The following is a 56,249-nucleotide window of genomic DNA, read 5'->3' as shown; positions in this document are numbered from 1 at the left end:
GGGAGGCTCACCGGCCGCACAGGCCTGGCTCTCGCAAACAGTTTGTCATTCGTCGTAATTGTTGGAGTTTCGATATTCGCTCGCGGCTCATTGGAATGGGCTGCGGTGACCATGCATTTCCTGGCGCAGGCTTTCTGCCTTTGCTTCGATTTGTGGCGCAGTTCAATTGACGATCGAAGCAACGTTGCCTGATCGATGGACGCATACGCATATCAAAGTTAAATGCGATGCAGCGATCGAGATGCTAACGGCAACGCGCGGGGGCTGCTCGGGAGGAGCGCCAATGGAAATACGGGACCTCTTGGCCAAAATGACGGCGAAGCTGCGGGAGCGCAATGCCGGTGCCGCACGTGTGTCCACAAAGCCGATCCGCGCATCATTGACTGGCATTCCGCCTAGGCCACAGCAAAGCGCGGTCCACAGACCATCGCACCCGGTTCGGCCAGCCAGCAACATGTAGACCTAAGCCTTTCGCGCTCAGTTAGCGCTGGACGACGCCGTGGCCGGCCGTTGTCTTAGGCAAGACGTCAACCAACGGCTTCCCTGCAACGCAACGAGGGCGCCGCCAGGCTTGCCCAACAACCCGACCCTCGCAGCAGCCTGTTGACACGCCCCGTTCGCAATCGAGGCCGCTGACGGAACCTAAGTTTGCTGAGGCTGTTCCGCAGCAGGGGCAGGACATTACCCATAGGAGGAGCAGTTATGGGACCGAAGCCATCGCGCGATATGCCCGGACCAAAACCTCGCAAGGACAAGGCGAGGGATACGAGAGAGGCGGCTGCAAAAACCCCCGGCACGACCAACGACTGGGACCGTGATCAGGTTCATGGAGAGGGCGACACGATAGGTGTGGAGCCTGAGTCAGAGGGTGCTTCAAAGTAGCCGATGCCCTGTCGGGATGTGGAATTCAAGAATGGCCGGCGCCTGGGTGGGAGCTCGAGATTGGACGCCGGCCATGCGGACATCAGGTCCGCCCGACATGTGGCCGATTCGTCCCGCCGCCTCAATGGTGCGATCGCGTACACGATTTATGAAAGTGCATGCTGCCTGGGGGCTGTTAGGTTGGCAGGCATGAGGCCGTGGTTCGTGGGAGAACGGCGGCCTTGTTCTTTTCGACCGATCGCTCTGCATGGGGTGCTTGTGAAGGGTCGCTCCGAATGATCTTGAGCCGCGCCCAGCTCTATCGATCACCCTCGTTCAATCTGAACGTCTCATGAATGCTCAATCCAGTTCGATCCAAGCTGGCGCATGGTCACTTGGTTTCACCCAACCGCGGATTTCGATATCCACGCCGGCGCCAGATAGGCGTTGCGAAAGGGAAGGGCTCACCAGGAGGTGGTCCATCCGTAGGCCGGAACTTCGATCGTACCCGCCGCGATAAGAGAAGTTCCAGTAAGTATAGATACCTTTTTGCGGGTGGAGGTGGCGCACGGCGTCGATCCAACCATGACCAAGCATGTCCGTGTAAGCGCGCCGGCTCTCCGGAAAGTAGACGGCATCGCCGAGCCATCGCCTCGGCACCACCGCATCGATCGGGCTTGGAACGACATTATAGTCGCCGCACAGGACGCACGGTGAGCCTTCCTTGAGCAACATCCGGCTATAGGTGATCAATCGGTCGAACCATCGAAGCTTGTAGTCAAATTTTGGCCCCGGCGCGGGATTGCCATTGGGCAGGTAGAGGCAGCCAATCACAAGCCCATTCACATCTGCCTCGATGTAGCGGCTGTGCGTATCGTCGGGATCGCCAGGCAGACCGCGTCGGCGTTCTAGGGGCTCCGCTCCGCGAGCGAGGATTGCTACGCCATTGTAGGACTTCTGCCCGTGCCAGATCGCGCCGTAACCGGCACTCCTGATCGCCTCGACAGGAAACTTCTCGTCAGATGTCTTCAGTTCCTGGAGGCAGACGACGTCGTAGCTGGTCTCGACAAGCCACTTGAGAAGGACGGGTAGTCGACCGTTGACGCCATTTACGTTGAATGTTGCAATACGGGTCATACGGATCTCTCATTGTGCTGCCTGGTGTCGCCAGACGCGGCAATCAGGTTTGCTGGTAGAGATCGGTTCGATCGATACAACCAGCTGTCCGACTCCAGCAGCGGATATCGTCGGCGCTGTGAATCGTGCCGTGAAGAAATCGTACCAGCGCCCGTTTGTTCCCGGCATGGGCGACTGCGTCATCCTTGTTAAGCGCGAGACCTACTCGACCCTGACGGAACCGGCCGACCCGGAAGCATGTTAAAACTGAAACGTGTTTTGCAGTTACCCGGGCGGAGACCGCATCGATGAGCATTTTGCAAACCACCAAGAAGGCGATCGAGAACATCACCGGTTTCGCAACACCGAGCAAGGAAGACGTCGCCGATCTTGTGAGGCAAAGAAAATCGAATGAGTTCCGGTTTAAGGATGATGGGTTGGTGCCCAATCATCCGTCATGGCCGCTTGTTATCTATCGCGGTGCTGTGAAGCTCCCCGAAGGACTTGATCCCGCGGCCGTCATGGAAGTGCTGTTTGAGGCAAACGGATGGGGCGATAGCTGGCGAAATGGCATCTATGACTATGTTCACTATCATTCGCGCATACACGAGGTCCTGGGCGTTGCGCGCGGCATCGCGAAAGTCCGCTTCGGCGGAAAAAAGGGCCGGACGCTGCGGCTGAAGGCCGGCGATGTCGCGGTCCTCCCGGCAGGAACGGGGCGCCAGTGCCTTTCAGCATCCGATGACTTTCTGGTGGTCGGCGCATATCCTGCGTTTGGGATCTATGACGAATGCACCACAACGGATCAACATCAAGGCGCGCTCGCGACAATTCCCAAGGTGACGCGGCCGCGCAAGGATCCGGCATATGGCAGCAAAGGCCCGCTACTGAAGAACTGGAAGCCTTAGTGGTCTGTGTCAAGAACCCCGGCAATGGCACCCTTCTCGGAGCGCGGCAGGACCGTCATCATCAGAACGAAGGTCGATAGCAACAGACATACGCCGTTGGTGATGATGATGGGCCATTCCGCCAAAGCCGTGATGGCATAAGTCGGCGGAGATACCGCTTGTGTCTCGCGTCTTGATAATTTTCCAGGCCTGCGGCGTAAAACTGGTCATGGAGCAGACCGTTGCGAGATATCCGATGATCGTCGCTGTTTGCATTCGACGGCTCTGACCTAGGCTGGATCCGCGCGCTTGAGTCCTGATACGCGCACCACTCCGAGCTGGCTGACGAAGATCAAGGTCGAATCCGCGCTCTGGCTCTGCGAGACGCCGGAGATGCGGTGTTCGCCGGTATCGTAAATCTCCATCTTGCCATGATCGTGGATAACCAGACGGCGCTTTTCGGGAAAAGCCGCGTAGCGCATTTGGTTTTGAGAACCGGTCGCGGACGGATTTCCAAGCGCTTCAGGCCACCAGGAGCCGCTATCTGACACACGGGCCGAGCGATAGCTTGCAGACACATGTCCGTGTTGCGGTTCGGCGGGATGATCGCGCAGGTAGCCAGAAAGTTCGCTGGCGATGGCGTTGAGCTTTGCCTTGAGGCCGGCGTTGAACATGTCGCCGACCATCGCCATGCCGGGGGACCATTGCGACATCCCACCGAAGTCGCCATGGCTGAACTGGGCCATCGTCCCGCCACCACGTCGCAGAGCCTCAAACACTGCAAGGACGGCACTCTCGGAGACGCCATGTTCGCGCGCAAGGCGGGCAGTTAGTTCATTTTCATCGGACGTCGGCATCATGGTTTCGGTTCAGCGGTGGACACGCCTGTGTACAATGTTGCCCGCCGGGTCTTCGCCCTGCTCTTGCCGAGCGTCGCTTTGGTCGCCGCCTCCCACGCAAGGCGCGCTTCCCGCATCCGCGCCGTCTTGGCTTGGCGCGGCTCGCTCGGCTTCCACCAAGCCATGTGCATAGAGGGTGGCTCGCTCAGCTCGGCTCGTGGAGTGCTGACTGGTCGCCAGGTCAGCCCTCCGTCTTATAGTTCTTCGCTTCCTTCTTGGCCCTTCCTTCCCGCGCTTGACAGTCAGGTCCTTGGCTTGCTTGGGCGAGACGTCGGTGGTTTCAGCCAGATCGAGTGCCTCTTTATTTGAAAGGGCGCTGTCTTTTTTGGCAGGTGTTGTGGTCAGCACGAAGACTCCTTTGTTAGAAGGACCAACGAGTTTGTTAGAAGGACCAACGAGCAGATGGACCATGCGTTCCGTCACCGGCTCATGCCCAAGCACTGGCCGGGTGCCGGGACCACGTTCGGAGGCACTGTCATCGTCGTCTCCTGTGATCTTGTCCGTCACGATCTGGTCGTCGCGACACGCACGACCGAGTGCCCCTCGTCATCGTCTCGACGTCGCGTGTGCTCGTCGACAGCCCAGGCGTCGCGCTTTCGTCTTGCGTCGCAAGGGACACAGATCGGAATATTAGCGGACGCTAGGAACCGCTTGCCACTGGCGAAGTTGAACTCCGACAACAGGAGGAACGACAATGAACGCGCCCACCATAAAAAACGACGCAGCGAACAACGCAGCCGACGCGGATACCTGGCCGAACCAGACCGACGCCGAGCGTGCGGGCACAAGTGCTGAGGCACTCGGCAAGTTGAAGACCAGCGCGGCCGAAACTGCCACCCATCTCAAAGCCGCCGCGGCGTCCGTCTCGACCGACGCCAAGGACTATGCCGGCTCGATCGCTTCCGATGCCGCCGGCGCATTCAAGGAAGCCGTCGAGACCAACAAGACCGCAGGCGCCGATGCGATCGCCAACATTGCGCATTCCGTGAAGGAAGCCGCGGACGGCATCGAAAAACAGTCTCCGCAGGTCGCCGGCATGGTGCGCAGCGCGGCCGAAGGCGTGGAGCGAATCTCGACTGACATCCGCGACCGCAACGTTGGCGAACTGCTCGATTCCGTCACGAAGTTCGCACAGCGGCAACCGGCCGCCTTTTTCGGGGTGGGCATTCTTGCCGGCGTTGTGCTCACCCGGATGATGCGTAGCTCCGACCGGTCCTGAGGAGAGGCACCCTATGGATGACGGGGTCGATCACCGTCCTTTTGCAAGCGTCATCAGCGATGCGGCTGGTCAATTCGCCGCGTTGATGCGCTTGGACGTCCGCCTGTTCCAGACGGAAATGAGGATAAAGGCCTCCACGGTCCTCACGTCGGGCGTATGCGGTATGGCAGCCGTCGTCCTGTTTCTACTGGCGGCTTTCGCACTGGTCCAGTTCGTCATCCTGGCGATGATCTATTTTGGAGTTGGAGCGATGTTGGCCTGTTTTGTCGTGGGCGCAGTCTTGCTCATGGCCGGCTTGTCTTCGCTCTTCATGGCGAAGCGGGCGCTTGTCGGTTTGACCATTACGCCGGTCGAAACCGTGAACCAGGTGCGCAGCAATCTGGCTGCGCTGAAGCAGGGGATTCGTTATGGCACAACACAACGATGAACTGCGCGAGATCATGGCGCAGAGCAGGGTCGAACGGCAGGCCCTGTTCCAACCCGTCGGTGAGATAAGCAGACGTCTGCATCCTCGCTATATGGTCGACGCCGCGACCGAATATGCCAAACGCAAAGTGTCTGGCGCCGTGGCAGGCGTGTCGGAAACCATCAAGGAAAACGGCGGCACCGCGGCCGCGGTGGCCGTGGGTGTGGTCGCGGTATTTGAGTCGGGCCGCAGGAGCGCTGGAGGCGGCGGCTCTGCGCGCGCCCAGTCTGGCAGCGGTAGCGCATCAGAAGTGCTTCTTCGAGGGCTCGACGCCGGCGGCGTCACGACGGCTACCGCGCGTCCGGTGAGTAACTTGGCTCGGACAAAGGCCCTTGGAGGGGCGCTTGGAGGCGTGTTGCTTGGTCACGTCATCGGCCGAGCGTTCCAACCGACTGCAAAGGAACGCGATCTGTTCGGGAACACGTCAAGCGAAGTTCAGGCGGTGGCATCGAAATTCGTCAGCCAGCATGCGCAAGGGGCAAAACTTGCTGCCGCCCAGGCATTTGGTTTCGCCAGATACTCGGCCGCATTTCTTGCCATCATGGCGGCCCTTAGCGAGTATTTCGTGAGCGCGGCCGATGGTCGTGAACCACCTACCAACCCCTAGCGTCATGTAGCAAGCCGCGGTCAAGACAAGTTCAACCGTCATGTCACGCAATCGCGCAGTAAAGTACACGCGTTCCTCCGCCGGACGAGCGCGAGAAGCTGTTCGCGTTGGCCAAGTTGCCGGGACCGCGTGTCGCGCCTCATGCTGCGCTACGCAACCTCGCTCGTTACCTCGGCGCCAAACTGCCCGAGCCCCTGCACATCCCGCGCAAGCGGCACCAGTCGATATTGGTTGTGGGGACCTCGTTCGGTGAGTTGGACACCACCGCGTTGCCCGTCGATAGCCAAGTCGAGAGCAGCGTTTGCGGTCTCGATCTGGGCGTGTGCTGGATCATCGCTGCGCACGATAAGACGGCTTCCATCCGGAAACTCGCAGAAAATTCGCACCGGGCCGGCCGGCATGCCAACCCTTGTCGGCCTTCGGTCTTCGATCCGTATTGCGGCCCACCCGCCGTGTGCAGCCATGAGCTTACGGGCGTTTCCTGGGCCCGCTGAAACGACCGGCAACCTGCGAGTCGAGCAGCACTCCTGAATTACCGCGATCATCCGGCCAGACCCGAGCAGCACGATCGGTCGGCCGCAGCGGTCGCTTTCGATGTCTTCCCGCCACCACCCACGCCGATCCAATACCGGGTGGTCGACACACCCACGTCGAGCCAGACCTTCGATCGCGTCCGCCAGCGCCGTAGGGCGTGGCTCCCCGGCGCGAACGTCAAATGCACCGGGTTCATAGTATCCCGCCCGAGCGGACAACATCGAGTTCCAGTCGACCGCGCCAAACAGGGACCAAGCCGTGACGGAGCAGATCTCAATCCCGCTCGCCTTTGCCTCTTGCGCCGCCGTCCATCCTTCGACCAGCCAGCGTAGCTGTTCGTCACGGGTTGAGCCGTTGTGCAGCTCCGTCACGGCGACCGGCAGGTGATAGCGGCCCCAAAGCTCGCCGATCCTCGCTCCCAGACCGGCCTCGCGCCGCGCATCGGATCTGACGGCGGCTATGTCGACGTAGCTGTCGATGCCGTTTCCGCCGATCTTTTCGGCCGGATGGCGATCGCAACGTTCGTCGAGCATCCGGTCGCTCGTCAGGTAGTAATCGATGCCGATGATATCCGGCGTGCAAGGCTCCTTGGCGAGAGCCGAGATATGATTTTCCTCGACGCCCGCGGCTAGGAGCCCTTCACGGAACGGATGCCGAGTATCAACCCGTCCGCTGAGCAGATCAAGCGCAAGCCAGCGCCGCTCGTTTTCGTAATCAGCCTGGTAGGCAAGATGCGCAGTGGAATATATGCGCCCAACATCCTCCGTTTGAACCAGGCGCGCATGGGGCGCATGTTTGCGGATCGCTTTCATCGCCAGCGCCGTCGCACGGCACTGAGCCACCGTCAGCTGCAAGCATACAGCCTCCGATGCGCCATGCGGCTGCCACAGGCCGTAAAGTCCACTGATCCGCGCTGTCGTGAAGGGTTCGTTGACAGGGGTATACAACTCTATCCAAGGATAGCGCTGTGCCACCTCTTCGGCATACGCCGCGAACCTGTCGGCAAAATCGGGGGCGAGAATTGGCGCCCATACTGGCCCGCTGCCATGATGCATCAAGCCGGCAATTGGCCTGATGCCGTGTTCCCTAAGACGGTGCAGCCGCGCATCCGTCCAACTCCAGTCAAAGACCCCCCGCTCGCGTTCCACCATGTCCCATAATACCGGATATCGAAGCGTGCGTATGCCGAGGCCGGCGATTCGATCGAGGTCGTCGATGCGATCGAAATGGCCGGTCTCGTGCAATTGATCGCGCACCATGTCGTGAATGCGGACATGGCTGCATTCAACGCCACCCCACATCTGCAAGGCAGCGCTCATTCAGCCGCCTCGGCCTGCAGAGCGTTGGCTGCCGGCAGTCCCTTCTGGATTCGCGCGAAGGTCGCGAGCGCCTGACCGATGACCTGATCCATGTTGTAGTATCGGTACGTCGCAAGGCGGCCGACAAACCAGACGTCGGCAACGTCCGCCGCCAAGGCTTCGTAGCGCTTGAAGAGCGCTTCATTTTCAGCCCGGGGCACGGGATAATATGGGTCACCGACATCGGTCGGGTACTCATAGGTCAGACTGGTCTGTGGGCTTTTCTGGCCGGTCAGATGTTTGTATTCGGTGATACGGGTGTAATCTTCCGTCTGCGGGTAGTTGACGACGGCGACAGGCTGGAACTGCTCCTGGTCGCGCGTCACATGCTCAAACCGCAAGGAGCGGTAGGGCAGGCGGCCCAGGCTCCAATCGAAGTATTCGTCTATCGGACCCGTATAGATCATCCGGCGAAATGGGACACTGGACTGGATGTCCCTGTAGTCAGTCTGCAGCATGATCTTGATCTTGGGATTGTTCAGCATGCTATGGAACATGCGGGTGTACCCGCCCGCAGGCATCTGCTGGAACGTGTCGCCAAAATAGCGGTTGTCACGATCGGTGCGGGTCGGCACCCTGGCCGTCACCGACTTGTTCAGCTGGGAGGGATCAACACCCCACTGCTTCCTCGTGTAGCCACGGAAGAACTTTTCATACAATTCCCGACCGACCGTGCTCACAACCACGTCCTCGGCAGTCCGGATTTCCTCAACAACTTCGCGGCGGGAAGCAAAGAAATCTTCCAGCTGAGCGGACGTCAAGTCGAGGTCATAGAGCCTGTTGATAGTATCGAGATTGATCGGAATGGGTAGCAACTTGCCATCCACCGCCGACAAGACCCGGTGCTCGTATGGACGCCATTTCGTGAACTGCGAAAGATAGTCGACAATCGACTGCGCGTTTGTGTGGAAGATGTGGGGGCCATATTGGTGGATGAGTATCCCAGTCTCGTTGTAGCAGTCATAAGCGTTACCGCCGACATGGTTGCGCCTGTCGATGAGCAAGACGCTCTCTTTGCGCTGCGATGCTATGCGTTCCGCAAGCACGCTGCCGGCAAAGCCGGCGCCGACAATCAGCCAGTCGAACATGATCAGGCACTCCGCCGAAACGGCACAACGTTTCTGGACGAACGCTCATGCTGGATATGACCCGACATTGCGATCCAGGTTTTTTCCCACGACATGCCGACGAGGTAGTCATCGACTTGCGCGAGCTTGGCGTCGCGAGGCCGAGCAAGCAGCGATCGGAGCTTCATCTCGACATCATCGGCATCGACGATATCGACGAGACCTTCGGCACCGTAAGTGCGGACCACATCCACGATAGCCGTTGACACGAGCGGCACGCCGGCGGCTAGAAACTCGGGGGTCTTGGTCGGGCTGATGTAGCGGGTGGCGGCATTGAGCGCGAACGGCATCCATCCGGCATCCCAGTGCCTAAGATAATTTGGCAGCTCGGCATAACTTTTGCTGCCGAGCCAATGCAGATTTGATGCCTGGGGAAGGCTGGCGGGGTCGACCTTGACCACCGGGCCAACCATGACGAAATGGACGTTCGGCATTTTATTCGCCGTGCGTGCGACCAGGTCGACGTCGAGCCGTTCGTCGATAACGCCAAAATAGCCCACTCTGGGGTAGGCGATGAACTCCTGGTCAACGGGGTCGCGTCCCGGTCCCCGGGCCTGATGAAAATGCGTGAAATCGATGCTGCTGGGAAAAGGAAACATCGCCCCGTGCATGCCGCGCTTGGCTTCATAGAGGCTTTGGCCGCCGGTAAAAACGAGGTCCGCGCGTTGGAAGAGCTGCTTTTCCATCTCGACCAGCTCGGGGGGCGCGTTCTTGAACGCGGAAAGCTCGTCCATGCAATCGTATACACAAACGTCGCAAAGAAGATGGTCGCTAAACCGCAGCGCCATCGGCGTGTAGTACCATGTTGTGAGCCGCTCGTGAGGCGTTGAAGCTACCAAAACATCGACAAATCGGCGTTGCATCGCCTCCGCATCCATCACGCCGGTTCTGACTGGCAGCACAGGCGTGACCACCGTTATCGATGGTGAAACATCATTGCTCCGAATGCAGGCGCAGGTAATCTCTTCGAACACCGGTTCCTCGAAATATATGACTTTCTTGGTCTTCGACGCGAGGGTCAGAATGTGCTGAGGGCGCTGGAAGATAAAGTTCCACCTGAGATGGGAAAAACATAACAACATTGACATTTCTTCTGAAAGGTTTCTTTGAGTTGAATTTCCCAAGGCGTTTTCCACTCGATATCCCTTTAAGGTTCGGCCCTGCGCGGATATACAACAAATGTTAATCGGCGCATTCGGACGTGATTAGCTATGGGGCTAACTTTCGTCTCCGCGACTCGTTCCGCTGCGGGATTTAATTCAATTGGCGCGCTGAGAAGGGGTGCTGCATCGAAGGTCCGGGGTCAGGAGTCGGGCTAGGCCGCTCCATCGACCGGATCTTGCGTGCGTTAATCGCGCGTTAATGCGCCTAGGGTTAACAATTGATGAAACGATTCGGTGCTTCGCGGGATTGGCCCGGGGATTCGTGGTGGATCGTTAATTTCGTGGGATCGATGCCGATCAATTTTGAAACGAACCTCTTCCCACTTTTTCACCCAACCGCCGTCGACGACGTGAAGGATCCCTGTCCGGTATTTGACGGGCGTCTATGGCACATGTTCGGCTCAAGCGGCACTGTAACCAGCGAGATCTGGAGCATACTCCATGCAACGGCACCCGACCTCTCTGGACCCTGGACCCAACATGACGCGATCATTTTGCCAGTCGCAGGTTCAGGTGTCGCTGCTCCCGGAGTGATCCATGAAGGCGGCGTGTTTCACATGTTCATCCAGACGGAGTTCATGAAATCGGGCGGCCGGTGCGAACACGTCGTGTCGAATGATGGGTTCAACTGGGTGGTTTTGGGTTCAGCGATTGTGGCGATGCCCGACACTGACGAAGATGGCATCTACGATCCCCATCCGGCAATCATTGGAGGCAAGCGCTACATCGTCTATTCGGCCATGCCTAAATTTACGAGAGTGCCGCAACCGGATATCTATCTCGCGCGCAGCCAGTCAGACTCCTGGTTTGGACCGTGGAAACGTGTGGGTAAAATTCTCGACCATGTCGACCTGCCCCATCACAATTCCCGGCAGCATCCCGACTATGAGTGGGGTATCGAGGGGGCTCAACTTGTGGAGCTTCCCGACGGGCGCGTGCTGCTCAACGCCACGTGCTTTCTCCCCGATGGCCCAAGGGGAAGCCGCCAGCGGGTCTTTTTTGCGGTGGCCGATCAGGTGGAAGGCCCCTATCGAACCTTTGGACCGGTGCTTGACGTTACAGAACCGGGCGAGAACGGCCACTCTACGGTGATGATCGAAGGACGTCAGCTTTTGTTGTTCTATCAGTGCCGCCGAGCAGCCACGAACCACCGCTGGCGCTACGGAATCGCCAAATGCGGCCTTGATGACACCATTTTATCGCGAGTGGCCTAACGTCGCTCGTCAGATGCGAGACTTTTTCGCAGCCGCTGCCCGGTTCTGACCCGTGGCAGCATCTGTATTGGCGTCCTTCGAGTGGGCCGCGATTGCCGGCCCCGCGCCAGTGGTCTTGCGCATATCGCCGGTCCGCGGCTTTTCGCTTGGTTTTTGACGGATAACACCCGAGAAGAGCTTTCCAAAAAAACCCATTTTGGTCCTCCTGGCCGCGCGTCGGCGGCGGATGCTCGAGACGGTGGCGTTGCAAGCCTGGCGGAAGACGCCTAGCCGCCGCACTTGCAACGCGCGCGTTGATTACGCGGCTTCAGCGGCGACGTTCACCGCCGTTTCGGCAAGCTTGGTTAGCGCAACGTCGGTGTTCTTCTCTTCGCCCAGCGTCAGATCCAACAGCTTGACCGCCGTGGTGAGGCCCAGTTCGGATGCCCATGTCCGCATGGTTCCGTAGCGCGAGATTTCGTAGTGTTCCACGGCCTGCGCCGCTGCAAGGAGGCCGGCGTCGAGGGCAGGGCTTCCCTTGTACTCCTCCATGATTTCGGCGCCCTCCTCGGTAATGCCCATGATGGCCGCGCACGTCTTGGCGGCAGGCTTCTTGCCGATCACTTCGAAAACCTGCTCGAGGCGAGCGACGTGCTCCTGCGTTTCGGTATGATGCTTCTCGAAGGCCGCCTTCAGATCGGGGCTTTGCGCTGCTTTCGCCATCTTCGGCAAGGTCGCCAGGATCTTCTTTTCGGCGAAATAGATGTCCTTGAGCGTGTCGTGGAACAGGTCATTGAGGCCCTTCAAAGATGCTTTTGTGGTCGCCATTACATTTGTTCCTTCTTGTTGTTTCCGCCTCGCCTACGAGGCTTACCAGCTGGCCGGGAACGCTGTTCCCGCCAGACCGATTTCGCTTACGCGTCGCGCAATTGAAGCTCCTCATAGGAGCAGCTCGCGACGATATCTCCCTTTGAGTTTCGGGCCCTGACGGCCCAACCGACAGGTGCTTCCGCCTTGTCGAGGGCATCCCGCCATAAATCCTCGGCCGATCGGTTCACCTCGTCCTGGACCGCTTGGTGGGTCGGCAGGGAAATTCCAGGCATCACCCTCATAACGCCCTTGTCCTGATATTCGAACGTGTAGAGGTCAGAGGCTACGTCGGCTCCGCCGACATCCAGCCTTTCGAAGCTGCGTCGCCTTTGCTTTCCTCGGCGTTCATCGTCACGCGTATAGCTTGCTTCGCCACCTTCGCCGACGAATTCAACGACGTCGTGGGGTGACCTGCGATGCACGACAGTATCTACGAGTTGCATTGGCAGCCTCCTGGATGATCAGGGAGGGAATTTGCTGAAGCGCCCGATGTTCCCTGGTAGAATGAATAAATACCTCGGCGGGTCCAACGGCCCGACCAATCGCGTTTTCCTGATGTGCGTGGAAGCCTCTTTTACGCGATGCGGGGCTGACATTTGCAGCCTGCATGCCCAAGCGTCATAAGGCGCGCCGCTTAGCGCTGATCGCGCTATCACCGCTTGTTGCGCAACGCCACGAAGCTGAGGAACGCCACTACGCTGAGGAACGCAACCGCTGCCGCATCGCCCGATCCTTGGACAGTCCCATTGGTGCATTACAATGATGACAGCGGCCGGTGCGTTCAACACCATGCATGTGTGCGAACAGCCCGGCATCGTGGGCTGGCGATCCGCCTTTGTCGGCAGGATTTCCGATGACGGTTTGACGCTGTTACCCTGTTGCGACGCGCATGCGCGTCGCCTGGGCTTCCCGATCAGCCAATGAGGCTCACATCGATCTCCGTGCGGCCGGTCGGTTCTTCCAATGCGGTGCGCTGCGACGTCGGGTCCCCAGCCCCCGAACGCGCCTTGCTCAAGCACAGCGCCAACGCCCCGCGAACAAGAGCGCTTCAAGGGGTGAGACATCTACAAATCGCGACCGCCAGCTTTACCGGCTCGCAAATATCTGCATCCGCAACAGCCGCGATTGCTTGTCGAGATGACCCCCTCAAGGCCCGTGTTGGCATTGCGCGACGTCGTTGTCGCGAGCTGCGGCCTGAAGGTCGCCGGTGCTCGAAATCCCGATCGGCCCGTTTGAACAATTCCGACGAACCTCGCGGTTTTGGCGGAACATGTCGCGCCGACGCAGGTTGCTGGGCAGCTTGTTCAGGGAAGTTGTTCCCCAAGGAGGACAGTATGGCGCGCAAGACGACGACCACGACTAACACCAAAAGAAATACCGCAACCATCCATGACCAGACCCTCGTGCGCGGCGAGGGCGGAGAGCTACACCAAGTCGCTGCGGCCAAGGGCGATGTCCTGACCACCGCGCAGGGCGGCCCGGTTGCAGACGACCAGAACACCCTCAAGGTCGGGGCGCGCGGGCCGACTCTCATCGAGGACTTCCACTTCCGGGAGAAGATCTTTCACTTCGATCATGAGCGCATCCCCGAGCGAGTCGTGCATGCGCGCGGCTATGGCGCGCATGGCTTTTTTGAGACGTATGAATCCCTGGCTAAATACACCCGCGCCGATATTTTCCAGCGCCCCGGGGAAAAGACGCCGGCGTTCGTGAGATTTTCCACCGTCGCCGGCAGCAAGGGATCGTTCGACCTGGCTCGCGACGTGCGCGGGTTCGCGGTCAAGCTCTATACCCAGGAAGGCAATTGGGACATCGTTGGCAACAACATTCCGGTCTTCTTCATTCAGGACGCGATCAAATTTCCTGATGTGATCCATTCTGTGAAGCCGGAGCCGGACCGAGCGTTTCCGCAAGCGCAGTCGGCGCACGATACTTTCTGGGATTTCATCAGCCTGACGCCGGAATCCATGCACATGGTCATGTGGGTGATGTCGGACCGGGCCATACCGCGCTCATTCCGCTTTATGCAAGGCTTCGGCGTCCACACGTTCCGGCTGGTAAACGCGGCGGACGAATCCACGTTCGTGAAATTCATCTGGAAGCCAAAGCTCGGCATGCAGTCCGTGGTCTGGAACGAAGCCGTAAAAATCAACGGTGCCGATCCGGACTTCCACCGCCGCGATCTTTGGAACGCCATCAAGTCCGGCAATTTTCCCGAATGGGAGCTGTGCGTTCAGCTTTTTGACCAGGAGTTCGCCGACAGTTTCGACTTCGATGTCCTTGATGCGACGAAGCTGATCCCCGAGGAAGTCCTCCCGCCGATCCCGTCGGCCGTTTGGTCCTCGACCGCATGCCGGACAATTTCTTCGCCGAAACAGAACAGGTTGCCTTCATGACCCAGAATGTTCCGCCCGGCGTTGACTTCAGCAACGATCCACTCCTGCAGGGCAGGAATTTCTCCTATCTCGATACCCAGCTGAAGCGACTGGGAAGTCCCAACTTCGCCCACTTGCCGATCAATGCGCCAAAATGCCCGTTCCACAATTTCCAGCAGGATGGGCATATGGCGATGTGCAACCCGACTGGTCGTGCGAACTACCAGCCCAATTCCTTTGGCGAAGGGCCCAGGGAATCACCCGATCGCGGCCTCCGATCGTTTGCCGACGGCGAGGAGGGTCAAAAGGTGAGGCTGCGTCCCGAAAGTTTCGCCGACCACTACAGCCAGGCAACCCAGTTCTTCAACAGCCAGACATCAACCGAGCAGCGCCACATTGCTATGGCCTTGACGTTTGAACTGAGCAAGGTTGAGGCGCCGCTGATCCGCGAGCGAATGATCGCTCATCTCCTCAACATTGATGAAGGCTTGGCCCAGACGGTCGCCGACAGGCTTGGCATCACCGACATGCCCAAGGCGGCGGACGCTGCTGTGACACTGCGAAAGGATCTTGAACCTTCACCTGCCTTGAGCATCATCGAGAATGGTCCCGACACCTTCGAAGGACGTAAGGTCGGTGTGCTGGTCAGCAATGGCGTGGATGCTGCTATCCTAGCCTCCCTGCAGGCGGCGATCGAGGCGGAGGGCGCAACAATGGAGGTGGTCGCGCTCAAAGTCGACGGTGTCGTCGCCGACGACGGCACCAAGATCGTCGCCAAGCACATGGTGGACGGAGGCCCGTCGGTTCTCTTTGACGCCGTTGCTCTGTTGCTCACGGAAGAAGGTGCGGAACTGCTGACGGGGGAAGCGGCGGCGAGAGACTTTGTGGCAGATGCTTTTGCGCATTGCAAATTCATCGGCTTCACGCCGGGATCTGTGCCTCTGCTCGCGAAAGCTGGCGTCGACCCTGCCGCGGACGAAGGCCTCGTTCCGCTAACGGACGCCGACGCGGTCGACACTTATGTTGAATCCTGCCGGAAGCTGAGGCTTTGGGCGAGGGAGGCCAGCGTTAAACTGTAGAACAGCGGTTGGCGGGCCGTTCCGTAGGGTTTCACCCGAGCGTTCCCTAAAATTATGGTCGCCCGCCAACCGTTCGATATCCATGGAGGCACTTGATGACCAAAGCAAAACAGACCACCCGTCGCAATACCGTCGAAAAGGATGCCCTTCCACAATATCAACACAGCGATCATGGCCGCGACAACGATAGCGTGGCGAGCGCAAAGCCATGGGTGTTGCCGGACAAGCCGAATCGCAATTCAGTGGCTAAGGGCTCTGACGGGAACAACAAACCCTGATGACGGGCCTCTCGACATTGGCAGAGCTGCCGCTCAGCCCCGGTACGGTCCATATTTGCGTCGACATGCAACGCATGTTCCAGGAAGACACTCCCTGGGCGCTGCCATGGATGCCCAAGGTGCTACCAAACATCGTGACGTTGTGCAAAGAGCGTGCAGCCAATACCTGTTTCACGCGCTTCATTCCAGCCCGCCGTGCTGGTGACGGCCATGGCGCATGGCAGCGCTATTATCGTCGCTGGGACATGATGACGATTGAGAAGATGGGCGCCGAAATGGTTGACCTGGTCCCAGAACTGGCGAGGTTTGCGCCGCCGGGCGAGATCGTGGACAAGCAGATCTACTCGCCTTGGCTAGGTTCCGGGCTGCACGGCTACCTGCGGAAGAGAGGGTGCGATACCGTCGTCATAACCGGTGGGGAAACTGATATGTGCGTTCTGGCGACAGTCTTGGGAGCAGCCGATTACGGCTACCGAACCATCGTCGTCACGGACGCTCTGTGTAGCGCATCCGACGAAGCACACGACGCTATGCTCGCGCTTTTCACCAAACGTTACCGCCAGCAGATCGAAGCCGTCGACACAGACGGATTATTAGCCGTCTGGGCACGCTAAGGCGTGGCGTGCCAGCAGCCTCGATCGCGACTGAGCGCTGCGGCGCTTTATTGGTTCTGTCGATCCAAAATGCCTTTGGTCGTCCATTGAAGCCTCGACAAGGCAACGGGCGCCTCAAGCGTCCAAAGCACTTCGCGGGGCCATACCTGCGGACGAGATGTCGTCACCGGGTCCTCGACGATGACAACAAGGCCCATGGGCGGCCCGTCGGGGTCGCTATTGATAAGGCAGGCGCGGATCACCGATGATGTTGGGAACACGATCTGGCGGGTGACGTCCGCAAGTCAGTAGAAACATTTATCGCGAGAAACCCAGGGAAGTCAGCGCACCCTCAACTCGGCCGCAAAGGCGGTCAGTGCGGCGAACGCTTTCTCGTCGGGACCGACCCCGATGCGAATGTTGTCCACCGCTCTCGTTGACGAGCGGCGATCTCTCGGGCGTTCACCGGACAAAGTGCTTGTCCCGTTAGTTGGTATGGCGCTCGGCATTCCGCTTGCGGGTCGCGGCCGCTTTCTTGGCCGACTCCGAACGGCTCGCGGCCGAGCGTGAGGCCGATGCTTTGCCACCCTCCTCGCCACCTTTGTGAGCTGCCGGGTGGCCGGTGTGCTTGCCGCGCCCGGAGCCGCCCTCTTTCTTGCCGCCGCCGTCATCCTTGTTGACGGTCGCCCATGCGCGCCGTTCAGCTTCCTTGTCGGAGACCCCGCGCTTCTCATAGTCTTCCGCAATATGATCAGCTTTGCGTTCCTGCTTGTCGGTGTATTTCGTTTTGTCGCCGCGCGGCATGGCCGTTTCTCCTCTTTGACAGGATTTGAACGTCATGCCGGCGCTCAGGTTCCAACAGTTGATCGCGGCTATTTCTTTTCGGATTTTGGCGAGCGCAGGAACAGGGCGATCGGCGCCAGCAGCGCTGTGATTACGGCGCTGTACCGAAAGGTCAACCCGGCGAGCATCGCAAAACCTGAAACGCGGTTGGATACCGGGCTTTCGCTGCGCTGCGTCGTCGCTAAGGCAGAAAAGCGAGGGCGGCTGTTCGCCGCTCTCGCTCAGGCAGAAATCGACGGCGGCTGTTCGCCGGTCAGGCAGAAAGCGGCTGTTCGACGCCTTCGAGACTGCGCTCAGATGTCGCGTCTTCCCCTGGCGCGGTCCAGATCATCACCGGTATAGACATCGGCGGTCGGATCGAAGCCGGTCCATCCGTCAGCTTCGTATTCATTGCGCCGGCCGGCGATATCGACCGAATTATATTGCTTCAGAATCTGTTCCGCGTTCGGAACGAGATTGTCCTCGACCTTGGCGGTGACCATCGTTCCGCCGCGACGGACGCCCTCCGCGTAGACGTGCGCATCGTTTTCGGGCACGCCGGATTGCGTCATAGCGCCGATGATGCCGCCCGCAGCACCGCCCACGACGGCACCACTCACGGCGCCGACGGCGGTGGCAGCCAGCCATCCAGCGGCAACCACCGGTCCGACGCCGGGAATAGCCATCAGGCCCAACCCCGTAAGCAGTCCGCCGGCACCGCCAACCACGGCGCCAACGCCTGCTCCTGTCGCGGCATCTTCCCCGGCTTCGGAGGTTTCACCCTTGTGCCAGCCGGTGGAGTTGTTGGCTACGATGCTGATGTCCGAGCGAGGCACACCCGAGGCCTCGAGCTTGCCCACGGCATCGCTGGCGTCGTCATAATTGTCGAACAGTCCGGTTATGGTTTTCATCTGAATGGTCCTCGGTTTGTGATCAGTTGCTGCCGGCAACGACGTTGCCTTGGTAGTCGAGAGCGATCGGCGTGGATTTGCCATCCTTGCTCGCCGTGCCGCGCCAGATGCCCTTGTCGTCCTTCGTCAGCGCGGAAACGTCGGCGTAACCCGCCTTTGCAATGGCGCTCTTGGCCTGATCCTCGGTGAAGCTGTTGGCGCCCGGCACCGGCGCCGCGGGATTGCTGGTATCTGTGGCGGCTGGGGTGGTGCTGTCGGAAGCCGGCGCCGAAGCCGTGACCTTGTCGATCATTTCCTGATGCATCTTGAGCGTCGGCAGGGTGTCGGCTGCGAACGATTTCAAAACGGCGTTGTCGCCGTCTTTAGCGTAACCCTCAAACAGGGTTACAGCGTCGGCATGGGCCGCCTTCTGCATGTCCGCATAGGGTGCATCGACGGGCGCCGCAGCCGACTGTAGCTTGTCGACGTCGCTCTTGTGGGAAGCATCAAGGTCGGATGGGACCTGAAGTTTCTGTTCGCCGGCAATGCTCTCAAGTTTCGCATTCGCAGCACCGTGATCGGAAATCATCTTTTGAGCGAAATCCTTGAGGCTTTGGTTCTGCAGCTTGTCCTGGGCGACCTTGCTCGACTGCTCCTCGAACATGCCGCCGATCGCTGCCTTGGTTACGAAATCCTGCGCCGTTTCTGCGGCCAGGGCAGGCAGCGCAAAGGAAATTGCCGTGGCGATCGACAGCGACGCCAAGCGGAGATTATTCTTCATGAATGGGTTCCTTTTGTTGGAGAGGACGATAGACCCCAATCTCCCGGCGAAGGCTTTGTTCCGCACGGTGGCAATGGCGTGGGAGAATAAGTGCGGTGCGGCCTACGCGCCGTCATGACAGCCAGGCACCGGTGTCCTGATCGCCGATTGTCCGGGAACCTCAGATCGGTGGAAAAGTTGCCATTGCATTACAAAGGAGAGCGCCATGACTGACAAATCCGACAACAAAGACGCTGATGAGCGTTCGGGCAAGAAACCCGAAGCGGATGCAAGAGGCCAATCAGAAAAGCGCCACAAGGGCGGAAAGAACGACGGTGTCGCAAGCGCCAACCCGCGCGTTCTGTCGGGTGAGGACGACGGCGATGCCACGTTTCCTCTTAACCGGAAAACGTAGCGGCAGGGTCATCGTAGCGCTGACCGAACCAAATCTCGCTCACGGCGTTGAGTCGCGCGTAGCGTCATCAGCCGGGGCATTTCTATGACCAAGGGCGAGCTTTCCACCTATCGGGCCAAGCGGGATTTCACGAAGACGAAAGAACCCAGTGGCGAGCGTTCGATTGCGAAATCGAACAGGCTTCGGTTCGTGATCCAGAAACATGATGCAACGCGGCTTCATTATGATCTGCGCCTTGAGCTGGACGGTGTCTTCAAGTCGTGGGCTGTAACCAAAGGTCCGTCAGTGGATCCGCAGGACAAGCGCCTGGCGGTCGAGGTTGAGGACCATCCGCTTGACTACGGTGACTTCGAAGGCACGATCCCCAAGGGACAGTATGGCGGTGGCACCGTGCAGCTGTGGGATCGCGGCTATTGGGAGCCTGAAGGCGCCATATCTCCCGAACAGGCCTTGGAAGAAGGCGATCTGAAGTTCACGCTCGACGGCAAGCGCCTGCACGGAAGCTTTGTCCTGGTGCGGATGAAGCATGACCGCAATGGCGGCAAGCGGACCAACTGGCTGCTGATCAAACATCGCGACAAATACGCGACCGATGGTAATGGCGACGCGGTGTTGGCACAGGACCGGTCCGTGGCCTCGGGCCGGAGCATGGAAAAGATTGCTGCCGGAAAGGGGGCCGGCCCGAAGCCGTTCATGATGCAAGACTCATCGGTGGCTGATGCGGACGCAGTGTGGGACAGCAAGCGCGGCCATGCTGCCGACGAACGCGCAAAGTCGTCAAAGGCATCGCCGAAGCCGTCGCCAAAACCATCGCCGCGTCCAAAACGTGCCGCTCGTGACGTGGCGGTGACGATGCCAGGTTTCATCCCGCCCCAGCTCTGCCAGACCCTTTCCCGACCGCCTGTGGGGGAGAATTGGGTGCATGAAATCAAGTTCGATGGCTATCGGGTTCAGTTACGCGTCGAAGACGGCGCCGCCACGCTCAGGACCCGAAAGGGCCTCGACTGGACGGAGAAATTCGGTGCAATCGCAAAGGAGGCGACCAGCCTTCCCAACGTCATCGTCGACGGCGAGATCGTGGCGCTAGGTGAAAATGGCGCGCCTGATTTTGCCGCGCTGCAAGCCGCGCTGTCCGAGCGCCGGACAAAAGATCTGATCTTCTTTGCCTTTGATCTGCTCTTTGCAGACGGTGTCGACCTGAGAAAGTTGCCACTCTCGGAGCGTAAGGAACGGCTGAGCAAGATGCTCGGAGAGGTCGATCGCGGCGAGGAGAACCTCATCCGCTACGTTGAGCACTTCAGCAATGGCGGTGACGCGGTGCTGCGTTCCGCCTGCCGACTTTCGCTTGAAGGCATCATCTCTAAAAAGGCCCATGCAGCCTATGTCTCGGGCAGAACCGACACCTGGGCCAAATCGAAGTGCCGCGCTGGACATGAAGTCGTCATTGGCGGCTGGTCGACGACCAATGGCAAATTCCGGTCGTTGCTGGTCGGCGTCAATCGCGGCGAACATTTCGCCTACATCGGCCGTGTCGGAACCGGCTACAGCGAGGCAAAGGTCAAGCAGTTGCTGCCGCGGCTGAAGGGAATGAAGGCAGCGAAGTCACCATTTACCGGCGACGGCGCACCGAAAAAGGAGCCGACCGTCTTCTGGACGAAACCGGAACTGGTCGCGGAAATCGAGTTCGCCGGCTGGACGGGTGGCGGTAATGTCAGGCAGGCCGCTTTCAAAGGGCTGCGCGAGGACAAACCGGCAAAGGAGGTAGAGGCCGAGCGTCCCGCCGATCCTCAGGAGACGCAGATTGCCGAACCTGCCAAGACGAGTAGCCGGACCGGCAAGAACCCCATCGTCATGGGTGTCATCATCTCCCCGGACAAGCCGCTCTGGCCTAACGCCGGTGATGGCGGCCAGCCGGTCACCAAGCTAAACCTTGCGGAGTACTTCGATGCTGTTGGCCCCTGGATGATCAAGCATCTCAAAGGCCGCCCGTGTTCGCTTGTGCGAGCGCCGGATGGCTACGCGGGCGAACAGTTCTTCCAGCGCCATGCGATGCCAGGCACGTCCAATCTGCTGGAACTGGTGAAAGTCTTCGGCGACCACAAGCCGTATCTGCAGATCGATCGCGTTGAAGGCCTGGCAGCCATCGCCCAGATCGGCGGCCTGGAGCTTCACCCCTGGAATTGCCAGCCGGCTCATCCCGAGGTACCCGGCCGACTTGTCTTTGACCTTGACCCCGGCCCGGAAGTTTCCTTCGCCCAGGTGGTCGCGGCCGCCAAGGAAATGCGTGATCGTCTTCAAGAGCTAGGCCTGGTGAGTTTCTGCAAGACGACGGGTGGCAAGGGCTTGCATGTTGTCACGCCTTTGGCCGGCCAGCGCAGCAAGACGACCTGGCCCGAGGCCAAGGCCTTCGCCAAGGCGGTCTGCATGCAAATGGCGGCAGACAGCCCTAATCTCTACCTTGTCAACATGGCCAAGAAGCTGCGGACGTCGCGGATCTTTCTCGACTACCTCCGCAATGATCGCATGGCGACAGCTGTCGCTCCGCTGTCGCCCCGTGCAAGGGAGGGAGCAACGATCTCAATGCCGCTGACGTGGGGTCAGGTTAAGGCTGATCTCGATCCGAAAAAATACACAGTCCGCACTGTGCCGAATCTGCTGAGGAAGACGGTCGCCTGGGCAGACTATGACGACGGCGAAAGGGCGATCAGCACTGCCATCAGGCGACTCGGTTCAGCGAAGCTTGCAGCATGACATCGAGAGAGGAAAACCCGTCTTTTGGCGTTCCATTGGATACGGAGCCGATGGAGGCAAAGGCTGCGGACGCATTGCCTGTTGGCGCTGGCCAATGGCAATACGAACCCAAATGGGACGGGTTCCGCTGCCTCGCCTTCAAAGCCGGCGATGAGATCGACTTGCGGGCAAAGTCGGGCAAGCCGCTCGGCCGATATTTTCCGGAAGTCGTCTCGATGTTGCGCGGCCTGAAGGCCGGGGATTTCGTAGTCGATGGTGAGATCGTTATCGAGGTGGACGGATCGCTCTCTTTCGATGCGCTGCAGATGCGATTGCATCCGGCCGAAAGCCGGATCCGTAAGCTGTCCGCCGAGACCCCGGCCAAGCTGATCCTGTTTGATGTACTTGTCAGTTCGGGCGCCAGCTTGATGGATAAACCGCTGTCCGCACGGCGTGAGACGCTGGAATTGTTCGTAAAGTCGGCTGGCCACGTCGACACTGAGCTATCGCGGTGTACCAGGAATTTGGCGACGGCAACGAAGTGGCTTGGCGAATCCGGTCAGGGTTCAACGGACGGCGTGGTTGCCAAGCGTCTTGATGACGAATATCGGCCCGGCGAGCGCGCCATGATCAAGGTCAAACGGCTGCGCACAGCCGATTGCGTGGTCGGCGGGTTTCGTTACCTGGAAAAGTCACGTCAGGTGGGCTCACTGCTACTAGGCCTCTACAACGATAAGGGCAAACTCGACCATGTCGGGTTTACCTCTACAATCTCGCAGGAAGACCGGGCAGCGTTGACACGGCAACTCGAAGCCTTGCGTTCGCCTCCTGGCTTCACAGGCAAAGCCCCCGGTGGCCCAAGCCGCTGGAGCACCGAAAGGAGCGGGCAGTGGGAGCCATTGCGGCCCGAAATGGTTGCAGAAGTTCGGTTCGATCAGGTTACCGGAAATCGCTTCCGGCATGGCACCAAATTCTTGCGATGGCGTCCCGACAAGAACTCCAAAAAGTGTACGTTCGAACAGATACTGAAAGCATGAGCGCTCGGAAAGCCTAGTTTGACGCCTTTGTAGTCGAGCTCATGCCCTGCTTCTTTACCCTTTGGTAGTGCCGGTGGGCCTTGGCCCGGTTCCCGCAATCTCCCATCGAGCACCAGCGGCGGTTCTGTGATCGGCTCTCATCGACAAAGAGCCAGCCGCATCCCCTGTCATCCTGACACTGGCGAACCTTGTTGGCCCGAATGCCGGTGAGCAGTTCGGCCGCCGACAGGGCGATCGGCATCAACAGGCTTGAGTCCGCAGCGTGAGGGCTTGGCACGTTCCATCCATACGCGCCCGCACGCCAGGCGATGCTGGCACTGTGAATATGGCTCGCGAGGATGTTGTTGAAGATTGCGACGTCTGCTTCAGCAGGCGCCTTGCCGTCGATGCGCGCGCTGAGAAGATTGTAGATCACCTCACGCAAGGCAATTGCGCTTCCATGGACCAGTCGAGCCAGGTCGACATCCTGTTTCCAAACAAGCCGCAAGCTCCCGAACTGCTCCTTGCTCAGTACCCCATTCGATTGCAGCCACGCTAGCAGCTCAGTGGGCGAGGACAGGCGTTCTTCGACCTCAGAGCGCAATCGCCATGCTGCCATGTTAACGAACCGGATCGCCAAATCATCAACAGGCGCACCCACCTGCGTGGCCTTAGCGGCGTGAGGACTTGCATCTCTCATGGAACCAATGCCGCCTTTCGGGTTTATTCCAGTACCTAACCCTTTAGAAGGTTATAAATCGATGGCGTCGAATTCAAGAGCAAATATGCCGATCCTGTTTGGATTTGCCGCCGTCTACCTGATTTGGGGCTCGACATATCTCGCATTGGCCCTGGCGCTGCAAACCATCCCGCCTTTCGCCTTGATGGGCGCACGGTCGATTGTCGGCGGTCTGCTGCTGCTAGCCTATTCCAGCATGTCAGGCGGAGACAGAGGTTCCGCGAAATCGTGGCTCCGGGCCAGTGTGTGCGGCGTTCTTTTCTTCGTCGGCTGCCACGGCGTGCTGGCCTATGCAGAGCAGCGGGTGCCGTCCGGTCTCGCCGCGCTGCTGCTGGCGACAATGCCGTTCTGGATCATTTCTGGCAGAAGCCTCCTGGGCAGATCGGACCAACCCTTTGCCAGAACGATGCTGTTCTTTTGCCAGGTCTCGGTGGAGTGATGCTCGTGGCCTGGCGCAGCATCGAAGGTCCGGCCGCGCTCCAACTGTCTGACATCCTGCTCCTGCTTGCCGCGTCCGCATCGTGGGCCCTCGGCACAATCATTGCCGAAGGCCATAAGGACTCGGCGTCGTCGGTCGCCCTTTCCGGCAGAGAATTGGTTGCCGGCGGAACAGCGCTCCTAATCTTGAGTGTGTGGCGGGGCGAGCCCGCCACCATCGTCCTGTCTGATGTCTCGCTGACGTCTCTGTTGGATTGGATCTATCTCACGCTCGCCGGCGCGGTCGTGGCGTTCGGTTCATATATCTGGCTGCTCAAGAAGGTCTCGCCGACGCTGGTCGCGACCTACACGTTCGTCAATCCGGTCATCGCCGTGCTGCTCGGCTGGGCCTTCCTTGAAGAAAACTCACTGCCGTCACGGTGATCGGCGGCCTCCTGGTCATCGCCTCTGTGGCCGGTTTGCTGCTCGCAAATCACGGATCGAAACGAAAAGAGACGAATTCATGGTCGATTCAGAAGAACACACTGCCATCGGACGCTAAAGGGTAGCGATCGGCGTGGTTGCACCCTTGTCGGGCCGGGCTAAGCTCGGTCTTGAGATGATTCAGGCAGTCGAAATGGCCGTACAGGACGGCAACCCGAAATTCAGCTCCTCTGATCTCTTTTCAAATTGGCTCGTTACGACGACAAGGGCGATGAAGCACAAGGCGCATCGAAGACAGCGATGTTGGCGTCGTCTGGCAGTACAACAGCAGCGTCAACCTGGCGTGACTCAAGCCTACCCGTCAAAATGTGCTGTGCGTTGGAGACACCGAACATCAAGGGATCGCCTATCGCGGCGTCCTACAGCGGGACGCAAAGCAGGACAATGTCGCGGCTTTGACGACTCTGCATGCGATAGAGCCTGGACGTTTCCGACAGATTGCCGTGGCGCGGGACTGTAAGCCGGCAAGCCGGTGAAGCTCTCGCATAGGCCGTCCAGTTCAACTCGCTTCGTTCGCCGCGCCACACTCGGTTTGGGGCGGCGATTTCCAGCAGAAGGCGGCTAACAAAACCCGCCTTTTAAGCCGGACGGGCTCTTCTCGGCGGCATCGACGACTGACTGAGGTTGGGCTGCTTGTTGCTGCCCGGACATTGATCCTGGCTTTTCGTTTCCTTGAACGGCAGTGGGCAAACCCTCGCTGGCCGGCTGCTCGACCATCGGATTGGGTGGCATATGAGAGACGTGGTTCATCATGAACGTCCTAACATTGGAGCCGTCGGTATTCCCGGCCGCCCGGAGATTTTTGCAAGTGCCTATCGGCTCCAGGCCAGATCGCAGGGAATGCTTCATCGGATGCTTTGGTTCCTTCTCCGATGGTCGTTTGTCGAACATCCGTTAGGCGTGAGCTCGTTCCAGATGTAACGATCAAACAACGGAGCGTAGGCGTTGCCAGGGCGACCACGCGTACATCCCGCATAGTGAGCTTGCCATTGTGCACTGCAGCAACGATGTTCTTGCCACAGCGTTTGTAGACGCTTAGCGAGGATGTCGATTTGCGAAACATATCGGATACAATCAACCGGCTTGCCACGCTGCGAGGCCGGCCGCAGCTTTTTGCCTCGAGGGTATTCGGATCGAACCCTGGCGCGTTGCGGGCGCGCCTCTCTATTCCCCCGAATTTGCCGCGTGGAGCTCCCTGGTTTTCGTGCTGCACGGCTGCACGCAGACGGCGGCAGGCTATGATCATGGTTCCGGATGGTCGCGTCGTGCGACCAGGATGGGTTTGGCGTTCTGTTCCCGGAGCTGCGCCGCGCTAACAATCCCAATCTTTGTTTCAACTGTTTTACCCCGACGACGTCACGCGAGATCGTGGGGAAGCGCTTTCCATTCGCGAAATGATCGAAGCTGTCGTCGTCGCATGGCATCCCGCGCATTGACCGAGAGGTTGAGAAGGGCGCTTTCCAACTGACTGGGATCCGCCTGACCTGCCAAAGACCGGCGCCGAATGCGGTCTCGACTGTAATTGTCTCGCCAAGTGTCCGCATCAACAGATCGGTCATCCCGCCAATCAAGCGGTTCGCGTTGATAGGCTCGGGCTTGAGCGGTTGCTGTCGCGAAAAGGCCAGCAAACGCTGTGTCAGAGCTGCGGCGCGGTGCATGGCGCCTTCGACAAATCGGCTGACATCTGTCTCACCCTTTGCCAGTTTGCGCTGAAGCAGATTGAGCCCGCCGATGATAACGGCAAGCATGTTGTTGAAGTCGTGCGCGATGCCGCCCGTCAACTGGCCCACCGCCTCCATCTTCTGCACCTGACGCAACTGCTCCTCTGCTTTCGAATGCTCCGCAACTTCCTCGATCACCCGCTGTTCAAGCGTGGAATTGAGCGTTTGCAACGCGGCTTCCGCGCGTCGTCGCTCTGCAAGTTCCCGCTCGGCCGCCTGGAACAGGCGGGCGTTGTCGATTGCCGTGGCTGCGTGACCGGCAATACCCAAAAGAGCAGTCTCGTGTTCAGGTAGAAACTTGCCGGTTTCTGCATGGCCGAAGAACAGCCCACCCAGCACCCCTCCAGAGTTGGAGACGACGGGCACGGCCAGATAGGAGCGCACTGGTAGGTGGCCTTCCGGCATGCCTTTGCGAGGGGTGTTCTTGCCGTAGCGCGGGTCTTTCAGGATGTCGTCCGATCGAACCACGGCCGTCCCGAGAAAAGTCGGTTCAAACACGGCTGTGGCGCGCGGCATCGGATAATTCTCAAAGGCCGAACGTGCGGCGCCTGAGAGGGCGTAGAGCATGTAGCTGCCGCCCTGGTCGTCGAGCACGTTGTAGAAGAACGCGCCGAATTGCGCGCCTGATAGTTGCACGCCGGCATCGGTGGTGATCTGCACGATCTTGTCGAGATTGAGCTCGGCGGCGACCGCCGCGCCGGTGTCGTTCATGATCTTGAGATGACGCTCGGCTTTCTTGCGATCGGAAACATCGATCACGGTGCCGATGAAACGGACGGCTTTCCTGCCCTCGAAAATAGCGTGTCCGCTTGCCGCGACCCAGCGCTCGATGCCGTCCTCAAGACCGACCGTTCGATATTCGATGTTGAACGGTTGTGGATCGTCTGGAGACAGCGCCTGTCGCACGGCCTTGTCCGCTTGCTCGCGGTCATCGGGATGCAAGCCAGCGACAAAAGATCCTTCATAAGAAACATCGCGATCCGACAGAATCCCAAACAGGGCCCGGCATTGCCTGTCCCATCTCAACTGGTTGGCGACAGGGTCGTAGTCCCAGGTTCCAATTGCCGTTGCCTGGGTCGCAAGGCTCAGCCTTTCCGCGGTCTCGGCAGCGCTTTGATCCGACCTGACCCGTTCGATATGCGCCCAGGACCGTTCCGTGACCTCGGTGAGAAGCGCCAATTCATTTTGACTCCAGGTTGGTGGATCACTGTCATGAATCGCCATCAAAGCAGTGAGTCGCCCCTCCTTGACCAGGGGCATGCAGATCGTTGCGGCAATGCCGATGTTCTGGAACGTGGCGGCCTCTTCCGGCAGCAGTTCGGCAACATTGTCATTGATGATCAAGGGCAAGCCCTGATGAAGCCTGAGGACCGCAAGCTGGCCAAAGTCTTGCAGGCTGTAATAGCCGACGATGCTGGCTGAGCCCTGCCTGTGCCAATCGCCACGGATGGTAAAGTGGTCCTGATCGGGCTCCATATCGGCATAGGCACAGACTGCCACGCCGAGATGCTGGCCAAGCATCCTTGTGGTGATTTCAAGAATTGCGTCCGCGTCCGCGCTCTTTGCCGTCTCTTTTCCAAGCGCATCGAGGAAGCGCAGACGGCTTTCGTTCTGGCGCAGTTCCGCCTGCGCGCGCCGTCGTTCAACGGCTGTTCGGGTCCGCTCGGCCATCTCGCGAACGAATTCGATCTCTTCCTCCGACCAAGACCGTGGTCTGTCGTGGTTGAGATAGAGCAGGGCGACAAAGCCACCCTTTTCAGTGATCGGCATGTTGATCAAGGATTGAGCGCTGATCGCCTTCAGCGCCTCGGCGTTGTGGCTCGTGCGCGGATCCTTCTCGGCGTCCTCGAAGACAACCGTGATGCCGCGTTTGAGGTCCTCGATATACGTGCCGTAATCACGAAAATGCAGCACGCCGGCCAGGCTCTTGATGCCGGGAGCATTCCAGTCGCGTTCGATTGAGATGGTCTCTTTCGCCAGATCGATGGTGCCATAACCAGCCCGGCTCACTTCCAGTTCCCGGCCAATGATTTCGGCCGCGGCGTAGGCCAGGTCGTCCGGGTTCTCAATAAGCCGAACAGCGTCACCGAGCTCGGCAAGCGCAGTGCTTCGCTTCCTCGCGCGGTATGTCTCGGTGACGTCGAACCCCTCGCAGAAAATTCCGGTTACGGTGCTGTTGCCGTCGTAGAGCGGCGCGTAGATGAACGTCAGGTATCGGCTCTCTTCAGGAGTTTCCTGCGAACGGCGAAAGCGAACCGGAACGCCTTGCGCCTCGAATGTCTTTCCGCTGCTGAATACTTCGTCCAGACGTTCGAAGAACCCTTGGCCTTCGAGGCTCGGAATAGCACTCCGGATTGGTCTTCCCAGCCAATCGTCGCTGTTGAACACAAGCCGATGGGCGTCATTCAGGAATTCAACCACGTGGTCGGGGCCGCGCATGATGATGAAGCCGGGTGCCTGTTCGAACAGATTGATCTGACGTTCCGCGGCAAGGCGCTCGCGTCTTTCAGCAAGAAATCTGTCGGTCGTTTCCGTGCAGACGCCAAAGATTCCGCCCACCTTACCGGTGTCCGACGGCATGACCGGGTTATAGGAGAACGCGAAGTGCGTTTCCTCTGGAGCGCCGCGCTTGTCGATCCGGATCTCGATGTCGTCCATGTGCACGGGCTGGCCTTGGAAGACCTGATCGAACATTGGGCTGATCATGTCCCAAGCCTCAGCCCAAACCTGCTGGCTGGGCAGGCCGAGAGCAGTCGGATGCTTGCGGCCAAGGATTGGAATGAAGGCGTCGTTGTAGAGCCAGATGCGCTCCGCTCCCAGACAACAAACATGGGCTGAGCAGAATTCAAAATCAGATCGACGAGCGTTTTAAGCTCTGTTGGCCACGACGAAACGGGCCCTATCTGGGTCTCGCTCCACGCGCGCGACCCAATACGCTCAGCCATCTCGCCGGCGCTGCGAAATGCGGCGCTCGCCCTGTCCTTGTTGGATGCTGCCAACATCGCTGCACCGAGCCGTTTTCGTGACAACTGAAGCCAACCTTTTCGCTCAACGCACGTTGTCCGTCGGCAACCGAGGACAAGACCATGCCGATCGCGATGAAAACCGACACTTCCAAGATCACCCAGAAGCAGCGGCGCATACAGCGTAAGGTCGATGCCGATGATCGGGCCAAACCGAAAGCGAAACCTGCTGGCGCAATGCAGGCCGGCGCGCGAAAATATCCCGCGCCGCCGTTTCCGAAACAGCATCACCCGAAACCGGGCCATGAAGCAGAGATCAAGCCAGCTCCCCTTTACGATGCACCGTTCTGGCGTGGCTCTGGCAAACTCGAAAGCAAGGTTGCGCTGGTTACTGGCGGCGATTCCGGCATCGGACGAGCGGTCGCGGTCCTGTTCGCGCGCGAGGGCGCGGATGTTGCAATTGTCTATTTGTCAGAGGACGGCGACGCCGAGGTTACGAAGCAGGCGGTAGAAAGCGAAGGCCGCCGTTGCATTACACTCCGCGGCGATGTTGCGGACCGCGAGTTTTGCCGCAAAGCTGTCGCCAACACGATCAAGCAACTGGGAGGGCTCAATGTCCTTGTCAACAACGCTGCCTTTCAGGTGCATTCAGCAGACTTTGCTGATCTGACGGAGAAACATTTCGATACCACGCTAAAGACCAACCTCTATGGCTATTTCCATATGGCCCAAGAAGCCGTGGCACACATGAAGCCCGGCTCAGCGATCGTAAACACCGGTTCAATCACAGGTATCGACGGGTCGAAGGAACTGGTCGACTACTCGATGACAAAGGGTGGTATCCACGCTTTCACGCGGGCGCTATCGGGCAACCTTATCGCCAAGGGAATCCGCGTTAACGCCGTCGCGCCAGGACCGGTGTGGACGCCGCTCAACCCATCTGAAAAGAAGGCCGGTGACGTCTCGAAGTTCGGAGCGGATACGCCGATGAAACGCCCTGCGCAGCCGGAAGAGATCGCACCGGCCTATGTGTTCCTGGCATCGCCGCAATGTTCGAGCTATATCACCGGGGAGATATTGCCCGTGATCGGCGGCTATTGACCGTCTCGACTACAACGGCATCACTTGAGATTGCAGTTCGTTTTCGTCGCGGACCTTGACTGTCGGCTTTGCATGCTCCTTGTCGCCATTTCATGACGCGAGGCGGTTTACTTGTCTGCTTAAGTTAAGGCGTCGGCTAATCCGTGGCGGGACGACCTTTGGCGAGACAAAGAGGGCAAAGTGTGAATCGGTTCCACACGCCTGTGCCGGCTCAAGGGTTCGATCCTTTCGCCCCCAACCATTGGGAACTTGCCATGCTTGAATCCCTTTTTTTGCAACTTGAACAACATGACTGCCTCTCTGAGGCTGAGAAAGTCATCCTTACCGATGCTGTTTCAGCCGGAAGGAGCTTTGCAGTGGGACAGGATCTAGTCGCCGCCGGCTCACGGCCGACGTACAGCACCCTGCTGGTGGAGGGCCTGGCGGCGCGATACAAAGTGCTGGAGGACGGTGGGCGCCAGTTCACAGCCCTCCAGGTGCCGGGAGACTTCGTTGACCTCCATGCTTTCCTTCTCAAGACCATGGACCACGGGATCACCGCGCTATCACCTTGCCGGGTCTTTTTCGCCGAGCATAGCCGACTGCGCACCATCACTGAGAATGCGCCGCATCTGACCCGGATGTTATGGTTGGACACGCTTGTCGACGGCGCTATCCATCGCGAGTGGATTGTGGCGATGGGGCGCCGGTCCAAGACGTCCCACCTTGCCCATCTCGTCTGCGAGCTATTCGTGCGGTTGCGAGTTGTAAATCTGACAAAAAACATGAGCTTCCATCTCCCGCTCTCGCAGGCCGAAATGGCAGACGTGCTTGGCTTGTCGGTGGTGCACATGAACCGCGTTATAGCGGCGTTGCGCAGGGCAGGCGTCTTTACCTGGGTCAACCACACGGTCACTATCTCGGATTGGGAACAACTTGTGGAAATCGCCGAATTTGACCCCACCTACCTGAGCATGAATAGAGAGCCTCGGTGATAGCCAGTCCCTGGCGATGGCTGAGAGGGTCTCGCCTTGTGATGTCGGGGCGGATGTGTCCGACTGGATGGAACCGAGTACGGAATCGAGCCAACCACCGACTGGCTACGCAGTGTATCCACGGGCCAATTCGCGGACAGATCGAAGCAAGTTAGAAAGGCGACAGTGACGCGCTTCTTGGCGTCGACGTGAGGGCACGATCGGGCGTCGGCTGGTCCGGGTTGCGCAGCCCGATCGGGGGCGATCAATCGTGGGTTCTTCGGCGTTAGCTTTGAGAGCCGTCAACGACATGGATGCGAAGGGCAGCGCCCGAACCATTGCGGTCGCTAGAAGATCACTGACACACCTGCAACAGGGCAAGAAACCTAAATATGCCTAATCCAAATCGGGCTGGAAAAGGCTGCCAAAACCACAAGCGAAACGACGACAATCCAAACCCGCGCTATAATTAGAATCCATTTTGCAAATTTATTGCCCTGCATCGCATGTCGTTTCAACGCCCGGTATGTGTCCAGATTTGTTGGCCCAAACCAAGACAGCTTCACCCGCCCTGCTTTCACATCGGTATCCAGAAGCTTGTGCCAATACCAGCTGAACGGCACCATAATGAGCGCAGCAAGGATCAAGATCGTTGGCAACCATTGGCCTATGTCGTGCATGCGGTCGGCTTTCATCCTCACGGTCCGTAGCTCATTAGAATATGGACTGGATCCCAAGAAGGCATGGTTGCAAATCTCATTCCGCAGCTTCCAGCCTCGCCAGTGCCTATTCTCGCCGGGCTATCACGGCGGGATCGTTCATAAAATCCGTCCGTTTGCCCGGCTTGCGCCCGCGCTTCACATATCCATTGGCCTGACTGCCATCAGGGATTCCGAACATATGGTTCGTCTGGCTGGTGCGGCGGGGTCCATGCTGGCTTCGCGTCAGTTCGCGGCCAGCCTGCATCTCAGCCACCATTGCAAGCGCTTCGTCCAGGCGTTTGTTCTCGACAATCTCCGATCTATGAACCGAGCGCAGCTTGTCGAAAGTTCTGTAGGGCAGGAGGGTGGTGCCCTCCATGATCTCGAGCCGGCCATCGGGATAATCGCAAACGACGACCTTCTTGCCGGCCAGGTTCTTCGCAAAGTTGCTCGGATCAAGGATGAACAGCACCTTGTCGTAACGCAGCGTCAAGGCTTGCGACAGTGTGCGGAACTCCTTGCGACACATGGCGCCGTCCAGGTTCTCATGATGGGCGAGAGGACGATGCATGTTCTTCGGATTCCGCGGCTCCTTGCCAAAACGGGCATTGAAGTCGGTAGCAAACTCAGCCGCAAAGGCATTCGCTGTCTCGATCGTGCTGATGCGCGCAGGCGCAGTTCCTTCACGAGGCGGTCCTGCAGCGTCTGATTGGCGCGCTCAACGCGACCCTTGGCCTGCGGACTGTTGGCGCAGATGATGTCGATGTTCAACTCGTAGAGCGCGCGGCCGAACTGCGTCAGGCCAGTCGTTCGATCCTTCTCCGAACCATGCGTCGTGCGAAACACGCCATGTTTGTCTCTGTAGAAGGAGATCGGCTTACCCCATTCCTGCAAATACGCCTTGGTCGCGATCAGATAGTCGAATGTGTTCTCGGAACCGGCAAAGCGCAGACGCAGCAGCTTGCCGGTGGCATCATCGATGTAGACGAGCAGGGCGCATTTGGGGCCGCGGTTCTCGAACCACCAATGATGCGAGCCGTCGATCTGGACGAGTTCACCGAGGCAATCACGCCGGCGACGAGGCTGATGAAGCTGCCTCTTGCGCTCCCGACGCGATGTCCAGATGCCGGCTTCCGTCATCCACTTGCGTAGCGTCTCTGTGCTGACGGCGATCTGGTGCCGCTCGAGCTGCTTCTCGCGGGCAAGCGTCGGGCCGAAGTCCCGGTAGCGATCGCGCACCAGATCCAGTGCGGTATTGCGGAAGTCCTCACCATGGCGTCGATTGCTCGGCCGGCCGCGCTTCTTCGAGGCCAGGCCGCCGGCGCCGTCCTGGTCATAAGCTTGCAAAAGGCGATGGACTGACGTCGGCTGATATGAAGGAACTCCGCCGCCTGGACGACGCTCAGCCGTCGGTCGCGGATCTTCTGGATGGCTTCGAGACGATGCAGCTCTTTTTGCGAGAAGGTACCAAAGGCTTGACGGCTCCCGCAACAGGCTCAGTCTCACGCCAGGCTCTGAGAAGTCGCCAGCCTTCCTTTCCAGCTTCATGTTGACCAGCCTCGGAAGCAGGAAGTGTCGCATCTCTAACTGGGGTAACTGTCGCATTACTAAATAGCTGCTACACGTCTAAAGTCGCATAAGTTTCATTATGGAACTAGGCCTAAGTTATTGATATATTTATATATCTCAATTTCCTTGCTCATATGCTCGAAACGATGTCCGATTGAAGCCTTCACCGTGAGCACGTCAAATAGGCCCTTGATGTGCCGATGCGGCTGGCTGAGCGCTGACAAGCGCGCGACATCGCAGCGACCGGTCAAGCAAACGGGGCCGGGTTCGACGGAAGTGGTTCGCAACGCATGACGAACATGATGATCATCGGCATCAGCATCAGCACGGTCGTCGTCGCCGATCATCGGCATGCTGATCATCGACATCGCTACGATGATGCTGTCGTAGACCATGGTGGCGGCAGGTAGGCAGGTAGCACTACTCCAAACGAAGAAGGGAAGGCCGCGGGACCTTCTTCACCACCAGCTACATGGTCTGTAGTTCTACTTGGCGCTTTCCGCCCGACCCTACCCCGATCTCTGGCTTGCGTGTTGCGATGAGTCGTGCTTTGTTTTTCAGCAATAAACGCGGATTTCCACGATGATTGCTGAACACATTGAATTTCAAAGACTTAACGGGGACCAAGGCCGCGAATTCATCAACACGCAGCAGCGATTCCAGACGTATCTCGACGCCCGGAGGCGAGGTTCTGGCTACCGCGGCTCGATGATTTTCGCCGCGCGACATGGTGTGGAGTACCTGCTCCGCGATTATTACGATCCCAAATCAGGGGTCAAACGGCAACGATCTCTAGGACGCCGGGACGAGCACACGGAAAAGGTGTTCGCAGAGTTCACGCGCGGAAAGGAAGAGGCTGCCCGTCAACTGAAGGTAGCCACGGAAACCCTCCGGAGACAGGCGGCGGTCAACCGTGCACTGGGAATGGGGCGCGTGCCAGAGATCGGGGCCAAGATCATTAGGGCCGTCGATGGAGCCGATCTTCTGGGAAAGGGACTGAAAGTCGTAGGCACCAATGCGCTCTTCGCCTATGAGGCTTCTGCCGGCGTCCGTTTCCCATCTGACATCACGACGACGGAAGACATCGACCTCCTATTCGATGCCCGTGCGCACATGCGCCTTGCTGCAGAGGAGGATGTCGCGGAGCGGACGCTTTTGGGCCTCCTCAAAAAGGCTGACCGATCATTCCGCAGAACGGACAGAACCTTCCAGGCGGTCAGTGACGAGGGATATCTTGTTGACCTGATCAAGCCGATGCGCGATCCGCCGTGGAAGGTCGAGGTTAGTTCGGTTTCAGGCGAGCCTTCGGATCTCGAAGCCGTCCAGATCATAGGTCTCGCGTGGCATGAAAACGCGCCTCAGTTCGAGGCAATGGCGATCGACGCAAGAGGGTTTCCCGTGCGGATCGTCGCGCCCGATCCCCGTGCCTATGTGGTCCATAAGCACTGGCTGTCCGAACGCCCTGACAGGAATACCTTGAAGCGGGACCGCGATGCCGCGCAGGCCCGTTGGGTGGCGGCTCTTGTCGCCACCCACATGCCCAATCTTCCCTTCGATCCCGAAGTCCTCAAGAGCTTTCCCAAGAGCGTCGTGGAAAGGGCCAAACCGCTCTTCGAGGTGCCCGGGTCAGCGGAGGCTTCGTTCGCCATGTAGTCTTTTCAGCAATCATCACGAACTTTCGCATGTATTGCTGAAAGGTAGCTGAATCAATTATTTATCCAGTAATGACGCCCCGAGGTTCAGCCTTGTCCGGATCATACCCTGGCGCCGACGGGAGGCCCGCGGACTATCACAGTCCTGTTCAGTGATAGAGCCTCCCGGTTCCAGGGCCTCGACAGTGGAGGGATCGCCCTGGCGAACACGTACTCGCCTCGAAATATTCGCTTCGATAGGCCTCGATCGAGTCGTTGAAGGCTTCCGGCATGAAGTCGGCTGACCTCGACGGCTTGAGCCGGCGCTCGCGGAGCCGGTATCAAGGACCGCCCTTCCATATGTTGTGATGGTGGTCGCAAGGTGCGACTCGACTCCTATCGCCTCAACGAAGCTGTCATCGGCGCACTGAAGACAAGTTCGATATCCATTTTTCTCTTCCTCCGTCAGCGATTGACCGCCAAGATGAGCGGCAGGCCGAACAGAGACGCCCACGCTTGCGCGCTCGCCTTTTGGATCGCGACGATGCTGACGCCCGACGTCCACCAGCCATTTCCTGCCGCGACGATGACATCCGGTCGATGGAGCATGGATTGAAGCACCGGCCAGACGATGAGCTGCTCATAGCAGATCAGCGGCGCAATCTTCACGCCCTCGACATCGACGACCGGATTGGCAAAGACATGCGCTCTCGCCCCGCCTCGCTGCCCCACCCAGGCGAGCCACGGCTGCCACATGGAGACAGGTACCGGCATGCGCTCACGATAGAGGATTTCGCTTCCCTTGGCCGAGATCCGGATCATGACGTTGTCATAGCCATACTGGTCGACCACGGCGGCCCCGGCGATGACAGTCACGCCGCTCCCAGTCAGTTCTCGTGCCCAGAGCCGTCCGACGGTCGGCGTCCAGAGGCCGGCGGCGCTTTCCGGCAGGACAATGACGCTCGCGCCGCCCACGGCCGCCGTCTTGGCGAGAGCAATGGTGTTGAGTTGCTGTACATAGTCAGCATACCGCCGGGGAGAACCTGGGAACTGCGTGTCTGTCCCGACCCAACCTTCTAACGGATTAGGAGGCGTCCAATTTGCGGCGGACCAGGCCCAAAATCCTCCCACGAGCACGGCTGCGATCGGCCATCGCTTCTTAGTCATGGCGAGCATCAGGATCGCGGCCGTAGCCAACCCGAACCAGCCCCATCCTGGAAACAAGATCCCGGCAGCCGTGACCGGATGTGCCCACCCGACAATACCGAAGGGCGGCATACTCATCACCACCGCTGCGATCGCGTAGCGCAGCGCCCGTCCCCGGCCCTCACTCGACGTCCAGAGTAGCGCATGGACGGCAACGAAAGCGAGCGACGCGGCAAACCAAAGCGCAATGCCAAGCGCGAACTGCGATCCGTAGAAGTTCGCGACGCCCTGCGGCAGACCATGCGACGCAGCCAGGAAGTAACCTCGCATGCCCGCAGGCCGTGATTGTGGCCGTAAGGCAGATCGACATCGACCACGATCCACTTCCAGCCCTCCGCCGCGATCTCGTCGGCGATCGACTTCAGCTTGTCGCGGACCAGGCGGTCGAGTAGCGCGGGGTCCTGCAGCCAGCCACCATTGTCGGACTCGAAGAGGTCACGCAGCACCACGCCGGCAGCAGCGACATACGCGTCGACACCGATGAACAGCGCCCGGCGGTCAGTCGCACGCACTGTGGTCTCGGTCAGCAGGCGCCGGATCTGCTGCGGCTCCTTCGACCAGGAGTTTTCGAGCGCCTCCCAGACCTGTTCCTGACGGGCGTGATCGTCCGACACCGTGAAGGCCATGAGTTGCTCGAGCTTCATGCCCTCCTGCTCGTAGATATCGTGCAGTCTGGGCGAGACCTTGGCGAGGCGCAGACGCTGCTGCACGAAGGTAGGCGACACGAAGAAGCGTGCCGCGATCTCCTCATGGCTGGCGCCTTGGTCGTGCAGGGTCTGGAAGGCTCGGAACATGTCGAGGGGATGAAGGTCCTCGCGCTGAAAATTCTCGGCCAGCGAATCCTCCTCGATCGGCACCTCGCTATGGGCGTCGGTGACGACGCAGGGCACGGGCTCGGTTTTGACCATACGCTTCTGCTTGACCAGCAGTTCCAGCGCCCGATAGCGGCGCCCGCCAGCCGGCACCTCAAACATGCCGGTCTCGTTGCCCTCGCCATCCAGCACTGGCCGGACGTTGAGACTCTGCAAGAGTCCGCGCCGTCCGATCGAGGCGGCGAGGTCCTCGATCGTTTCCCCGCGCTTGATGCGCCGTACGTTGGACTGGCTCAGCATCAGCTTGTTGAAGGGGATGTCGCGCGAAGCGTTGAGGGTGATCTTCTGCTTGGCAGTAGCCATGGGGACTATCTCCGCGACGGGCGGCCGAGATTCTCTCGACCTCCAAACCCGTCACAAAGACGGGCGCAGCCCTCTCACTCTGAGGACCGCGCCGCACACCGAAGATCGAAAGGATCGGGCCGCAGACAGGCCTTTGGCCATCTGCGGCTTTGCGGATTTAAAGCTGAGATCTCACGCGCCGCTCCGGCCAGAGTGGGCGGCGTGGTAGAGAATGCTTTCGGCATCGCGAATGTTTCCGGCTCGGTGGGCGGCTTCTGCCCAGATCGAAATCGGCAGGTCGGTGGCAAAGAGGATGTCGCGCTCGATGCCCATGCCAAAGGGCAGCCGGACGGACGTCATCTCGAGGAGTGAGAAACTGCCCACCTCCGGACAACCAAGATCAGCGAGGCCGAACATGGTGTCACCATCGGCGTCGAGCTCGGTCGCGAGCCAGACTCCTTGGCCTAGCGGATTGAAGAACTTCACTGCCGGCACGTGATCGGCGTTGCGCTCAGCCGCGCTAGGATGGGCAGCAGCGTAGCACACCTCGCGGGCTCGTTGGTCTGGGTTGAGCGCTCGAGCATGAGCGAGCGGACAGCGTCAGTATGCGCCAGAAGCGCTTGGCGAAATTCGGTCCACCCCGTCGGCGTGCCGAAGAGGTGGCGCACCGCGGCGAGCAGAAGGTTCGGTTGCCGCTTCATATCCGGGAGGGACGCCAGCAAGCTGAGTGTCTCCCGGTCCCCCGCGATTGCACGCGCCAGCTCCTCGTAGAGCGGCGAGCGACCGCGAGCTTCCGCATCGGCGAATCGAACGTAACGGGCCGATATTTCGGCCAGGCCGTTCTCGTCCATATCCATTGATCCTCGCATTAACATCACAGTGCGCGATCTACGGACTTATGTTCCGTCATCAGCACCAGCTGTTTCTTGGCACTTAATCATGAGAATGCCTCGTCAGAGATTTTGATCAAGTTAGGCGCTCGGCGCATCTGTTTTCACGGGAACCCGACACTTCTCCCCGTACGCGCCAACGTTGAACGAGTGAGCAAGACCGGAGCCAAACGTCGCTACGCCGCCGACGCAGTGACGGCGCGACTATATATCCGTTGCCGCCTCTTCCCCAACGCTGATGGCCGGCAGGACAGGTTCTTGTTCAGGATTCAGGAATAAAAACCTTTGGTCGGAAATGCCCTCTCCATCACATCCAAGAAAGCGCGAACCTTGGCACCGACAAGACGTCGCGAGCTTTGGAGCGCCCAGATTTCCACAGACCGACCGGCGTGAGTTCCCCAGCAAACGAGGCGGCCCGCCTCGATATCGCCTGCGACAAGAAGCTTCGGAAGCAATGCCGCGCCCGCACCTGCCAGAGCGGCATCGCGCACCATCAGCAGAGAAGTGAAGCGCAGGATCGGCTCAGGCTTGAAAAGGACTTCGTCCTCAAGATCGGATTTCATGCGCCAAACAACGTTCAGCGAAGTTGCGCTCAGCAAGACTGCCTTTACCGTGCTCGCTCCACCGCCCGGCGCCGCCGAGAACCGTACAGTAGCCGCTGCTAGGCCCATGAAAAAACCCGCTGCCGGGAGGAGGTGGCAGCGGGTTCGATCTAAAGCTCGTCACGGGAGGAGGTGTGGCTCGCTTGCATCGGCATCACATCTGGGAGGAGTAGATGGCCGACCCACAAAAAGTCGCTGACTGCGGGGTTTTGTGCAATGCACAATTTTGCATGGCAGCCATGTCGGCTATTTCTTGGTGATATTGCCGTTGTTCAGGTCAAAGGCTTGAGCGTCGCTGGCCTGCCGGTGAAAATCGTCCTGAAGCTCTCCCCAGTCGCCAAGGTAGCCGCCGCAGTTGCTGCAATGAATAGGGGTACTGTCAGTGGCGTTGTCGGGGATATCCATCTGGATTGTCCCGCACGCCTTGCAATCGAGCTTGTGGTCAAGCCTCTTGGGGTCCATGGGGTTTGGCCCTCCTGTCAGCTCGCTTTAACGCCTGTAACACCGACCGTCCAGCAACTTCACAGGAGCGGCGGATCCAGTGCGCGTCGCCCTACCACCGGAACCAACTCCTGCTTTCTTCGTTCGCCATGCCATTGAATGGGGCTGTCCATGAACGATGCCTTTTTTGACGTTCCCCTGATCGTTGAGACGTCAAGGCCAGGCGAGTTCCGGAGGTTGGCCAGTGTGTCCCAGGCCGCCGTGTTCATGATGGAGCGCTGGCCCGAGCAGCATGGTCCGCGATATCGCGCTGCTCTCCGGGCCTGTACCGGGCGCCTGACCTCAAAGGACGATGTTGAGAATGCCCGACGCGCCTTCCTGGCGGCAGCCAAGGAAGCTGGCTTGGTGGTGAAAGACGAGGATGAGGACGCCGAGTTGCAGCCTCATCCTGACTTTGAGACCACGCCCCCATCGCGCAGCGAGCAGAAGCGGCGAGAGCGCGCGCGGATGGAGGAGGAAGAGGAGTTTCTGGTCCGATTCCTGGCGCGCGAAACCGGTATCGCAGAGGAGCAGGCCCGCGAACTTTTTCACATGATTGGCCACGATCGGGCAGCATTGCTAAGAGAGGCCAGAATTTTGAAAGCCCGGCATTGAAGGGGACGCGACCCCTCGCGCCCGCAAGAGGGCCGAGCCTCGGCTCCGCCTGCGGACCGCACCAAAACCCTCTGGCAGTTGCTACCCCCGGACCTCGCCGGTCAGGCAGGGGTGCGGGGCACCCTTTTCCACAACCAGAAGTCAGCGAAGGAGCCGGAACGAAATTGCAGGCCCGCGCTTGAGCTTGAGGGATAAAATGCCAAAGTGAGAAGGGACAACTCACCATGGGCGACGAAGGCGACGGCGCCCGCATGTCGGAGCGCGATAGGCTTGCAAGTCAACTTGCCACGGAAACCGGTATCACCATGGACCAGGCGCGCGGCCTGATCGGCATGCTGGGCACTGACCGGAATTCCCTGCTCCGCGAGGCGCGGATAATCTTCCGCCAGGGCCATCGTCAGGGGTGAGGGGCGGATTCCCCTCTCGTATTACTGTCGGCAGTAAAACGGTCGGCCGTCGATCATCTTCATACTGCTACAGTACAGGGTGCCTGGACCTGGATCAGCGTGTAAGCGTCTGCCAAGCATGTGGCTGAAATGTCGTCTCTGGCGGAAATCCGCGAAGGAGCGGTCAATATCGTCGGCAGAAGAGCGTTCGAAAGCGGCTGTCGGCGGCTTCGTCGTGGGAACGAAAAAAGAAGAGAAGCAGAACTTTCGTGTGCGAATTTTGCACACAACCTATCGTAACTATTTGATTCTATTTAACTATCTGCCCCATCCATCATAGGTGCGGCGGCAACTTTGTGTCCTAACATACTAATTTCATTATCTTTTTTCTGTCTCAGTCCGTCCAATACCCCGCTGGAACGACTGAGCAATTTGGCCTGAAACACCCATCCAAACGTAACCTAATTTACGATTGTTCCGCCACAACTGAAAGCCATAAGCTTTATTGCACTTCTGACTACAAACGTAGTGCGCACGCTTCCGAAGACCGCCTACTGTCCAGTGTGTCAACAGCACTCATTCCTGAAGCCACGCTTCAAGGGAGCGGATGGTTTCTAGCTAGCCAGCGGGCCTGAATGGCTTTGCCAGGGATGCTGGGAAATTCAAGGCGAGCATCTGGCGATTGCGCGAGATGATCACCAACACCACGATCGTCGCCAGATAGGGCAGCGCGGAGAGCAGCTCCGACGGCAGGGGAATGCCGAGCACCTGCCCCTGGAGTTGCAGGATCGTCATACCGCCGAACAGCCAGGCTCCGAACAGGACACGATAGGGGCGCCAGGTGGAAAAGACCACCAGCGCGAGCGCGATCCAACCTCGGCCGGCGGTCATGTTCTCCACCCACAGCGGCGTATAGGCCACCGACAGATAGGCTCCTGCCAATCCCGCCATGGCGCCGCCGAACAACACCGCAAGATAGCGGATCCGGATAACCGGATAACCGATCGCATGTGCGGATTGCGGCGATTCCCCGATCGTGCGCAGCACCAGGCCTGCCTTGGTCCGGTAGAGAAACCAGCCGGTGAGGACAACCATCAACAGGCTGAAATAGACCAGTATGTCGAAGCGGAAGATGAGCGGCCCAATGACCGGAATATCCGAAAGGACCGGAATATGAAGCGCGCCGAGAGCCGCGATCGGCGTGTTGCCAAAGCCGTTACCGATCATCGCCGACAGGCCGGAACCGAAGATCGCCAGAGCCAGGCCAGCTGCGTACTGGTTGGTCAGGAAGGTCAGCGCCAGCACGCCGAACAGCATCGACGATGCAGCGCCGCCGGCAATGCCGGCCATGATGGCCAGCGGCAACGGCAAGCCCGCAAGGGCGACGCCGAAGGCAAGGGCCGCACCAGTAAGCATCATGCCTTCGATGCCGAGATTGAGCACGCCGGATTTTTCCACCACCAGTTCGCCGAGCGCGGCCAGCACCAGAGGCGTGGCGGCGACGATCGTGCCGGTGAAGATGGCGATGAACAGATCCATCAGTTCCGCCCCCCTACCCGGCGAATGCGGTAGAAGATGAAGAAGTCGGCTGCGAGCAGGAAGAACAGCAGGACGCCTTGGAACACGCGAGTCAGCGCCGAGGGAAGGCCGAGCGAGACCTGGACTGTTTCGCCACCGAGGAAGAGCAGCGACATCAGCAGGCCTGCAAGCACGATGCCGAAAGCGTTCAACCGCCCGACAAAGGCGACGATGATTGCGGCGAAGCCGTAACCCGGCGAGACGTTCGGCGAAAGCTGGCCAAGCGGTCCCGCTGCCTCAGCCATGCCGGCGACACCGGCGGCGGCACCGCCTGCCAAGAGTCCAATCCATATGGCAGCCGACTCGCGAAAGCCGGCATAGCGGGCGGCCAGCGGTGCGGCACCCCCCACCGTCATCTTGTAGCCGAGGAAACTGCGGTCGGTGAAAATCCACATGACTATGACGACGAGCGCCGTGATGAAAATCGAATGGTTGACGCGGTAGGCATCGTCGAACGATGCAAACAGCGCAGCCGGCGGCAGCAGCGCGGTCTGCGGATAGTTGAAGCCGGCGGGGTCTCGCCACGGACCATGGACCAACCACGACAAAAACAGGGTCGCAACATAGGTCAGCATCAGCGTGACAAGGATTTCGCTGGTGTTCATGCGTGCCCGCAGAAATGCCGGTATCGCGGCCCAGGCCATGCCGGCGGCCATGCCCGCCAAAAACATCAGCGGCAAAAGCAGCACGCTTTCCGGATTTGGATAAAACAGCCCGACACCCGTCGCCGCAATCGCTCCCATGACGAGTTGACCCTCGGCGCCGATGTTCCAGACATTGGCGCGAAAGCCGACCGCAAGGCCACAGGCGATGAGGATCAGCGGCGACGCTTTCAGCAACAATTCCGAGAGGCCGTTCAGCGAATTGAGCGGCGCGACGAAGAACGCGTCGAGCATCGCGACGGGGTTGTGACCAAGTGCTGCGAACAGAACGGCGCCGACGACAAGGGTCAACGTCGTCGCAGCGATGGGAGCCATGACGCGCATGAGAGCCGAGGGCTCGGGCCGCTGTTCAATCCTGAAACGCAAGGCTGTCCCCGCCGTTTGCAGCAACACTGCCGTCCAGTCCTGTCATCAGCAGACCCACCTCCTCGCGGTCCGTCTGCGTGCGGATGAGCGACTTCGTCAGCCGGCCGTTGCAAATCACCAGCAGCCGGTCGCAGATCTCGAAAAGCTCGTCGAGTTCCTCCGAGACGATCAGCACGGCAGCACCAGCACGGCTGAGATCAACCAGCGTCTGGCGGATGAAGGCGGCCGCGCCGACATCGACGCCCCAGGTCGGTTGTGAGACAAGCAGCAGCTTCGGCTGCAGCGCGATTTCGCGGCCGACGATGAACTTCTGCAGATTGCCGCCCGACAGGCTCTGCGCCTTGGCGCCAACGCCGTTGGTCTTCACCTTGAATATTTCGACAATGGCGCGCGAGAAGTTCGCGGCACGCTTGCGGTCGATGAGGCCGCCGCGCACGGGGCCGAGGCGGTGGCCGGTGAGCAAACCGTTCTCGATCAGCGAATGCGCCGGCACTGCGCCGCGGCCAAGCCGCTCTTCCGGGACGAAGGCGAAGCCTGCTCGACGGCGACGGTCTGCGTCGAGATGACCGGAGGCAATGCCGCCAATGCGGATCGCGTCGCTTTGGTGATGCAGCCGCTCGCCGCTGAGCAGGGAGACAAGTTCGGCCTGCCCGTTGCCCGACACGCCGGCGATGCCGACGATCTCGCCGCCGAACACGTTGAAGGAAATGTCGGCGAGGTCGACGCCGTAAATGTCTGTCGCCGGCGCGGACAGCCCGCGAATCTCAAGCACGGGTTTCTCGGCCGGGATGGAAGGGCTGACATGCATCTCGGGCAGTTTCGAGCCGACCATCATCCGCGCCAGGTCTGTTGCTGTCGTCTGCTTGGGCGTTGCCGTGCCGGTTACCCGGCCATTGCGCAGTACGGTCGCGGTATCGCAAAGCGTCTGGACCTCGTCCAGCTTGTGACTGATGTAGAGAATGCTGCAGCCTTCGACCGCCAGTTGCCGGAGCGTTTCGAACAGCCGCAGCACGGCTTGCGGCGTCAGCACCGAGGTCGGTTCGTCGAGGATCAGCAGCTTGGGGTTCTGCAAGAGGCAGCGTAGGATTTCGACGCGCTGCCTTTCGCCCACCGACAGATTGTGCACCAGCCGCGCCGGATCGACCGGCATACCGTAGCGTTGCGAGAGATCCAGGACCTTGCGCGAAAGGCCGGGAAGGTCGAACGGCGTGCTGACGGAAAGCGCGATGTTTTCGACGACGGAGACGGATTCGAACAGCGCGAAATGCTGGTAGACCATCTCGATGCCAAGCGCTCGCGAAACGGCGGGATTGTGCGAATGGATCGGGCTGCCATCGCAAAGAATCTCGCCGCTGTCGGCCTGTACGGCACCGTAGATGATCTTCATCAGCGTCGATTTTCCGGCGCCGTTCTCGCCCAGCACGGCATGGATTTCACCCGGCAGGATCGACAACGAAACGTCGTCGTTGGCGACGACGCCGGGATAGTGTTTGGAGATGTTGCGCAGTTCGAGGCGCGGGATCATCGCTGGACCTGGTGGTTTCAGGGAGAGTCGGGCAGGCGCCACAACGCTACCGGTGCGCGCCGGAGCCTGTCCAGCGCGCAACGGTTTTTAGACAGAGGCCGGGCGATCAGGCGAGCTTGCCGCTCATGCCGGCGACCAGCCAATCAGTGGCGCGGATGTCCTTGTCGGAAAGCACCGATCCGGCCGGCACGTGTACCTTGCCGTCCTGGTCCTTGATCTCACCGGCATACGGGTGGACCTTGCCTGAGCCGATGTCGGCCTCGAGCTGCACCAGCTTGGCCTGCGCCTCGGCCGGGATCTTCTTGTTGAAAGGCGCCAGCTTCACCACGCCGGCCTTGAGCCCATCCCAGCGTTCTTCCGATTTCCATGTGCCGTCGGCGACGCCTTTGGCCGCGCGCACATAGTCGCTCGACCAGTCCATCATGAAAGCGGTGAGATGGAATTCCGGCGCGAATTTGGCAAGGTCGCTGGCATAGCCGATCGACCACGCTCCCTTTTCGCCCGCCACCTGCACGCATGTGCCAGTGTCGGTCATGCCGCAGACCACGTCGCAGCCTTGCGACAGCAGGGCAAGAGCGGCTTCCTTTTCCTTGCCCGGATCATACCAGGAATTGAGGAAGACGACGCTGCAGGTGGCCTTCGGGTTAACGCTCTGCGCGCCGAGAAGGATGGCGTTGGCCGGGCCGACGATGTCGGGGATCGGGAAGCCGCCGACGAAGCCGATCTTGCCCGCCTTCGACATGTAGCCTGCTGCTGCGCCGGCCACATAGGCGCCCTCATAATATTTTGCCTCGAACGTGCCGAGATTGGGCAAATGGACGATGCCGGAGCAATGTTCGAAGGCGACCTTGGGGAAGCGCGGTGCCACTTTCTGCATCGGCGTGCCCAGCGAAAAACTGGTGCCGAAGATCAGTCTATTGCCGGCCGACGCAAGCTCGCGGAATACCCGCTCCGCGTCCTGCGGCATGAAGATGTTGTCGATGACGGTGACGGCAACCTTATCACCGAACTCCGCCTTGATGGCGTCGATGCCCAGCGCATGCTGCTTGGCCCAGCCGATTTCAGCGGCAGGCGACGCGTTCACCTGGCCGATCTTGAGCGGTTCGGCTGCCCGCAGGATCGACGGGAAACCGGTGGTACCAAGGGCTGCTCCGATGGCCCCGCCATATCTGAGGAATTGTCGTCTCGTGGTCTTGGTCATGTTCGTTACCCTCTGATTGTGATTTGGTTCCATTTGCGCCCGGGTTCACTGCCGGGTCTCTTCTTCGAGATGGCGATGCGCCGTCAGGGCCGCCGCACCATCTTCCTCCACATTGCGTGACGCCGGCCCGTTCGGTACCGCGCCGACTTTTGCGCTGGCCAGGTATGGTGCCAGTGCCTCGACGGGGCTGGCTTCGGGAAACACCGAATCGTCCATGACAAAGCCGCGAACGATCGACCGGTAATGCGCGTCGATCAGATCCATTGCCTGTTTGACGCGCTTCTTTTCGAGCAGGTCGAGAAGCTTCGAGTGATCGTCGAGCAGGCTGCAATAATCGAAATGGTTGAAATAGAGCGAGCGCAGCAGCATCGTGCGGCGCACGATCTGCGCGTGGATGTCCTGCACGACCTTGTTGCGGCTGGCGCGGATGAGCTGGGTATGGAAATCCGGGCCGAGCGCATCGGCGAGCGCATGGTTGCCGCAATCCATGGCCTGTCGCGTCTGCTCTATCTGCCGATGCAAGGCCGCCCAGTCGCGCGGACCCATCCGCTCGGCCAATTGCGAGGCAACACCCTGTTCGATCAGCGTCAGCGCATCATAGAGCTCGTAGGCCTCCTGCATGCTGGGCTTGGCGACGAAGGCGCCACGGTTGCGAACGATCGAGACAAGCCCGTCGTCGGCGAGCCGGATAAGCGCCTGGCGCACAACGATGCGGCTGACCTTGAAAATCTCGGAAAGCTCGCGCTCGCCAAGCTTGGCGCCGGGAACCAGCCGATGCTCAAGGATTGCCTTGGTCACGATATCGGCGATCGCGCGTGATCGATTGCTCATTGACGATTGCCCGTGGCAAGTGGCCGTTCTACGTTTTTGGCTTCGGTTCCGGAGTTCCAGTAGGGGCGTCGGATACGATAGGTGAAACTGGAACCAAACCGCTTGAATTGTCAACCGATCTGAAAAATTTGAAGATACAAAAAGAAGATATTGATATCCAAAATGGTTTCTGCAAACGTAGCGCGTCGGTCGTTCGGGTATCGAGAATGGCGACGATATGGACGGTCGAGATGAAAGCGCCGACATCATGCGAGAGATGACGTCCATCGATCCGGTGACGCTGAACCTCTGGTATCCGATCGTCGCTATTGGCGACACGAAGCCCTGTGTCGTCGGCGCCACCAGGCTTCTCGAACAGCCGATCGGCTTTGCCGTCGACGCGTCCGGGCAAGCGGCTGCCTGGGAGGCGCGGCCGGACCTTCGAGCCGGCGACACCGTTGATGCTTCCAGCATGACCGGTGGCTTGCCCGTCAAGACCGCATACGGCTACCTCTGGACCTCGCTCGGCACCCCGGCCACCGACATCTTTCCGATACCGCAATATGCCGAGCCTGACCGGCGCAACATCGCCGCCGCCTCGATCGGGGTGAACGTATCGGCACCCCGCGCGATCGAGAATTTCCTCGACATGGGCCATTTCCCTTACGTCCATACCGGCATTCTCGGCATCGAGCCACACACCGAGGTGAAGGAATACGACGTCGAGATTTCGGTCGATGGCGACGAGATCCTCGCCACACGCTGCCGTTTCTTCCAGCCCATGGCCTCGACCGTCGCACAGGGCGGCGCCGATGTGGAATACATCTACCGCGTGCCGCACCCGTTCTGCTCGGTGCTCTACAAGTCGAGCCCGCTCGACGAGAAGCGCATGGACGTCATCGCCATCTTCCTGCAGCCGATGGACCAGGAGCATATCCGGGCGCACATGATGCTCAGCGTTCTCGACGACCAGAACGACGACACCTTCATCCGGCGCTTCCAGTTGATGATCTTCGGCCAGGACAAGCCTATCTTGGAAAACCAGTTCCCCAAGCGCCTACCACTCGATCCGCGAGCGGAAACGCCGATCCGAGCCGACAAGTCGGCCATCGCCTATCGCCGCTGGCTCAGCCAGAAGGGCATCACCTACGGCGTCATTCCGGTTGCCGCCTGACTTCGAACCCGGAGACGGTATTGTGTCCAGTCATCCATGGCATCCGATCGCTGCGTCGCATGACCTGCCGTTCCGCCACGTCTTCCACGGCCAGTTGCTCGGGCGCGAGTTCGCAATATGGCGAGCCGATGATGGCTATATCAACATCTGGGAAAACCGCTGTCTGCATCGCGGCGTGCGGCTGTCGATCGGCGTCAGCGATGGCCGCGAGCTGAAATGCCAGTATCACGGCTGGCGCTACTCGAACCGTACCGCCGGCTGCACCTATATTCCGGCGCATCCCGCCGACGCGCCGGCCCGCACCATCACCAACCGCACCTTTCCGGCCGCGGAACGTTATGGGCTGGTCTGGTCTTCGCTCGAACCCGAAACGCCGGCGCCGCGGATCGCCGCCCTGGAAGCAGAAAACCTTCTCGTCCTGCGCGGCATGCCGCTCAACGCGCCGGTCGAACTGGCGCTCGCGCATCTCGCCAGCTACCGGTTCCAACCGAACGATGCCATCGACGGGGACGAAGCCGTGGTTTCAATCGAGGCAGCGGAGGGTTTCTCGATCGCCCTGCGCGCCCGTTCAGGGTCCGAAGCGACGCTCGCGGTGTTCTTCGTGCAACCAGTCGATTCCAGCCGCTCCGTGATCCGCGGTGTGCTCGACCGCAATGCCGAAGGGATGCTGCGGATCGCCATTCTGCGTCATCACAACGAACGTCTCTCGGCGTTGCGCGACCGCGTCGAGCGGGAGGCGGCGATGGTCCCGGCCGCCCCGCCGATCGTGCCGGTCTATGAAAGCGTGGCGCCGGAACTGGTGGAAATGCCGTCGCTTTCAGCCTCGGGACGTCGGGCGTCGATCACCGTTCAGGTGGCGCGCAAATGGATGACCGCCAACGACATTGCCGGCTTCGAACTACGGCCCCTCCGGGGGCATCTGCCGACCTTCCAGCCCGGCGCCCATATCGATGTGCACCTGCCGAATGGCCAGATCCGGCAATATTCGATCACCAATGCGCCGGGCGAGACAGGCACCTACACGATCGGCGTGAAGCGGGAGCGAGACTCGAAGGGCGGTTCATCGTGCCTGCATGACACGGTGCGCGAAGGCGATCTGCTGGCGATCTCGGAGCCGCGCAACAACTTTCCGTTGCGGCGCGACGCCGTAAAAACGCTGTTCATTGCCGGCGGTATCGGCATCACGCCACTGATCGCCATGGCGCAAGCACTCGGTCCCATGGGGCTGGCGCACGAACTGCACTATTTTGCACAGAACCAGGCGCAACTGGCCTTTCCCGAACGGTTGGCAACGCTCGGCAATGCGCTTGTCCCGCATCTCGGCCTGACCCCGGAAGCAACCGCGGCCAAGCTCGCTGACCTGCTCGCCACCTACCAGCCAGACGTGCATGTCTATATCTGTGGCCCCGCTCCGATGCTGGAGGCGGCGCGCAGCATCGCCTCGGAAAGAGGCTGGCCGGATACGGCCGTGCATTTCGAATATTTCAAGAATACCAGGACTATCGACGACAGTTCGAGCTTCGAGATCGCGCTGGCGCGTTCCGCGGTCACCCTGCGCGTGCCGGCCGGCAGCACCATCTTGGAGGTGATGCGCGGCAACGGCATCGACATGCCGTCGTCCTGCGAACAAGGCGCCTGCGGAACCTGCATCGCCACGGTTCTTGAAGGCGAACCGGATCACCAGGACGTCTATCTCAACGACGCGGAGAAACGGAGCGGGACAAAGATCATGACCTGCGTGTCGCGAGCCCGTTCGGCGCGCCTCGTGCTCGACCTGTAAGGCCTCGGCATGATCACGCTCTACGACTTCGAACTGTCGGGAAACTGCTACAAATTGCGCCTGCTGATGAGCATGCTTGGCGTCGAATACAAAATCGTTCCGGTCGATTTCTATCCCGGCCGCGAGCACAAATCGGCGGCCTTCCTGAAGCTCAACCCGCTTGGCCAGCTTCCGGTGATCGACGATGACGGGCTGATCTTGCGTGACGCGCAGGCCATTCTCGTCTATCTCGCCGCCAAGTATGATGCGTCGGGAAATTGGTATCCGCGCGATAATCCGGCGCTGCTGGGCGAGATCGGCCAATGGCTGGCCTTTGCCGACGACATCACCGCCACCGCCTCGGCGGCGCGCCTGCATGACGGGTTGTTCTATGATCTCGACGTCGAGGCGTCGCGCGCCGGCGCGCATCGCCTGTTCCGGATTTTCGACGAGCGTCTCTGGTTCGGTGAGCAGGAAGGCCGCGACTGGATCTGCGCCGCCGATCATCCGACCGTCGCCGACATCGCCTGCTTTCCCTACATCCTGCTTTCGGAAGAAGGCGGTATCTCGCGGCAGGATTATCCGGCGATCCGCCGCTGGGGAGACCGCGTCAAGCGCGTGCCGGGCTTCATCGTCATGTCAGGCATATTTCCGGCGGGACCGGCCCGCACTGCCTGAGCGGACGGCATCGACGGCAACACCAGCAATTGGGATACGGTATGGCAAACGAAGGCTTCACAGTCGCCTGCAACGCCTTCCATACGCCGCAGCGCGGCCGGTTGGAAATCTTGGAAAACTGCCTGATCAGGGTCGGCGATGATGGGCGGATTCTCGATGTCGTGCGCAGCGACCGCGCCGATCACGCGACGATCCTCCGTTCGGCCGACAACGATGGTACGCTGATCGCGCTTGCTGAAAATCAGTATCTGCTGCCGGGCATGGTCGATCTGCATATTCACGCGCCGCAATGGGCGCAGCTTGGCAAGGCGCTCGACGCGCCGCTAGAGGAGTGGCTCCAGAAATACACCTTCCCGCTCGAAGCGAAGTACGCCGACACCGCGTTTGCTCGGCAGATCTATGGCTCATTGGTAGAGAACCTGCTCGCCAACGGCACTACGACCGCCGTCTATTTCGGCACCATCCATGTCGAGGCGAACCTCGCGCTCGCCGAAATCTGCCTGAAACGCGGCCAGCGCGCGCTGGTCGGCAAGGTCGCCATGGACGATCCGGCGCAGTGCCCGGATTTCTACCGCGATGGCGGCGCATCGGCGGCGGTCGAGGACACCAAGCGCTTCATGCGGCTGCTGGCGGAGATGCAATCCGAAGGGCGCACCCTCGTCCATCCAGCGATAACGCCGCGTTTCGTGCCAAGCTGCACGGATGCGCTGCTTGAAGGGCTCGGCCGCGTCGCGCATGAGACAGGCTGCCATGTGCAGACGCATTGCTGTGAAAGCGACTGGGCCACCGAGCATGTCCAAAACCGTTTCGGTCAGACCGATACGGGAGTCCTGGCGCGGTTCGGGCTGCTCACCGACAAGACCATCCTTGCCCATTCCAACTTCGTCTCTCCCGAAGATGTCGACAGGATCAAGGCCGCCGGGTCCGGCGTCGCGCACTGCCCGCTTTCGAACTTCTACTTCGCCGATGCGGTCTTTCCGTTGCGCGCCGCCCTCGACAAGGGCGTTCATGTCGGCCTGGGCACTGACATTTCGGGCGGCTATTCGCCTTCGCTCTTCGATAGCGCGCGGCTTGCCATGATCGCCGCGCGTGCCCTGAACAGCGGTGTCGATCCGGCGGCGGCACGTGAGGCGCGCGGCGTGCCCGGTTCCCGTATCACCACCGCGGAAGCCTTCTGGCTCGCCACCTCCGGCGGCGGCGAGACGCTCGGCCTGCCTGTTGGCGTCTTCGCGCCCGGCTTCGAATTCGACGCGCTGGTCGTCGACGTAGATGCGCCCGCGTCGAACATATCGCTTTGGCCTTTCGAGAGTGCGGTCGATGTGTTTGACAAGATCGTGCTGAACGCCGGGCGCGCCAATATCGCCGCAGTGTGGGTGGGTGGAAAAATCCGATCCGGCACAACCGCATAGGTCCCCCGTTCGGCGGACTTAGCGTGAATCACCTCACGTTGACGTCGTCGTCGCGCTCTGGCGGCGTCTGGTTCTTGATGTATTCGGCCCACATGTCGTCGGTCACGTTCCCGCTGCTCACCACCCAACGACCTCGCGGCCAGGCGTTTTCGGCGGGTACGTTGGTGTTGAGGAGTATTTGCGGGTTCCAGCCTTGGATCAATGGTGGTTTGCACGGACGACGGCAAGCGAATCCTGGATGGCGTCCCAGGCTGGCTTCCCGGGGGCGAAACGCGCCCGGAGATAGCGGACGAGGTCGACCAGGTCGCGATCGTCCAGCGCCTTGTCGAAGGCCGGCATCGCCATCACCCCAAAGTCGCCGACATCGCGTCGCAGGGGCGACATTGCCGGCGCGGCCACCCCCTCCAGGATGGCGTGGAGCAGATTGTCCGGCGCTTCGGCATGAAGATTGGTGTTGAGGGCCAGCGACGCGATGGACGACGCTTCCAAATGACAGGTCTCACAAGCACCGGCGAACATGCGCGCACCGCGAGGAAATGCGGCTGCCGCAGCGGGCGCGGCTAGATCTGCAGCGGCGATTGAACTCCCTGACGACGAGCCGGCGGGAGACGTTTCGCCACCGACGTTGAAACCGGCGAGATAGACCGCCATCGCCCTGATGTCCGCGTCGGGAAGCGGTGCCAGCGAGTCTACCACGTGGGCCATTGGTCCCGCCGCCGCGCCATGCTGGGCGGAATGGCCGGTACGCAGATAGTCATAAAATGCCTGTTCGCTCCACGCGATCGGAGCGAAGGATTTTGCCGTCAGCGCATGTGCGTGCCAGCCGTCGGCGAACCCGCCGGCAAGATGCATCGACCCCTTGACCTCTCCGCCGATGGCATTGCGCGGCGAATGACAGGCGCTGCAATGGCCAAGGCCTTCCACCAGTTCCGCCCCCCGGTTCCAGGCCGCACTTCGGATCGGATCAGACGGTGCCGGCGATGACGATAGGTAAAGCGCGTTCCACCCGGCCATCAGTGGCCGCATGCCGAAGGGAAACCGCAGCTGCGTTTCCGGTGCTTTGGCCGTCACGGCTGGCTGAGCCATGAGATAGGCATAGAGCGCCTGGAGATCCGCCTCGCTCGCCTTGGCAAAGGATGTGTAGGGATGCGCCGGATAGAGATGATGTCCATCGCGCGCAACACCCTGGCGCATCGCTCTAGCGAATGCCGGATAGGACCAGGCGCCGATACCGGCCGCTTCATCCGGCGTGATGTTGGTGGCATAGACAGTACCGAAGGGGGTTTCGAGCGCCCTGCCCCCAGCAAATGGCGTGCCGTCGGCGCCGACATGGCAGACATTGCAGGCGCCGACCGCCGCCGCCTGCCGGCCGCGATCGATCGTGGCGGATGAAAAGACGTCGGGCAGCGGACGCGCCACCGGGGCGATCGCGGCATTGAACGGAAAAATCCCCGCACCGAGGGCCACGGCGCCAGAAAAGGCGCCGGCGAGCGGCCATGAGAATCTCAGGCGCGACCGCCTGGATCGCCTATTCTCGTTCGATACCAGCGGAGTCGGCAGCGGATTCAAAGCAGCGCGCACCCGTTCCGGCGTCAACGGCAGTTCGCGAAAGCGCACGCCGGTGGCGTCGAACACCGCGTTGGCAATGGCCGCCGCACTCGGCACCGAGGCGGACTCGCCGGCGCCCAGCGGCGGCTCGTCGGGGCGTGGAATCATCAGCACGTCGATGTCCGGCACCTCGGGAAAGCCGATGATCGGATAGGCGCCCCACTCAAGGCTGGCGACAGCGGTGGATGAGAAATTGACCTCTTCCTTGAGAACCCGGCTGGTCGACTGGATGACGTTGCCATGAATCTGGTGGCGAACGCCGTCGGGGTTGATTACCGCGCCGGTATCCTGGCCGCAGATGACTTTGGTCACCGCGATTTCGCCCGTCACCTTGTTCACCGCCACGTCGGCGACCCACGCCGCCCACGAGGCCGCCTTGCCCGGGAAAGGACCATGGACATAGACGGCGTAGGCAAAGCCGCGTCCATACAGAATATCGCCCTCGCGGCCATGCGTGCCCGGTTGGGTATGCGGCTTCCATCCGGCACGCTCGGCTACGGCTCGTACCATGTCGATCGCCCGCGGATCGGTGAGATAACGCAGCCGATATTCGACCGGATCGACCTTGGCCGCTGTAGCCAACTCGTCGATAAAGGATTCGTGCGCAAAGCTGTTTGGCAGTGCCGAAACGCCGCGAAACCACGAGGCGCGAGCCAGCGTCGGCATATCATGGACGGTAACCCGCAGGTTTCCGAACGCGTAGGGAGGCACCGCTGTGCGATCGCCCATCAGGGCGACCTCCGCGACCGGCGAAACCTTTCCGGTCAGGATCAGCGGCAGGGTCGGCGCCAGATTGGACGGGTAACGCGTTTCAAAGTCATAGGCCGCCGGACCACCCTCCTCGTCCAAGCCACCGCGGACGTCGATGACCTGCGCGGCACCCTTTGGCTCCCACGCGTGTTCCTGCTCCCGGGTAAGCTGGACGCGTACTGGCTGGCCGACGGCCCGGGACAACAGGGCAGCGTCAGCAGTTACGTCGTCGGCGCAGTTGCGTCCGTAGCATCCGGCAGCTTCCAGCCGTTCGACAACGATCCGCTCTTCCGGCATGTCGAGAAGTTTTGCCAGGTCGGCGCGCATCGGAAATGGGTTCTGCGTGCCGGACCAGACGGTCAGGCCGTCGTCGCGCCAGTCGGCAACCGCGCAGGAAGGTCCGATCGAGCCGTGCATCTGGTAGGGCCATACATAGGTCCGTTCCATAGGCGTCGCCGTCGCGCCGAGCGCGCGTTCGACATCGCCGTCGTCGGCAAGCTTGCGGGTCGTCGAGCGATTGTTGCGAAGCGCCGCCTCGGGAGCATTGAGGTCGGGGACGACGGGTGCGGCGCGCCATTGCACCTTGAGCCGCTGCATCGCCTCGATGGCGTGCTCTTCGCGCATCGCCACGACGCCGACGAAATCGCCGATTATCACGACCGTCACCAACCCCGGCACGTCGGCCACCGATGCCTCGTCGACGGCGATCAGGCTCGCGCCTACATGCCCCCCTGAATCGAAGCCAGCGTAGGGCGGCCGGACGACGCGGCCATGCAGCATGCCTGGTAGGCGCACGTCATGGACGTAGATGAAAACCCCGGTAGCCTTGGCCGGAATGTCGGCGCGTGCCTGCGGCCGGCCCACGATACGGTACTGCGCGGCTGGCTTCAGGGGCGCGTGCGGGTCGATGGCAAGGCGCGTGTTGGCGCCGGCGATGAGATCGCCAAAGGAGACGAAAAGATTCTCTTCCGTATCCGCCGGTCGGATCACGCCGTCCTCGACGATCAGCTCCGGCGCCGACATGCCGAGCCGCGCGGCGGCCAGCTTGAGGAGATGTGCGCGGGCGGTCGCGGCTGCGGCGCGCAGCGGCATGGCGGTGACCTGGATGGTTTCGCTGGCGATGGTCGCGCCCTGATCCGGGGCCGCAGACGTCGAGCCGAGAACCATGCGTACGCTTTCGAACGGAACGTCCAATTCCTCGGCGACGATTTGGGCCAAGGCCGTGCGTATGCCGGTGCCGAGATCGACGTGGCCGTTGAAGGCGGTCACGGAGCCGTCCGCGCCGAGCGCGAGGAAGAGTTCGCCATCTTGGCCGGCGACGGGGCTCGGTCGCAGAACCAGGAGCGCCTCGCTGTCGCGTAGATAGGCGGTGGCAGGCCGGTCGCGCGGGCTGCTCATCAAACTTGCTCCGAAGTAACGTCAGCGGTCACTTGCGCGGTGGCGCTGGCTGCCGCGCGCACGGCGGCGAGGATTTCCAGATGGGTGCCGCAGCGGCACAAATGATGCCGCAACGCAGCCCGGATCGCGGTCTCGTCTGGCCGCGGATCGCGCCTGAGCAAGGCGACAGTGGCAATGATCATGCCGTTCAGGCAGTAGCCACATTGGGCGGCATTGTTGGCAATGAACGCGGCCTGCACGAGATTGGGGTGATCCGCGGTACCCAGCCCCTCCAGGGTGGTGATCGACCGATCGGCGACCGCGCCGATCGGAACCGCGCACGACCGGACGGTGGTGTCGCCGACGAGAACGGCGCAGGCACCGCATTCGGCCAGGCCGCAGCCATATTTCGGACCGTTCAGGCTGAGGTCATTGCGTAGCACCTGAAGAAGGGTCGTTGTT

At 60.4% G+C, this 56,249-nt stretch carries 50 protein-coding genes and 6 pseudogenes (2 of these 56 cut by a window edge); 26 read left to right on the top strand and 30 right to left on the bottom strand.

The genetic code is table 11. The annotated features are described in order from the left end of the window. A protein-coding gene (locus DBIPINDM_RS42495) for a hypothetical protein (RefSeq protein ID WP_258589600.1) crosses the window boundary here: on the top strand, positions 1-192 show its 3' portion. The gene continues 87 nt to the left of window position 1, outside the view; the window shows 192 of its 279 coding nt (coding positions 88-279); the start codon falls outside the window, past its left edge; the stop codon is at positions 190-192. Between the two features lie 1,029 nt (positions 193-1,221). Here DBIPINDM_RS42495 and xth read toward each other — a convergent pair. Continuing rightward, positions 1,222-1,998 carry an exodeoxyribonuclease III gene (xth, locus tag DBIPINDM_RS42490; RefSeq protein WP_258589599.1) on the bottom strand — a complete coding sequence of 259 codons (777 nt, stop codon included), beginning with the start codon at positions 1,996-1,998 and terminating at the stop codon, positions 1,222-1,224. 287 nt (positions 1,999-2,285) lie between these two features. Between xth and DBIPINDM_RS42485 the strand changes: the two genes are divergently transcribed. Further along, positions 2,286-2,885, top strand: coding sequence for a cupin (locus tag DBIPINDM_RS42485; protein WP_258589598.1), 600 nt, complete (start codon positions 2,286-2,288; stop codon positions 2,883-2,885). Positions 2,886-2,894: 9 nt separating this feature from the next. Here DBIPINDM_RS42485 and DBIPINDM_RS42480 read toward each other — a convergent pair whose 3' ends face one another. Then, positions 2,895-3,095 (bottom strand): PQ-loop domain-containing transporter, encoded by a 201-nt coding sequence (locus DBIPINDM_RS42480; protein ID WP_258589886.1) that lies wholly within the window; start codon positions 3,093-3,095, stop codon positions 2,895-2,897. A 59-nt stretch (positions 3,096-3,154) separates the two neighbouring features. Further along, positions 3,155-3,724, bottom strand: a complete 570-nt coding sequence (locus DBIPINDM_RS42475; RefSeq protein ID WP_258589597.1) for a hypothetical protein — start codon at positions 3,722-3,724, stop codon at positions 3,155-3,157. A 733-nt stretch (positions 3,725-4,457) separates the two neighbouring features. Between DBIPINDM_RS42475 and DBIPINDM_RS42470 the strand changes: the two genes are divergently transcribed. From DBIPINDM_RS42470 to DBIPINDM_RS42460, 3 genes are read left to right on the top strand one after another with little or no spacing between them, the layout of a single operon-like run. Then, positions 4,458-4,982: a hypothetical protein gene (locus DBIPINDM_RS42470; RefSeq protein WP_258589596.1), complete on the top strand. Its 525-nt coding sequence runs from the start codon at positions 4,458-4,460 to the stop codon at positions 4,980-4,982. A 13-nt stretch (positions 4,983-4,995) separates the two neighbouring features. Continuing rightward, positions 4,996-5,409 carry a phage holin family protein gene (locus DBIPINDM_RS42465; protein ID WP_258589595.1) on the top strand — a complete coding sequence of 138 codons (414 nt, stop codon included), beginning with the start codon at positions 4,996-4,998 and terminating at the stop codon, positions 5,407-5,409. Further along, the gene (locus DBIPINDM_RS42460) at positions 5,390-6,055 is read left to right on the top strand and encodes a hypothetical protein (RefSeq protein WP_258589594.1); all 666 of its coding nucleotides are present in this window, start codon (positions 5,390-5,392) and stop codon (positions 6,053-6,055) included. The genes DBIPINDM_RS42465 and DBIPINDM_RS42460 overlap by 20 nt, the downstream gene beginning before the upstream one ends. Before the next feature lie 149 nt (positions 6,056-6,204). Here the strand turns inward: DBIPINDM_RS42460 and DBIPINDM_RS42455 are convergent, their stop codons facing one another. Genes DBIPINDM_RS42455 through DBIPINDM_RS42445 form a run of 3 tightly spaced genes read right to left on the bottom strand, consistent with a single transcriptional unit; the run spans position 6,205 to position 10,210 of the window. Beyond that, positions 6,205-7,908, bottom strand: coding sequence for a family 1 glycosylhydrolase (locus DBIPINDM_RS42455; protein ID WP_258589593.1), 1,704 nt, complete (start codon positions 7,906-7,908; stop codon positions 6,205-6,207). Beyond that, on the bottom strand, positions 7,905-9,035 hold the full coding sequence (gene glf, locus DBIPINDM_RS42450) for a UDP-galactopyranose mutase (RefSeq protein ID WP_258589592.1): 1,131 nt from the start codon (positions 9,033-9,035) through the stop codon (positions 7,905-7,907). Before glf ends, DBIPINDM_RS42455 begins: the two co-directional genes overlap by 4 nt. A gap of 2 nt (positions 9,036-9,037) precedes the next feature. After that, a complete protein-coding gene (locus DBIPINDM_RS42445) occupies positions 9,038-10,210 on the bottom strand; it encodes a glycosyltransferase (protein WP_258589591.1) in 1,173 nt (390 codons plus the stop codon). A 248-nt stretch (positions 10,211-10,458) separates the two neighbouring features. On the opposite strand from DBIPINDM_RS42445, the gene DBIPINDM_RS42440 reads away from it, so the two are divergent. Further along, entirely contained in the window at positions 10,459-11,451 is a 993-nt protein-coding gene (locus DBIPINDM_RS42440; RefSeq protein ID WP_258589590.1) for a hypothetical protein, read from the top strand. A gap of 9 nt (positions 11,452-11,460) precedes the next feature. Here DBIPINDM_RS42440 and DBIPINDM_RS42435 read toward each other — a convergent pair whose 3' ends face one another. The 3 genes from DBIPINDM_RS42435 to DBIPINDM_RS42425 form a co-directional block, all read right to left on the bottom strand. After that, positions 11,461-11,646 (bottom strand): hypothetical protein, encoded by a 186-nt coding sequence (locus DBIPINDM_RS42435; protein ID WP_258589589.1) that lies wholly within the window; start codon positions 11,644-11,646, stop codon positions 11,461-11,463. Between the two features lie 102 nt (positions 11,647-11,748). Beyond that, positions 11,749-12,258 carry a ferritin-like domain-containing protein gene (locus DBIPINDM_RS42430; protein ID WP_258589588.1) on the bottom strand — a complete coding sequence of 170 codons (510 nt, stop codon included), beginning with the start codon at positions 12,256-12,258 and terminating at the stop codon, positions 11,749-11,751. 86 nt (positions 12,259-12,344) lie between these two features. Then, a complete protein-coding gene (locus DBIPINDM_RS42425) occupies positions 12,345-12,743 on the bottom strand; it encodes a DUF6894 family protein (protein ID WP_258589587.1) in 399 nt (132 codons plus the stop codon). Between the two features lie 316 nt (positions 12,744-13,059). Between DBIPINDM_RS42425 and DBIPINDM_RS42420 the strand changes: the two genes are divergently transcribed. The 5 genes and pseudogenes from DBIPINDM_RS42420 to DBIPINDM_RS43805 all read left to right on the top strand — a co-directional run. Continuing rightward, positions 13,060-13,224, top strand: coding sequence for a hypothetical protein (locus DBIPINDM_RS42420; RefSeq protein WP_258589586.1), 165 nt, complete (start codon positions 13,060-13,062; stop codon positions 13,222-13,224). A 410-nt stretch (positions 13,225-13,634) separates the two neighbouring features. Further along, positions 13,635-15,754 (top strand): annotated as a pseudogene (locus DBIPINDM_RS42415) (catalase). Positions 15,755-15,849: 95 nt separating this feature from the next. Further along, positions 15,850-16,032: a hypothetical protein gene (locus DBIPINDM_RS42410; RefSeq protein WP_258589585.1), complete on the top strand. Its 183-nt coding sequence runs from the start codon at positions 15,850-15,852 to the stop codon at positions 16,030-16,032. Then, positions 16,032-16,646, top strand: coding sequence for a cysteine hydrolase family protein (locus DBIPINDM_RS42405; protein ID WP_258589584.1), 615 nt, complete (start codon positions 16,032-16,034; stop codon positions 16,644-16,646). The genes DBIPINDM_RS42410 and DBIPINDM_RS42405 overlap by 1 nt, the downstream gene beginning before the upstream one ends. Positions 16,647-16,802: 156 nt before the next feature. Beyond that, positions 16,803-16,937, top strand: a pseudogene (locus DBIPINDM_RS43805) (sorbosone dehydrogenase family protein); the annotation flags it as partial. A gap of 174 nt (positions 16,938-17,111) precedes the next feature. Here DBIPINDM_RS43805 and DBIPINDM_RS42400 read toward each other — a convergent pair. The 3 genes from DBIPINDM_RS42400 to DBIPINDM_RS42390 form a co-directional block, all read right to left on the bottom strand. Then, a complete protein-coding gene (locus DBIPINDM_RS42400; RefSeq protein WP_258589885.1) occupies positions 17,112-17,429 on the bottom strand; it encodes a plasmid stabilization protein in 318 nt (105 codons plus the stop codon). A gap of 332 nt (positions 17,430-17,761) precedes the next feature. Further along, the gene (locus DBIPINDM_RS42395; protein ID WP_258589583.1) at positions 17,762-18,358 is read right to left on the bottom strand and encodes a hypothetical protein; all 597 of its coding nucleotides are present in this window, start codon (positions 18,356-18,358) and stop codon (positions 17,762-17,764) included. A 22-nt stretch (positions 18,359-18,380) separates the two neighbouring features. After that, positions 18,381-19,118 (bottom strand): DUF4142 domain-containing protein, encoded by a 738-nt coding sequence (locus DBIPINDM_RS42390; RefSeq protein WP_258589884.1) that lies wholly within the window; start codon positions 19,116-19,118, stop codon positions 18,381-18,383. Between the two features lie 205 nt (positions 19,119-19,323). Here DBIPINDM_RS42390 and DBIPINDM_RS42385 point away from each other — a divergent pair, with 205 nt between their 5' ends. The 3 genes from DBIPINDM_RS42385 (at position 19,324) to DBIPINDM_RS42375 (ending at position 23,279) form a co-directional block, all read left to right on the top strand. After that, positions 19,324-19,512 (top strand): hypothetical protein, encoded by a 189-nt coding sequence (locus DBIPINDM_RS42385; RefSeq protein ID WP_258589582.1) that lies wholly within the window; start codon positions 19,324-19,326, stop codon positions 19,510-19,512. A gap of 84 nt (positions 19,513-19,596) precedes the next feature. Then, a complete protein-coding gene (gene ligD, locus DBIPINDM_RS42380) occupies positions 19,597-22,263 on the top strand; it encodes a DNA ligase D (RefSeq protein WP_258589581.1) in 2,667 nt (888 codons plus the stop codon). Continuing rightward, entirely contained in the window at positions 22,260-23,279 is a 1,020-nt protein-coding gene (locus tag DBIPINDM_RS42375; protein ID WP_258589580.1) for an ATP-dependent DNA ligase, read from the top strand. The genes ligD and DBIPINDM_RS42375 overlap by 4 nt, the downstream gene beginning before the upstream one ends. 13 nt (positions 23,280-23,292) lie before the next feature. Here the strand turns inward: DBIPINDM_RS42375 and DBIPINDM_RS42370 are convergent, their stop codons facing one another. Next, positions 23,293-23,919, bottom strand: coding sequence for a CGNR zinc finger domain-containing protein (locus tag DBIPINDM_RS42370; protein WP_258589579.1), 627 nt, complete (start codon positions 23,917-23,919; stop codon positions 23,293-23,295). Positions 23,920-23,956: 37 nt separating this feature from the next. On the opposite strand from DBIPINDM_RS42370, the gene DBIPINDM_RS42365 reads away from it, so the two are divergent. The 3 genes and pseudogenes from DBIPINDM_RS42365 to DBIPINDM_RS42355 form a co-directional block, all read left to right on the top strand. Further along, positions 23,957-24,436: an EamA family transporter gene (locus DBIPINDM_RS42365; RefSeq protein WP_258589578.1), complete on the top strand. Its 480-nt coding sequence runs from the start codon at positions 23,957-23,959 to the stop codon at positions 24,434-24,436. A gap of 5 nt (positions 24,437-24,441) precedes the next feature. Beyond that, positions 24,442-24,858, top strand: coding sequence for an EamA family transporter (locus tag DBIPINDM_RS42360; RefSeq protein WP_258589577.1), 417 nt, complete (start codon positions 24,442-24,444; stop codon positions 24,856-24,858). Between the two features lie 1,112 nt (positions 24,859-25,970). Beyond that, positions 25,971-26,342, top strand: a pseudogene (locus DBIPINDM_RS42355) (alpha/beta hydrolase family esterase); the annotation flags it as partial. Here the strand turns inward: DBIPINDM_RS42355 and DBIPINDM_RS42350 are convergent. Further along, positions 26,335-29,078, bottom strand: a pseudogene (locus DBIPINDM_RS42350) (GAF domain-containing protein); the annotation flags it as partial. The pseudogenes DBIPINDM_RS42355 and DBIPINDM_RS42350 sit on opposite strands and share 8 nt — an antisense overlap. A 647-nt stretch (positions 29,079-29,725) precedes the next feature. On the opposite strand from DBIPINDM_RS42350, the gene DBIPINDM_RS42340 reads away from it, so the two are divergent. Both DBIPINDM_RS42340 and DBIPINDM_RS42335 read left to right on the top strand, forming a co-directional pair. Next, a complete protein-coding gene (locus DBIPINDM_RS42340; protein ID WP_258589576.1) occupies positions 29,726-30,703 on the top strand; it encodes an SDR family oxidoreductase in 978 nt (325 codons plus the stop codon). A 254-nt stretch (positions 30,704-30,957) separates the two neighbouring features. Next, positions 30,958-31,677, top strand: coding sequence for a Crp/Fnr family transcriptional regulator (locus DBIPINDM_RS42335; RefSeq protein WP_258589575.1), 720 nt, complete (start codon positions 30,958-30,960; stop codon positions 31,675-31,677). 365 nt (positions 31,678-32,042) lie between these two features. Here the strand turns inward: DBIPINDM_RS42335 and DBIPINDM_RS42330 are convergent, their stop codons facing one another. From DBIPINDM_RS42330 to DBIPINDM_RS42320, 3 genes and pseudogenes are all read right to left on the bottom strand, one after another. Continuing rightward, positions 32,043-32,351: a hypothetical protein gene (locus DBIPINDM_RS42330; RefSeq protein WP_258589574.1), complete on the bottom strand. Its 309-nt coding sequence runs from the start codon at positions 32,349-32,351 to the stop codon at positions 32,043-32,045. A gap of 91 nt (positions 32,352-32,442) precedes the next feature. After that, positions 32,443-33,805, bottom strand: a pseudogene (locus tag DBIPINDM_RS42325) (ISNCY family transposase). A gap of 198 nt (positions 33,806-34,003) precedes the next feature. After that, positions 34,004-34,321, bottom strand: a complete 318-nt coding sequence (locus DBIPINDM_RS42320) for a hypothetical protein (protein ID WP_258589573.1) — start codon at positions 34,319-34,321, stop codon at positions 34,004-34,006. A gap of 187 nt (positions 34,322-34,508) precedes the next feature. Between DBIPINDM_RS42320 and DBIPINDM_RS42315 the strand changes: the two genes are divergently transcribed. Beyond that, complete coding sequence (locus tag DBIPINDM_RS42315; RefSeq protein ID WP_258589572.1) at positions 34,509-35,579, top strand: nucleotidyltransferase domain-containing protein; 1,071 nt, start codon at positions 34,509-34,511, stop codon at positions 35,577-35,579. Between the two features lie 443 nt (positions 35,580-36,022). On the opposite strand, the gene DBIPINDM_RS42310 is transcribed toward DBIPINDM_RS42315, so the two are convergent. The 6 genes and pseudogenes from DBIPINDM_RS42310 to DBIPINDM_RS42285 form a co-directional block, all read right to left on the bottom strand. Beyond that, entirely contained in the window at positions 36,023-37,033 is a 1,011-nt protein-coding gene (locus DBIPINDM_RS42310; protein ID WP_258589571.1) for a conjugal transfer protein TraB, read from the bottom strand. Beyond that, positions 36,946-37,938 (bottom strand): annotated as a pseudogene (locus tag DBIPINDM_RS42305) (ParB/RepB/Spo0J family partition protein); the annotation flags it as partial. The pseudogene DBIPINDM_RS42305 and the gene DBIPINDM_RS42310, both read right to left, overlap by 88 nt. A gap of 171 nt (positions 37,939-38,109) precedes the next feature. Beyond that, complete coding sequence (locus tag DBIPINDM_RS42300) at positions 38,110-38,463, bottom strand: DUF2958 domain-containing protein (RefSeq protein WP_258589570.1); 354 nt, start codon at positions 38,461-38,463, stop codon at positions 38,110-38,112. Beyond that, entirely contained in the window at positions 38,400-38,768 is a 369-nt protein-coding gene (locus DBIPINDM_RS42295; protein WP_258589569.1) for a DUF2332 domain-containing protein, read from the bottom strand. Before DBIPINDM_RS42295 ends, DBIPINDM_RS42300 begins: the two co-directional genes overlap by 64 nt. A gap of 308 nt (positions 38,769-39,076) precedes the next feature. Beyond that, positions 39,077-39,370 (bottom strand): LysR substrate-binding domain-containing protein, encoded by a 294-nt coding sequence (locus DBIPINDM_RS42290; protein ID WP_318036965.1) that lies wholly within the window; start codon positions 39,368-39,370, stop codon positions 39,077-39,079. 285 nt (positions 39,371-39,655) lie between these two features. After that, positions 39,656-39,871, bottom strand: coding sequence for a hypothetical protein (locus tag DBIPINDM_RS42285; RefSeq protein WP_258589568.1), 216 nt, complete (start codon positions 39,869-39,871; stop codon positions 39,656-39,658). A 150-nt stretch (positions 39,872-40,021) separates the two neighbouring features. On the opposite strand from DBIPINDM_RS42285, the gene DBIPINDM_RS42280 reads away from it, so the two are divergent. Continuing rightward, a complete protein-coding gene (locus DBIPINDM_RS42280) occupies positions 40,022-40,504 on the top strand; it encodes a DUF982 domain-containing protein (protein ID WP_258589567.1) in 483 nt (160 codons plus the stop codon). Positions 40,505-40,728: 224 nt separating this feature from the next. After that, positions 40,729-40,911: a hypothetical protein gene (locus DBIPINDM_RS42275; RefSeq protein WP_258589566.1), complete on the top strand. Its 183-nt coding sequence runs from the start codon at positions 40,729-40,731 to the stop codon at positions 40,909-40,911. A 597-nt stretch (positions 40,912-41,508) separates the two neighbouring features. Here DBIPINDM_RS42275 and DBIPINDM_RS42270 read toward each other — a convergent pair. The 5 genes from DBIPINDM_RS42270 to DBIPINDM_RS42250 all read right to left on the bottom strand — a co-directional run bounded on the left by DBIPINDM_RS42270 (position 41,509) and on the right by DBIPINDM_RS42250 (position 47,053). After that, on the bottom strand, positions 41,509-42,429 hold the full coding sequence (locus tag DBIPINDM_RS42270) for an ABC transporter permease (protein ID WP_258589867.1): 921 nt from the start codon (positions 42,427-42,429) through the stop codon (positions 41,509-41,511). Continuing rightward, entirely contained in the window at positions 42,429-43,496 is a 1,068-nt protein-coding gene (locus tag DBIPINDM_RS42265) for an ABC transporter permease (protein WP_258589866.1), read from the bottom strand. Before DBIPINDM_RS42265 ends, DBIPINDM_RS42270 begins: the two co-directional genes overlap by 1 nt. Continuing rightward, positions 43,480-45,021, bottom strand: coding sequence for an ABC transporter ATP-binding protein (locus DBIPINDM_RS42260; protein ID WP_258589865.1), 1,542 nt, complete (start codon positions 45,019-45,021; stop codon positions 43,480-43,482). Before DBIPINDM_RS42260 ends, DBIPINDM_RS42265 begins: the two co-directional genes overlap by 17 nt. Positions 45,022-45,127: 106 nt before the next feature. After that, on the bottom strand, positions 45,128-46,222 hold the full coding sequence (locus DBIPINDM_RS42255; protein WP_258589864.1) for a BMP family ABC transporter substrate-binding protein: 1,095 nt from the start codon (positions 46,220-46,222) through the stop codon (positions 45,128-45,130). A gap of 45 nt (positions 46,223-46,267) precedes the next feature. Further along, positions 46,268-47,053, bottom strand: coding sequence for a GntR family transcriptional regulator (locus tag DBIPINDM_RS42250; RefSeq protein ID WP_258589863.1), 786 nt, complete (start codon positions 47,051-47,053; stop codon positions 46,268-46,270). Positions 47,054-47,270: 217 nt separating this feature from the next. Between DBIPINDM_RS42250 and DBIPINDM_RS42245 the strand changes: the two genes are divergently transcribed. Genes DBIPINDM_RS42245 through guaD form a run of 4 tightly spaced genes read left to right on the top strand, consistent with a single transcriptional unit; the run spans position 47,271 to position 52,052 of the window. After that, positions 47,271-48,206: an aromatic ring-hydroxylating dioxygenase subunit alpha gene (locus DBIPINDM_RS42245; protein WP_416361826.1), complete on the top strand. Its 936-nt coding sequence runs from the start codon at positions 47,271-47,273 to the stop codon at positions 48,204-48,206. A 22-nt stretch (positions 48,207-48,228) separates the two neighbouring features. Next, positions 48,229-49,986 (top strand): Rieske 2Fe-2S domain-containing protein, encoded by a 1,758-nt coding sequence (locus DBIPINDM_RS42240; RefSeq protein ID WP_416361825.1) that lies wholly within the window; start codon positions 48,229-48,231, stop codon positions 49,984-49,986. A gap of 9 nt (positions 49,987-49,995) precedes the next feature. Beyond that, positions 49,996-50,643, top strand: coding sequence for a glutathione S-transferase family protein (locus DBIPINDM_RS42235; RefSeq protein WP_258589862.1), 648 nt, complete (start codon positions 49,996-49,998; stop codon positions 50,641-50,643). A 41-nt stretch (positions 50,644-50,684) separates the two neighbouring features. Further along, positions 50,685-52,052: a guanine deaminase gene (gene guaD, locus DBIPINDM_RS42230; protein ID WP_258589861.1), complete on the top strand. Its 1,368-nt coding sequence runs from the start codon at positions 50,685-50,687 to the stop codon at positions 52,050-52,052. A gap of 198 nt (positions 52,053-52,250) precedes the next feature. Here the strand turns inward: guaD and DBIPINDM_RS42225 are convergent, their stop codons facing one another. Beyond that, positions 52,251-55,808, bottom strand: coding sequence for a molybdopterin cofactor-binding domain-containing protein (locus DBIPINDM_RS42225; protein ID WP_258589860.1), 3,558 nt, complete (start codon positions 55,806-55,808; stop codon positions 52,251-52,253). Then, positions 55,808-56,249, bottom strand: partial view of a (2Fe-2S)-binding protein gene (locus tag DBIPINDM_RS42220; RefSeq protein WP_378919088.1) — the 3' portion only. Its footprint extends 59 nt past the window's final position; the window shows 442 of its 501 coding nt (coding positions 60-501); the start codon falls outside the window, past its right edge; it ends in the stop codon at positions 55,808-55,810. The genes DBIPINDM_RS42225 and DBIPINDM_RS42220 overlap by 1 nt, the downstream gene beginning before the upstream one ends.

The sequence above is a fragment of the Mesorhizobium sp. AR02 genome, from assembly GCF_024746835.1.
In the GTDB taxonomy this organism is placed as follows: domain Bacteria; phylum Pseudomonadota; class Alphaproteobacteria; order Rhizobiales; family Rhizobiaceae; genus Mesorhizobium.
Note: the sequence above shows the minus strand (reverse complement) of the source record. Positions and strands in the feature narration are given on the sequence as shown.

Bases quoted from the DNA above. Each gene is read 5' to 3' on its own strand.
- DBIPINDM_RS42390 (WP_258589884.1), bottom strand. From the start codon at position 19,118: ATGAAGAATAATCTCCGCTTGGCGTCGCTGTCGATCGCCACGGCAATT.
- DBIPINDM_RS42235 (WP_258589862.1), top strand. From the start codon at position 49,996: ATGATCACGCTCTACGACTTCGAACTGTCGGGAAACTGCTACAAATTG.
- glf (WP_258589592.1), bottom strand. From the start codon at position 9,035: ATGTTCGACTGGCTGATTGTCGGCGCCGGCTTTGCCGGCAGCGTGCTT.
- DBIPINDM_RS42245 (WP_416361826.1), top strand. From the start codon at position 47,271: ATGGACGGTCGAGATGAAAGCGCCGACATCATGCGAGAGATGACGTCC.
- DBIPINDM_RS42255 (WP_258589864.1), bottom strand. From the start codon at position 46,222: ATGACCAAGACCACGAGACGACAATTCCTCAGATATGGCGGGGCCATC.
- DBIPINDM_RS42470 (WP_258589596.1), top strand. From the start codon at position 4,458: ATGAACGCGCCCACCATAAAAAACGACGCAGCGAACAACGCAGCCGAC.
- DBIPINDM_RS42425 (WP_258589587.1), bottom strand. From the start codon at position 12,743: ATGCAACTCGTAGATACTGTCGTGCATCGCAGGTCACCCCACGACGTC.
- DBIPINDM_RS42270 (WP_258589867.1), bottom strand. From the start codon at position 42,429: ATGGATCTGTTCATCGCCATCTTCACCGGCACGATCGTCGCCGCCACG.
- DBIPINDM_RS42375 (WP_258589580.1), top strand. From the start codon at position 22,260: ATGACATCGAGAGAGGAAAACCCGTCTTTTGGCGTTCCATTGGATACG.
- DBIPINDM_RS42400 (WP_258589885.1), bottom strand. From the start codon at position 17,429: ATGCCGCGCGGCGACAAAACGAAATACACCGACAAGCAGGAACGCAAA.
- DBIPINDM_RS42475 (WP_258589597.1), bottom strand. From the start codon at position 3,724: ATGATGCCGACGTCCGATGAAAATGAACTAACTGCCCGCCTTGCGCGC.
- DBIPINDM_RS42365 (WP_258589578.1), top strand. From the start codon at position 23,957: ATGGAACCAATGCCGCCTTTCGGGTTTATTCCAGTACCTAACCCTTTA.
- DBIPINDM_RS42435 (WP_258589589.1), bottom strand. From the start codon at position 11,646: ATGGGTTTTTTTGGAAAGCTCTTCTCGGGTGTTATCCGTCAAAAACCA.
- xth (WP_258589599.1), bottom strand. From the start codon at position 1,998: ATGACCCGTATTGCAACATTCAACGTAAATGGCGTCAACGGTCGACTA.
- DBIPINDM_RS42250 (WP_258589863.1), bottom strand. From the start codon at position 47,053: ATGAGCAATCGATCACGCGCGATCGCCGATATCGTGACCAAGGCAATC.
- DBIPINDM_RS42310 (WP_258589571.1), bottom strand. From the start codon at position 37,033: ATGCGAGGTTACTTCCTGGCTGCGTCGCATGGTCTGCCGCAGGGCGTC.
- guaD (WP_258589861.1), top strand. From the start codon at position 50,685: ATGGCAAACGAAGGCTTCACAGTCGCCTGCAACGCCTTCCATACGCCG.
- DBIPINDM_RS42485 (WP_258589598.1), top strand. From the start codon at position 2,286: ATGAGCATTTTGCAAACCACCAAGAAGGCGATCGAGAACATCACCGGT.
- DBIPINDM_RS42465 (WP_258589595.1), top strand. From the start codon at position 4,996: ATGGATGACGGGGTCGATCACCGTCCTTTTGCAAGCGTCATCAGCGAT.
- ligD (WP_258589581.1), top strand. From the start codon at position 19,597: ATGACCAAGGGCGAGCTTTCCACCTATCGGGCCAAGCGGGATTTCACG.
- DBIPINDM_RS42330 (WP_258589574.1), bottom strand. From the start codon at position 32,351: ATGAAAGCCGACCGCATGCACGACATAGGCCAATGGTTGCCAACGATC.
- DBIPINDM_RS42405 (WP_258589584.1), top strand. From the start codon at position 16,032: ATGACGGGCCTCTCGACATTGGCAGAGCTGCCGCTCAGCCCCGGTACG.
- DBIPINDM_RS42410 (WP_258589585.1), top strand. From the start codon at position 15,850: ATGACCAAAGCAAAACAGACCACCCGTCGCAATACCGTCGAAAAGGAT.
- DBIPINDM_RS42315 (WP_258589572.1), top strand. From the start codon at position 34,509: ATGATTGCTGAACACATTGAATTTCAAAGACTTAACGGGGACCAAGGC.
- DBIPINDM_RS42430 (WP_258589588.1), bottom strand. From the start codon at position 12,258: ATGGCGACCACAAAAGCATCTTTGAAGGGCCTCAATGACCTGTTCCAC.
- DBIPINDM_RS42320 (WP_258589573.1), bottom strand. From the start codon at position 34,321: ATGGTCTACGACAGCATCATCGTAGCGATGTCGATGATCAGCATGCCG.
- DBIPINDM_RS42340 (WP_258589576.1), top strand. From the start codon at position 29,726: ATGCCGATCGCGATGAAAACCGACACTTCCAAGATCACCCAGAAGCAG.
- DBIPINDM_RS42460 (WP_258589594.1), top strand. From the start codon at position 5,390: ATGGCACAACACAACGATGAACTGCGCGAGATCATGGCGCAGAGCAGG.
- DBIPINDM_RS42275 (WP_258589566.1), top strand. From the start codon at position 40,729: ATGGGCGACGAAGGCGACGGCGCCCGCATGTCGGAGCGCGATAGGCTT.
- DBIPINDM_RS42385 (WP_258589582.1), top strand. From the start codon at position 19,324: ATGACTGACAAATCCGACAACAAAGACGCTGATGAGCGTTCGGGCAAG.
- DBIPINDM_RS42285 (WP_258589568.1), bottom strand. From the start codon at position 39,871: ATGGACCCCAAGAGGCTTGACCACAAGCTCGATTGCAAGGCGTGCGGG.
- DBIPINDM_RS42440 (WP_258589590.1), top strand. From the start codon at position 10,459: ATGAAACGATTCGGTGCTTCGCGGGATTGGCCCGGGGATTCGTGGTGG.
- DBIPINDM_RS42225 (WP_258589860.1), bottom strand. From the start codon at position 55,808: ATGAGCAGCCCGCGCGACCGGCCTGCCACCGCCTATCTACGCGACAGC.
- DBIPINDM_RS42480 (WP_258589886.1), bottom strand. From the start codon at position 3,095: ATGACCAGTTTTACGCCGCAGGCCTGGAAAATTATCAAGACGCGAGAC.
- DBIPINDM_RS42420 (WP_258589586.1), top strand. From the start codon at position 13,060: ATGATGACAGCGGCCGGTGCGTTCAACACCATGCATGTGTGCGAACAG.
- DBIPINDM_RS42335 (WP_258589575.1), top strand. From the start codon at position 30,958: ATGCTTGAATCCCTTTTTTTGCAACTTGAACAACATGACTGCCTCTCT.
- DBIPINDM_RS42290 (WP_318036965.1), bottom strand. From the start codon at position 39,370: ATGAAATCCGATCTTGAGGACGAAGTCCTTTTCAAGCCTGAGCCGATC.
- DBIPINDM_RS42280 (WP_258589567.1), top strand. From the start codon at position 40,022: ATGAACGATGCCTTTTTTGACGTTCCCCTGATCGTTGAGACGTCAAGG.
- DBIPINDM_RS42295 (WP_258589569.1), bottom strand. From the start codon at position 38,768: ATGGACGAGAACGGCCTGGCCGAAATATCGGCCCGTTACGTTCGATTC.
- DBIPINDM_RS42455 (WP_258589593.1), bottom strand. From the start codon at position 7,908: ATGAGCGCTGCCTTGCAGATGTGGGGTGGCGTTGAATGCAGCCATGTC.
- DBIPINDM_RS42260 (WP_258589865.1), bottom strand. From the start codon at position 45,021: ATGATCCCGCGCCTCGAACTGCGCAACATCTCCAAACACTATCCCGGC.
- DBIPINDM_RS42395 (WP_258589583.1), bottom strand. From the start codon at position 18,358: ATGAAAACCATAACCGGACTGTTCGACAATTATGACGACGCCAGCGAT.